Here is a 56,474-nt window from a genome sequence, read left to right as displayed (position 1 = left end):
GACGGAGGCGACCACGACGACGTCCCGCCGGGTGAGCAGCGAGTTGGTCGCGGAGTGCCGCAGGCGCTCGACCTCCTCGTTGATCGAGGAGTCCTTCTCGATGTAGGTGTCGGACTGCGGGACGTAGGCCTCGGGCTGGTAGTAGTCGTAGTACGAGACGAAGTATTCGACGGCGTTGTTGGGGAGCAGCTCGCGGAACTCGTTCGCCAGCTGGGCGGCCAGGGTCTTGTTCGGTGCCATCACGAGCGTGGGGCGCTGGAGCTTCTCGATCATCCACGCGGTCGTGGCGGACTTGCCGGTGCCGGTGGCGCCGAGCAGGACGACGTCCTTCTCTCCTGCCTCGATGCGCCGGGCGAGCTCGGCGATCGCCTGCGGCTGGTCGCCGCTGGGCTGATAGGGGCTGACGACCTCGAAGGGCGCCACCGTGCGTTCGATGTGGGAAACGGGCCGCATGCCATCAACCGTACGACCCGCCACTGACAACGGGCTCGGATCAGCGGTTCTGCGGTGTGCGGGAGCCTCGGTGGACCGGGCTCCGGCGGATGCGGGCCGCGGGGTGCGGGGCCGGCTGCGGCACGAGTTCGCGGGCCGGGATGCCAGGCTTGTGCTCGGCGGGGGTCCAGTCGGGCGAGCCCGTGACCACGAGGGGGTCGAACAGGACGACGACGCCGGCGAGCAGCAGGAAGGCGAGCGGGCCGACCAGCATGGGTGCGAGCAGCGCCGCCGGCGGGTCCCCGGCGGTGGGGGCGCCGTCCATGGTGTGCAGGTGCACGGTGAGGGCGGCCATGCCCATGTAGTGCATGCCACAGACGGCGAGCCCCATGACGAGGCTCGCGCCCACGCTCCACAGGACCCCTCGGACCCGTCCGGCCGCCCAGAGGGCGGCGGTCGCGGCGACGACGGCTATGACGACGGAGGCGGTGACGGTGAACGTGTTGTACGCGAACCTGCCGTCCAGACGCATCCCGGCCATGCCCATGTAGTGCATGGAGGCGACGCCCAGCCCGGTGATCGTGCCGCCGGTGAACAGGGCGGAGCCGGTCGCTCCCCGGTAGCCCACCATGAACACGCCGACGCCCACCATGAGGATGGCGACGGCCAGGCTCGCGTACGTCGTCGGCTTGTCGTAGTGGATCGGCGCCTCCCGGACCGTGAACCCCATCATCGCGACGAAGTGGCAGGTCCATATGCCGGAGCCGATCGCCGCCGAGGCGAGGGCGAGCCAGCCGGGGCGCCAGGAGTGGGCGACGAGCAGGGCACGGGTGGTGCAGCGCAGCCCGAGCGCCCCGCCGAGGCAGGCCATGAGAAAGGCGACCAGCGGGGTGACGAGCCCGTAGCTGAATCCGTCGACCGTGCCGTGCATGCGCGGCTGCCCTTCACCCTCTTGCGTCCCGGAATGCCCTGATGCGTTCCCTCGTCCCAGTGCCGCCGGGGCGGCCAGGGTTGACGCAGAGAGTATGGCCCCCACCGGAATGGTCGAACGATTTTCCGGCAAAGAAACACGCCCCTGCCGCAGTTGTGCGGCACCGGTGAGCGGAGTTGGGCAACTCCATTCAATCTGTGGCCATCCTGCACCCACTCGATGTTGACGCTCTGCTGCCAGTCTGGTGCTGTCAGTAATCGGCCGACGCGAGGAGAGCGCATGCACGCGCGTGCAGTTGCCGCCACCATCACCGTGCTTCTGGGGGCCACGCTGCTGTCCCCCACTCCCGCCCGGGCCACCGCGGCCCACACCCGACCTGAGGTCGTCGCACACCGGGGCGCCTCCGCCTACGCCCCCGAGAACACCCTGCCCGCCGTCGACAGGGCGGCCGCGCTGGGCATCCCGTGGGTCGAGAACGACGTGCAGCGCACCAAGGACGGCGTTCTCGTCGTCGTCCACGACGACAGTCTGCGGCGGACCACCGACGTCGAGCAGGTCTTCCCGAGCCGTACGCCGTGGAAGGTGAAGGACTTCACCGCCGCCGAGATCGCACGCCTGGACGCGGGGAGCTGGTTCGGCCACGCGTACGTACACACCCGCGTGCCGACCCTCGCGCAGTACATGCGCCGGGTGGAGCGCAACCACCAGAAGCTGCTTCTGGAGATCAAGAACCCGGAACTGTATCCGGGCATCGAGCGGCAGACCCTCAAGCTCCTCGGCAACGAGGGCTGGCTGGACCGCCGGCACCTGGACGGGCGGCTCATCGTGCAGAGTTTCAGCGCCGGCAGCCTGCGGATCGTGCACGACCTGAAGCCGGGCGTCACCACCGGCTTCCTCGGCCGGCCGGAGCCGGGGGACCTGCACGGGTACGCGGGCTTCGCGGACCTGATCAACCCTTCCCACGGCACCCTCTCCGCCGCTTACGTCTCGGCCGTCCACGCGTTCACGGGACCGCACGGCAGGCGGCTGCGGGTCTTCGCCTGGACCGTCGACGACGCGACCCGGGCCCGGACGGTGGCCGGTTACGGGGCCGACGGGATCATCACCAACAAGCCGGACGTGGTGCGCGACGCCCTGAACCGGCCCTGAGCCGGACCGTCGTGGCCCGCCCGCCCGCCCCTCCGTCCGACCGGGGCGGGCGCAGGCCCGGGCGTTGTCAGTGGCGGGCCGTACGGTGGTCGCATGGACAGCCACGCGCAGTACGAGCAGCAGGTCGTGTGGGCCGTCGTCGGCACCGGCATCGGCCCCCTGCTGCTGGCGGCGACCGGCGACGGCCTGGTCACCGTCGTGTTCCACGCCACCGACGCGGTGCGCGACGAGGCGCTCGCCGGGCTGGCGTCCCGGCTGGGCACCGAGCCCGTCGAAGCGCCCGGCTCCCCGCTGCTCGCGGAGGCGATACGCCAGGTGGAGGCGTACTTCGCGGGCGAGCGGCACGACTTCGAGCTGCCGCTGGACTGGTCCCTCGTCACGGGCTTCAACCGTCGGGTGCTGCGCGTCCTGGCCTCCGGCGTCCCGTACGGCACGGTCGTCGGGTACGGCGATCTGGCCGGCCGGGTCGGACAGCCCGGAGCCGCCCAGGCGGTGGGCATGGCGATGGGGGCCAATCCGCTGCCGGTCGTGGTGCCGTGCCACCGGGTCGTCGAGAGCGACGGCGGCATCGGCGGATTCGGCGGCGGCCTGGAGACCAAGCGCAGGCTGCTCGCGCTGGAGGGCGTGCTCCCCGAGCCGCTGTTCTGAGCCGGGCCCCCGTCCCTCAGGGGGACCCACGCGTTCAGTCGTAGTGCCGGACCTCGACGATGTTTCCGTCGGGGTCGCGGAAGTAGAAGCTGCGCCGGGCCTCTCCCCGGGCGCCGTAGGAGTCGTAGGAGAGCTTCGACACGGGGACGGCGTGCTCCTGGAGGCGGGCGCGCAGCGCGTCGAAGCCGGCGGACGGGAGGGACAGGCAGACGTGGTTGACGGGATGACCGGCGCTGCCGGCCGCGCCGGGCAGCACGTCCATCCGCGGTGCCAGGCCGAGCGGTGCGAGATCGAGGATCGTCTCGTCGTTGACGCGCACCGAGGGGAAGGAGACAGTGCCCGCCGCGAACTCGGCGAGCCTCAGGGGCTCCAGGCCGACCGCTCTCTCGTAGAAGCCGGCCGCGGCGGTGGGGTCGCGGACCCAGAGGACGACGTGGTCGAGACGTGTCGTGTTGTCGGTCATGCTCCCAGGCTGGTGTCGGGTGCCACCGGCCGCAAGGTTTGACCGGGCGCGGCGCCCGCCAGGGATGAGGGAAGACCGACAGACGGGAGGCAGGCGCGTGCTGGTGGTGTCCGAAGAGGTGCGGGAGGCGCTCGCCGCGCGCCGCCCGGTGGTGGCCCTGGAGTCCACGATCATCGCGCATGGGCTGCCGCGCCCCCGCAATCTCCAGGTGGCGCGGGAACTCGAGCAGGTGGTGCGGCTGGAGGGCGCCGTCCCCGCGACGATCGCGGTGCTGGACGGGCAGCCGCACGTCGGGCTGAACAAGGAGCAGCTGGAGCGGGTCGCGAACGAGGAGGGGATCCGCAAGCTGGGCCACCGGGACCTGCCGCTCGCCGTGGCGGCTCGGGCGAGCGGGGCGACCACGGTGTCGGCGACCGCGATGCTCGCGGCCCTGGCGGGCGTCCGCGTGTTCGCCACGGGCGGGCTCGGTGGTGTGCACCGGGAGTGGACGGTCACGCAGGACGAGTCCGCGGACCTGGGCCTGCTGGCCCGCACCCGGATCGCCGTCGTGTGCGCCGGGGTGAAGTCGATCCTGGACGTGCCGGCGACGCTTCAGCGACTGGAGACGCTGGGGATCGCCGTCGCCGGGTACGGCACGGAACGCTTCCCCGGCTTCTACCTCTCCGACTCGGGGCATCCCGTGGACTGGACACTGCGGACGCCCGAGGATGTGGCCGAGGTCATGCGGGCGCAGGACGCGCTCGGGGGGCCGGACTCGGCGCTGATCGTCGCCCATCCCGTGCCGGAGGACGAGCAGCTCGATCCGGGGCTGCACGCGCGCGTGCTCGCCGACGCGCTGCGCACGTGCGGGGAGGAGGGCATCACCGGGCAGGCGGTCACACCGTTCCTGCTCGACTACCTGGTGCGGCACACGGACGGTGCCTCACTGCGCGCCAACCTGGCGGCCGTGCGCGGCAACGTACGGCTGGCCGGGCGGATCGCGGCGGCCTGGACCAGGGTGTGACGGCGGGGCCGAAGGGCACGGCCCCCGCTGACGGCGGGGCCCTGCTGGTCGTCGGGGACGTCGTCACCGACGTCGTCGCGCGCTACGGGGGGCCGCTGGCCTCCGGTACCGACACGGCCGCGGCGATCCGGATGGTGCCGGGCGGCGCGGGCGCCAACGTGGCCTGCTGGGCGGCCCACTGGGGGTGCCGGGACGTCCGGCTGGTCGGGCGGGTGGGCACGGACGCGGCCGCCTGGCACGAGCGCGAGCTGGTGGCCTCGGGGGTGCGTCCGCGGCTCGTGGTCGATCCGGAGGCGCCGACCGGCACGGTGATCTGCCTCGTCGACGCGAGGGCCGCGGCCGAGCGCACGTTCCTCACCGACAGCGGGGCGTCCCTGCGGCTCGCGGCGGAGGACTGGTCGGACACCTGGCTGGACGGAGTCGCGCGGCTGCATCTGTCGGGCTACCTGCTGTTCTCCGAGCCGGGCCGCGCGCTGGTGTCGCTGCTCGTCGCGTCGGCACGGGCATGCGGGGTGCCTGTGAGCCTGGATCCCGCGTCGGCCGGCTTCCTCGGCGGCCTGGGCGTGGAGCGGTTCCTGGCGCTGGCCGAACAGGTCGACGTGCTGCTGCCCAGCCGGGACGAGGCGTGTCTGCTGACGGGCGTGCCGGATCCGGCGGATGCGGCGGCCGAACTGAGCCGCCGTGTCCCGCTGGTGGTCGCCAAACAGGGCGCCGACGGAGCCCTGGTGGCCCGCGCGGGGGCCGTGTGCGCCCGGGTCCCCGCCGTGCCAGCGGTCCCGCACGACACCACGGGCGCCGGCGACGCCTTCACCGGAGCGTTTCTCGCCACGCTGCTCTCGGGCGCCGGGCCGGAGGCCGCGGCGGCGCAGGGGTGCAGGGCGGGTGCGCGGGCGGTGGCACGCGTGGGAGGGAGGCCTCCGGCGGCGGGATGACACCGGCAGCGGGCAAGCGGGGAGGGCGCCGCTCCGAACCTGTCCGTCCACAGGCGGGAACAAAGTGGAATCGCCCCTTTCCACAGGCTTGTTCGCCGCTCCCGGCGGCCTGGCAGACTGACGGGCCAAGGCGCGACCAGCGCGACGCGAGGAGATCCACGCAAGGAGATCCAGATGTCCATGGCAGGGAATCTGCGGAAGGTCACAGGCCTCGGCAAGGTCGGTGGCCTCCGCGGAGTGGCGCGGCTCGCCCGGCGACGCCTCCGGGTCGACCTGAGCCACCCCGCCCGGTCACCGCTGGGTTCCTCGGTGGTGAACTGCGTGATGTACCGGGACGGCTCCCGCGTTCCGGAGGCCGGCGACGTGGTGGAGGCCGTGGCGCGGGTCCGCAAGGCCGGTGACGGTTTCGTGTGGCTCGGGCTCCACGAGCCGACGGACCAGGAGTTCGCGGGCATCGCCGAACTCTTCGACCTGCACCCGCTGGCCGTCGAGGACGCGGTCGAGGCGCATCAGCGCCCGAAGCTGGAGCGGTACGGCGAGACGCTGTTCGCGGTGTTCAAGACGGTCTGCTACGTCGAGCACGAGGAGCTGACGGCGACCAGCGAGGTGGTGGACACCGGCGAGATCATGCTGTTCGTCGGCCGGGACTTCGTGATCACCGTGCGGCACGGCCGGCACGGCTCGCTCGGCCCCCTGCGCGAGGAGCTGGAGTCCGAGCCGCAGCAGCTCGCCAAGGGACCGGCGGCGGTGCTGCACGCGATCGCGGACCACGTGGTCGACGACTACCTCTCCGTCACCGACTCGGTCCAGGCGGACATCGACCAGGTCGAGACCGACGTCTTCGCGGAGAACGGCGCCCGGGTCGATCCGGGGCGGATCTACCAGCTCAAGCGTGAACTGCTGGAGCTGAAGCGGGCGGTGGTCCCGCTCACCCGCCCCGTGGAGGACCTGGCCACCCGGCCGATACGCGTGGTCGACCTGGAGATACAGGCGTACTTCCGGGACGTCCTCGACCACCTGATGCGGGCGAAGGAGCAGATCGCCTCCTTCGACGAGTTGCTCAACTCGATCCTGCAGGCGCACCTCGCGCAGGTCACGGTCGCGCAGAACGAGGACATGCGGAAGATCACGGCCTGGGCGGCGGTGATCGCCGTGCCGACGATGGTCTGCGGGGTCTACGGCATGAACTTCGACCACATGCCGGAGCTGCACTGGCGGTTCGGCTATCCGCTGGTCATCGGCGTCATATCGGTCGCCTGCCTGGTGCTGTACCGCGGCTTCCGGCGCAACGGCTGGCTCTGACGGTCCTGCGCCTCCTGAAGGCTCAGCCGCTCCAGGCCGGATGGCGCGGGTCGTCGGCCCGCACCAGCACGTCGGCCGTGCCGGCGGGGTCGGTCTCGGCCTCGTAGCGCTCGAAGGCGGGCAGTGTCCACCGCTCCGGCTCCGGCGTACGGCGGCGCAGGGCGCCCGGGGAGAGGGAGACATGGACGGTGAGGTCGAAGGGGAACCAGTGGCTCAGGAGAAGGGGGCCGTGCAGCAACAGCACACCACCGGGCGGAAGGTGGACGTAGGAGCTGCGGGTGGCGCGGTCGGCGACCGGGTCCCACAGGTCGGGCAGCACACGGCCGTCGCCCCCGGGGTCGAGCGGGCCGAAGACCTCGCGCCACAGGGCGCCGGTGTCGAACCAGCCGCTGTAGTAGGACTCCGCGTCGTGGTGACCGTATTCGAGACGGAGGGAGGCGGGGCGCAGGAAACCCTCGGTGGCCACCACGAGCGAGGAGCGGCCCCGGAGGCGGAGGGCTTCGCGGACGCGCTCGGCCAGGTCGCCCGGGCGGGCGGCGGGCGCGCCGTCGATGGCGACACGCGGCCAGGGGCTGCCGTCGCCGGGCTTCAGGTCGAGCAGACGCTCGGCCAGGAGGTCGCCGAGCCGTTCCCAGGTGATCGCTTCGAGTCGCACACGGCCCATGATGCCGCGCGCCCACCGGCACCCCGGCTGCCGGGACGGCCGCGCTCACCGGTCGTGGGGGCGGCCGGGCGGAGCGGCGTGGGTCCGGGGCCGTGGGCGGGAATGAAGGAGCCATGACGGCTCCCCCGACTCCCCTGGCCCGCTCCGGGCTCCTCGTCGTCCAGCCCCTCAGACGCAAGCACTGCGCCGACTGCCGCCGGGGGCCGCTGTCGCTACTGGTGATCGAGGAGGGTGCGCCCCGCTGTCTGGACTGCGCCGACCTCGGGCACCTGGTGTTCCTGCCGCGCGGCGACACCGCGCTCACCCGCAGGTCGCGGGAGGAGAGCGCGCTGTCGGCGGTGGTGGTCCGGTTCAACCGGCGCAAGGGGCGCTACGAGCGGCAGGGCGTGCTGGTCGAGGAGGCGGGACTCGCGCGGGCCGAGGCACGGTGCCTGGCCGACGCGGAGGCCCGCCGCAGGCGGCGGGCGCGGGACGCACGGCGGCGGGCGGCGGAGGACGTGAGGTTCGCGGACGCGTTCGCGGCGGAGATCAGGCGGCTGTTCCCCGGCTGCCCTGCCGACCGGGCCCGGAGCATCGCCGAGCACGCCTCGCTGCGCGGCAGCGGGCGGGTCGGGCGCAGCGCGGCGGGGCGGGCGCTGTCAGAGGGGGCGGTGATCTCGGCGGTCGTGGCGTCCGTACGGCATCTGGACACGCCCTACGACGGGCTGCTGATGGGAGGGGTGGCGCGGCACGAGGCGCGGCGGCGGATCGCGGCCGGGGTGGAGTCGGTACTGCGGGCGTGGCGGGAGCCGGAGGCGGGGGTCGGCTGAGGCGGGGCGGGTGGGGGGAGGGGGGAAGGGGAGGGGGGAGAGACAAGAGCGGAGGCGGCAGCGGAAGGGCGACCGGGCACCGAGCCAAGGGCACGCCCTGGGGGCGGGGGCGGCGCGCGCCGGGGGCCCCGCCGGGGGCGCCGGGGCCGGGGCCGGGGGGCCGGGGGGGGGGCGCCGGGGCGGCGGCGGCGGGCCCCCCGCCCCCCCCCCCCCCCCCCCCCCCCCCCCCCCCCCCCCCCCCCGCCCCTCCAACACCGCGGCGCCCCCTTCCCCGCACCGCCGCTCACCTGTGAGAACGCACTGTTCGCCCACTCTGCGCCCCGGGCCGGGGGGACGTATCGTGGCCGAAAGAGTGCCGCCCGAAGTCGCACGGCGCGTCGTCCGCGTATCGCAAGGGGGACGGCCATGGCCGATCCCAAGGGTTTCATGACCACGCCCCGCCAGGAGTGGCCGCGCAGGCCGGTGGAGGAGCGGACCCGGGACTGGGACGAGGTCCATGTTCCGGGCGCGCTGCTGCCGATCATCAGCAAGCAGGCCGACCGCTGCATGGACTGCGGCATCCCGTTCTGCCACGAGGCCTGCCCGCTGGGCAATCTGATCCCGGAGTGGAACGACCTCGTCTCCCGCGAGGACTGGCGGGCGGCGAGCGACCGGCTGCACGCGACGAACAACTTCCCCGAGTACACCGGCCGGTTGTGTCCGGCGCCGTGCGAGGCGGGGTGCGTGCTCGCCATCAACCAGCCTGCGGTGACCATCAAGAACGTCGAGTGCGCCATCGCCGACCGGGCGTGGGAGGACGGGTTCGTGCAGCCGCGGCCGCCGGAGCGGCTGTCCGGATGGACGGTCGCGGTGATCGGGTCGGGCCCGACCGGCCTCGCCGCGGCCCAGCAGCTGACCCGTGCGGGGCACACCGTCGCCGTGTACGAGAAGGACGACCGGATCGGCGGGCTGATGCGGTACGGCATCCCCGAGTTCAAGATGGAGAAGCACCACCTGGAGCGGCGGGTGGAACAGATGCGGGCCGAGGGGACGAGGTTCCGTACGTCGACTGCGGTCGGGCGGGACGTCGGGGCCGCGGAGCTGCGGGGGCGCTACGACGCCGTGGTGATCGCCACGGGTGCCACGGCGTGGCGGGAACTTGACGTGCCGGGGCGGGAGTTGGCCGGGATACATCAGGCGATGGAGTATCTGCCGCTGGCCAACCGGGTGTGCGAGGGGGATCTGGAGAGGTCGCCGTTGTGCGCCGTGGGCAGTCATGTCGTCATCGTGGGCGGTGGTGACACCGGGGCCGACTGTCTCGGCACCGCGGTGCGGGAGCGGGCCGCGTCCGTGACCCAGCTGGACATCTACGCGCAGCCGGGCGGGGAGCGGGACGAGGACACCGAGCCGTGGCCGACGTATCCGAAGATCTACCGGCTGTCGGCCGCGCACGAGGAGGCGCGGGATCTGCGGACGGCGCCGGCCGCGGATGCGGACGCGCGGTTGTTCGCGGCGTCGACGCTCCGCTTCGCCGGTGACGCGGACGGGCATGTGCGGTCGCTGCACCTGGTCGAGGTGGACGCCGCCCGGCAGCCGCTGCCGGGCACCGGGCGGACGCTGCCGGCCGACCTCGTGCTGCTCGCGCTGGGCTTCTCCGGGCCCGACCGGGGGGACGGGCTCGTCGACCAGTTGGGTCTGGAGCTGATGCCTCGGGGGACGATCGCCCGTGGGGCCGACTTCGCGACGAACGTCCCCGGGGTGTTCGCGGCCGGGGACGCGGCGCGCGGGCAGTCGCTGATCGTGTGGGCGATCGCGGAGGGGCGGGCGGTGGCGGCGGCCGTCGACCGGTATCTGACGGGCAGTTCGCGGCTGCCGGCGCCGATCGGGCCGTACGACCGGCCGATGACCGTCTAGGCGAAGCGCCGCCCACCTGAGTGCCCACCTGCCCGCCACCCGGACCGTGCCCGCCGACCCGGGCGGTCCGGCCGGCCCGCAGACCCGGCTGCCCCGCGGACCCGGCCGCCCTCGTCCAAGGGCTTGCGTGCCACCGCCCCGTAGCCCGGGATGACGCCGTCGCTGGCCCGGGACGCCGTCGTCCTGGCCCGGGACCGGGTCGCCCAGTTCCGGGTGCCAGTGGTGGACCACCTCGACGCCGGGTTCGACGAGTTCCAGGCCGTCGAAGAAGCGGGCGAACTCCGCGCGGGAGCGCAGCGCCAGGGTGACGCCGGCCGCCTTGAGCTTCTCGGTGGCGGCCGCCGACTCCTCGGGGGTGAAGTCGGCGGTGGCGTGGGTCATCATCAGGTAGCTGCCGGAGGGGAGTTCGGCGAGCAGCCGGTTCACCAGCTCGTGGGCGCCGTCCTCGTCGGAGACGAAGTGGAGCAGTGCGACGAGGGACAGGGCCACGGGCCGTTTCCTGCCCCGTCCTGCGGCCCCCGTAAGTGTCTGAAGTGGTGGTCGACGTGGAGGTCGAGAAGGAAGGGGGGGTGGTCAAGTCGGTGACGGAATCGACAAGTCGTACGTGAGAAGGAACTGGAAAGGAGGCGGCCCCGGTGGCCGGGCGGCGGTCAGGAGAGCAGGAAGTCGGCCTCGCCCGCCTTGGCGCCCTGGATGAAGGCCGTCATCTCGTCGGAGGTGTAGATGAGGGCGGGACCGTCGGGGTCGGTGGACTGACGCACCGCTATCCGGCCGTCGGCCAGCTTCATCGCCTCCAGGCAGTTGCCGCCGTTGCCGCCGCTCCACGGCCTGTGCCAGCCCTCGCTGCCCAGTTCACGGGCAGGCATGCCGTTGTAGATCCGCTCGGTGCGGATCCGCGGCGCGGAGGGGGAGATGGTGCGATCCATTACAGCTCCTTGCGGAGAGCCCGGAGGATCTCCTTCGTGCGATGTGCTGTGGCGGCGTGCGCCGCCATGCGGTCCATGACCTCGAGGTGGGCCGCCACCTCCTGGCGGGCGTCCAGGTAGACGGCACCGGTCAGGTACTCGCTGTAGACCATGTCCGGCAGTTCGGGCATGGCGAATCGGAACAGCACGAAGGGCCCGTACGTGCCGGGGTGCGGCCCGGAGGAGAACGCGGCGACCTGGAGGGTCACGTGGGGCAGCTTCGTGGCCTCGAGCAACTTGTCGATCTGAGCACGCATCACCTCCGGTCCGCCGACCGGGCGGCGCAGCGCGGTCTCGTCCATGACGGCCCAGAACCTGGGTGCGTCGGGACGGGTGAGCAGCTCCTGGCGCTGCATGCGCAGCGCGACGTGGCGCTCGATGTCCTCGGGCTGGGTCTGGCCGACGGCGCCCGAGGTGAGGACCGCGCGCGCGTAGTCCTCGGTCTGCAGCAGTCCGGGGACGAAGTGCGGTTCGTAGGACCGGATGAGGCTCGCCGCGCCCTCCAGGCTGACGTACATGGAGAACCAGCCCGGCAGGATGTCGTGGAACCGCTGCCACCAGCCGGGCTTGTTGGCGTCCTCGGCCAGTTGGACGAAGACCTCGGCCTCGTCGTCGTCGATGCCGTAGGCCTTCAGCAGCAGTTGGAGGTACGGGATCTTGAGGCCGACCTCGGCCGTCTCCATGCGGCGGACCGTGGCGGGGGCGACGCGGAGGATGCGGGCCGCCTCCTCGCGTTTGAGCCCCGCGCGTTCCCGCAGGTCCAGCAGGCGCCGGCCGAGCACGACCTGCCCGACGGTAGGCGCGGACCGCGGTTCGCTCACGCTCCACCTCCACAACGTTTCCTGACAGCCCTACGGCGCCATTCGAAGATCTGTTCGAGGATCTGGCGGACCCTCGGCGATCCCAACTGGCGCCGCTCGACGTGCTGTTGCGAGCAGTGTGCCACGGCCTTTCACCGCGTCACACAGCACTCTGCACTTTTCATAGTGACACTTGCCAAGTGTTCACGGCGGGGAGATAGTGGCAAGCGTGATTCCGTCCCCGCCCTTAGGAACAGACGCCGCCGCGGACCCTTCCGGCCCCGGTGCCGCCACCGGAGCGGGCCCCGACGGGGCCGTCGCCCAGCGCCGGTTCCGCTTCGAGCTGGCCGCGCATCCGGGTTCCCCCGCTCGGGCCCGGCACCTGACGCGGGCTCGGCTGACCGGGTGGTCGGTGTGCGAGGACACCTGCGACACGGCGGCTCTGGTCATCTCCGAACTGGTCACCAACGCCGTCGTGCACACCGCGAGCAGCCGGATCGTCTGCGAGCTGCACGACGGCGACGGTCTGGTGCGCATAGCCGTGCGCGACCAGGGGTGTGCGCCGAGCGAGCCGCACCCGTCCCAGCGGGGTCCGGAGGAGGAGCACGGGAGGGGACTGCTCCTCGTCGACGCCCTGTGCCGGGCCTGGGGCACGCAGGAGCACGGCCCGGGGCTCGTGGTGTGGGCGGAGCTGCCGCGTCGGGCGGACCGGCCGCGCGACGCCGGCGAGCCGCGCGATGACCTGGGCTGGGGCGCGCGCCCCAAGCAGGGCCCCGCGCGCGGCCCGGACGACGAGGACGACACGCAGGCACGTCAGGGAACGGGGGCCGCATGGCTGTGAGCATCGGCTCCGGCGCCGGTGGGGTGCTCAGCCTGGAGACGCTGGTGCGCCTGGGGCGCGGCGTGCGCCGACCGAGCGCGCCGGGCGAGTCGGCGTCCCCGCTGCGACTGGCGGTGCCCGATGGCATGACCACCCCGCTGGGCTGCGACGCGGTGGCGGTGCCCGCCCCGTACGGGCCGCTGGTGATGCCGCGCCTGCCGCGCGTCGGATGCGTCTACGCCGATGAGGCGCACTGGTGGTGGATCGTCCCGTCCGACTCCGACTACGCGCTCCGGTGGCCGGCCCCCGCGCACTACGCCACCGGTGCGGTCCTGCGCGACACACCGCGGGCTCCCGGACTCGTCCACCGGCCGGACGACACGGTTCCGTACACCCCGCCGATCCCCCTGTACCTGGCGGTGTGCCGCGTGCTCGGGGCGACTCCGGCGTGGTCACGACCGGTCACCGCGTAGGACGTACGTAAGACCGAGCCCGCGTGTCGTGCCTACGACCGGCCCCGCTCGCCGCGCGTGCGACGTAGCCCGCGTGTCGCGCGTACCACCGGCCCCGCCTGCCGCGCATGAGGCGCAGCCCGGCGTCGCGCGTACGACCGGCCCCGCCTGTCGTGCGCAGGAGCAGGCCGACGCATACACGAGACCGTCCGGGCCCGGCGCGAAGCACGCGCGCGGCCCTCGCCCCCGGCATGTGCCCCGCGTCCGGCACGGTGTGCGCCCGCGCGCCTCTCCTGCCACGTCGCGCGCCCTGCCCCGGGGGCGCCCGCCCCGCGATAGTGGCCGTCCGTCCACGATCGCGGGAGGTCGACGGTGGGGAAGCGGCGGGGGCGACGGGGCGAGGCGGAGGGGCCCGAGGTCTCGGAGTCGGAACGGCTGCTCTTCGGCGGCCCACTGCGTTACGACATGGGCTGGAACCAGCACCGGGACGCCTTCCTGGAGCTGAACCTCCGCGGCATGGTGACCCGGCTGCCGGGCCTGCTCGCGTCCAGCTTCCGGCTCGCCTGGCAGGCCGACCGGCGCGCCGCGCGGACCGTGCTGGCCGCCGAGACCGGCCGGGGCGCCGCGCAGGCCGTGAGCCTGCTCGCGGTGAACAGCGTGCTGGGCCAGGTGCTCGCGTCCGGCCCCCTGGAGGACCGGCTGCGCGGCACCGTGCCCGCGCTGGTCACCATGACGGCGGTGATGCTGGTGGGCGCGCTGCTGCGGGCCGCGTCGACGTACGCGACCGGCCGGCTGGAGCCCAAGGTGGAGCGGGTGGCGACCGAGCTGTACCTGGAGCGGGCGGCGGCCGTGGAACTGGCCGCGATCGAGGACCACGCCTTCCACAAGCTGCTGGACACCGCGCAGTACGGCGCGTCCTCGGCCCGCCGGATGATCATGTACGGCACGCGGGTGGTGAACGCGATGATCTCGCTGGTCGCGGCGGCCGGCGTCCTCACGGTCCTGCATCCCGCGCTGCTCCCGCTGCTCGCCACCATGACGCTGCCGAGCGCGTGGAGCGCGCTGACGAACGCCCGGCGCCGCTACGAGTCCTTCCACACCTGGGTCCAGCACGCGCGCGCGGGACATCTGCTCAGCGGTCTGCTCACCGAGCCGGCGGCCGCCCCGGAGATCCGCGTCCACGGCGTGGGCCCTTTCCTGCTGCGCCACTACCGGGCGATGTCGGAGACCGCGGAGGCGGAGCAGGCCCGGCTGGCGCGGCTGGCGGCCCGTACGGGCCTGTTCGCGGCGGCCTGGACGGGACTGGCGACCGTGGCGACGTACGCGACCCTGGGCGGGCTGCTGCTGACCGGGGCGATGGCGCTGTCGGTGGCCGGCACGGCGGTGATCGCGATCCGCACCGGCTCGGCGAGCCTGGACACGCTGGTGCTGGAGATCAACTCGCTGCACGAGGAGGCCCTCTTCGTGGGTGATCTGCAACGTCTCTACGCCGAGGCGGCCGAGCGGGCGATCCCGGTCGGCGGGCAGCCCCTGCCGGAGAACCCTCGGGAGATCCGGTTCGAGAACGTCACCTTCCGCTATCCGGGCGACGCGTCCCGCCCGGCCCTGGACGACGTCACCCTCACCGTGCCCACGGGCCGGATCGTCGCGCTCGTCGGGGAGAACGGCTCCGGCAAGACGACCCTGGTGAAGCTGCTCGCGGGTCTCTACACCCCGGACCGGGGGCGGATCCTGTGGGACGGCGTCGACGCGGCGGACGCGGACCGGCACCAGCTCGCCGAGCGGGTCGCGATGGTGGCCCAGGACTTCAAGCGCTGGCCGTTCACGGCGAGGGTGAATGTGGCGGTGGGCCGCTCGTCGGCGCCCCTCACCGACGAGCGCGTGGCGGGCGCGGTCGCCGACGCGGGCGCCGAGGAGGTGGTCGCGGACCTGCCCCGGGGCCTGGACACCCTGCTGGCGCGCAACTTCAGCGGCGGGCACGAGCTGTCCGGCGGCCAGTGGCAGCGGCTCGGCATCGCACGGGCCGCCTACCGGCGCGGACGCATCCTCATCGTCGACGAGCCGACGGCGGCGCTGGACGCCCGCGCCGAGCTGGAGGTCTTCGAGCGGATCCGTGGTCTGGCCGGCAGCGGTCAGACGGTCGTCCTCATCACGCACCGGCTGGCGTCCGTCCGCCACGCCGACGTGGTGCACGTCCTCGACCAGGGGCAGCTGGTGGAGTCCGGCACGCCCGACGAACTGCTGGCCACCGGGGGCCTCTACGCCGAGCTGTACGCGCTCCAGGCGGAGCAGTTCAGGGGGAAGGTGCCCGCCCCGGAGGTGGGCTGACCGCGTCCGTCACGCCGTACCGCGTCCGTCACGGCGTACGGCGTCCGTCACGCCGTCGCGTCACCGGCTCCGTCGACCGCGCGGACGATCACCAGGAAGGTGTCCGTCGCGAGATCCATCACGACCTCGGCGGGCAGGCCCTCCAGGCGCCGCGCATGCGCGAACTCCTCCGCCGGCCACGACCCGCGCGGCCCGCCGGCGGGAAAGCGTTCGAGCACCGTTCGCCCGTTCACCCTGCACCTCCCTGTAGCGCTGTACTCGTAGAGTTAAACGCCAAGCATGGGGTGAACACCTCGCGAAGTAACGGTACTGAGACGCAGTTGACACGCGTTCAACGCCATCCGTGAGAAGAAGATCACACTTGCGGCCCATCCGATCACTCAACGCTCCGACCTGCGCACATCTCGTGTCCGTCCGGTGTCGGCGCTCCCGGTGTTCACTTCGCGTCCATCGAGCCCCTCCGCCCTCGCCGCCTACCCGTAGCGTCGGGGTACCGGATCCGGCCGCCGCTCGCGGGCGCGCCCGAACGCCGCTACGGCGAAGGCGTCCACGGGCGAAGGCCGGTACGGGCCAAAGGCTGTGCGCGCGGGGGCGTTCGAGGCTCGCGCTCGGCTCGTGGGCCGGTGTGCTCGCCGCCCCTGCTCAGGACGTCGAGGAGTGCGGTGAGGCGTTCGGTGTGCCGGGGGGTGAGGCGGCCCGTGTGGTCGAGGTGCACCGCGCAGGCGGTGGTGGTGTCGACGAGGCGTTCGAGGGTGGCGACGACGTCGTCCGTGCCCTCGGCGTGCCGGGCCAGCGCGGGGAGTTCGGCGGCGGCGCGGGTGCCGGCCGCGCGGGCCTCGGCCAGGGTGCGGTAGGCCTCGCGGCGCAGTGTCCAGCGGGCGGCGTGGTCGCCGGACTCGCCGAGGACGTGGGCGAGGTAGGCGTGCGCGGCCTCGGTGGCCGAGGCGAGCCGGGCGCGTACCGCCCCGCCGCGCCGCCCCGGCAGCGGAACGTGGCCCACGAGCAGCACGATCGCGCAGGCCAGCAGCGTCTCGCCGATCCGGCTGACGGAGGCCTGCGGTTCCCCGCCGGCCATGACGAGGGCGAGGACCAGCACGGTGGCGACGGCGGTCTGCGCGGCGAAGTGCCGGGTGGCGACGGGCACGAGGGCGCCGCAGACGGCGACGAGGGCGACGAGCCCCTCCGGGCGCGGCAGCACGGCCGCGAGGGCGGCGAAGAGCAGGGCGCCGAGGACGGTCCCCGCGGCCCGGCACAGCACGCGGGAGACCAGCGGCCCGAGGTCGGGCTTGACCAGGAAGACCGCGGTGGCGGGCAGCCAGTACCAGTGCGCGTGCTGCCCGTACCAGCGGGTCTGGTGCAGTGCCTGGGCGACCGTGGCGCCCACGCCGAAGCAGAGGGCGACCCGCACGCCGTACTCCCGTCCGGCCGCGCCGAGCGCGGTGCGCAGCAGGTCGCGGGTGGTGCGGTGCCGGGTGTGCAGGTCTCCCCCGCCCTCCGCCCGGTCGAACGCCTCCGCGGCGCGCAGCAGGGCGTCGTCGAGGGCGCGCAGGCCGGGCGCGGACCGGCCGGGAGCCGGCAGGGGGCCGGCGTGCGTACTTCCGCGGACGGCGGCGGCCAGGCGGCGCGGTCCGGCCGAGGCGCGTCCGGCGCTCGCGTCCCCGGCCCAGGCGAGCGCGGTGGCGGCCTCGGCGAGGGGCAGCGCGGCGGCGTACTGGGCGTGCAGGCGCCGCTCGGCCGCGGCACCGGTGTGACGCCGCAGCCGGGGTCCGGTCAGGGCGTCCTGCGCGTGGTCGAGGGCGGCGGTGAGCGCGGCGCGCCGGTCGGTGGCACTGGGGCCGCCGACGGCGTCGAGGAGACCGGCGACCGCGTCGTACACGGCGGCCACGGCGGCCCGTTCCCCGTCGAACCGGAAGTCGCCGGCGAGGGCGCCCGGCGTGGGCAGCGCCAGCCGCAGGGCGAGCAGCCACCCGGCCCCGGCGAGGAAGGCGAGCGCCCTCGGCCACCCGGGCTCGGACAGGGGCATTCCGGCGCCGACGGCCGCGGCGACGAGGAGTTGCGTGCCCGCCCCGGAGGCGACGGGCCCGACGGCGCTGACGCTGCCGGCGCCCAGTCCGAGGACGGTGAGCAGCAGGGTCAGCGGTACGGCGGACAGGTGCTGTCCGCCGTACGTCCCGACGACGAGACCGGCCGCCCCCGCGAGCGCGGGCACCCCGAGCCTTTCGACGGACGCGCGCCTGCTGCCGGGCCGGTCGTTGATCCCGGCGAGCATGGCGGCGAGGGCGGCGACCACGCCGAGGGCCGTGTGGCCGGTGCGCAGGGCGAGCAGCAGCAGCGGCCCGGCGGCGAGCGCTCCGCGGGTGACGGCGTTCCAGGGCACGGGCCCGCGCTGGGCGCGCAGGGCGTGGGCCAGCCATGGCGGCAGGGCGAGACGGTGGGGGTGCGGGTGGGGGTGCGCGGGGGAGGTGGCGGGACCGGTCGGGCCGGAGGCGGCACGGACAGCGGTGGTACGGGTGGTGCGGGTGGCGGCGCGGGTGGTGCGGCGCGTCACGGGGCTCCTGTACGTCGGGACGAGGGCGTGACTGGTGCCTTCGGGCGACGGTGACCGGGCTGCGGGATGTGGTGCGCGGTGGGGTGCGCGGTGGGGTGCGCGGTGGGGTGCCCACGCTAGATCGCGTTCTTGGAGGGGAGGGAACGGCCGTATTTCCGGCGTGTGACGTTCCGCCGGGACGGGCGTTCCCGGGAAGTTCGAGGCGGCCCGGTGCCGCTCAGGACCGTTGCGCCGCCCGTCGTACGGCGCGGCCGAGCAGCGCCCCGGCGTCCGTGACCGCCCGGGTCAGTGCCGCGGGGTCGGCCGTCAGCGAGCTGAGGAGTCCGTCGGCCTCGCGCAGTCCGGCGCGTGCGAGCAGGCCCTTGTCGTTGGTGGTCCACTCCCCCCGCGCGGCCAGCACCGCGTGGGCCGTCTGGGTCGCGGCGAGGGCGATCGCGCCCGCGACCTGGGTGAGGGAGCCCTGCGGCGCGTGGCCCGCCTCGGCGTACCCGAGGGTGGCGGTGGCCAGGCCGTACCAGTGCCCGGGCGCGGACCGGCGCAGCGCCCGCGGATAGGCGGTGGGGCGGCTCAGTTCTCCCCTCAGCACCTGGTTGACGGCGAGTTCGGCGACGACCAGGTAGCTGGGGATTCCGGCGAGGTGGAAGAGCAGCGGTTCGACCCGGAAGCGTCCCTGTTCCGCCTCCGCCCACTCGTGTGCGACGACGTCGAGGTCGCGGTAGTGCACGTCGACGCGGCGTTCGTCGATCGTCAGCCAGGCGCCGCCGTTGAAGACCCCGCCGCCCCAGCCGCCGAGTTCGGACACCTCGCCCTCCCAGCCGACGGCGCGCAGGTCCGCGGGGTCGAAGCGGCCGCGGTAGTAGACGGCCAGGTCCCAGTCGCTGTCCGGCCGGTGCGTGCCCTGGGCCCGGGAACCGCCGAGGGCCACGGCCCGGACTCCGGGGAGGGCGGCGAGCCGGTCGGCCGTGGTGTCGAGAAAGGTCTCGTCCGTGAGGCGGGGCACGGGTGCGGCTCCAGGGGTCGGGGGCGAGGAGCGATACCTCGGGGTTGCGAGGGTTCGAGGGCCCTCCAGGGCCGTGACGAGGTGTCCGGAGCCTACGCGGTACGGCATCGGCGCCTCCACGGAATATCCGGGTGCGGCCGCGTCAGCGCGCCTGGATGATCGGGGAGTTGTGTCCGTCCCCCGCATCGTCCGCGTCGCCTTCCAGGAGCCCGTATGATCCCGCGCCCCACCGTGCCCGGTCCGCTTCGGCCGGAGGCACGCGCATGACGGCGGGGCCTGGCCCGGTGGTCCTGCGCCGGGCCGGCGCGGCGGACGCCATGCCCGCCGCCGATGTCTGGCTGCGTTCCTTCTCCACCGCGCTGCCGACGGTCGTCCGGGCGCACTCCGACGACGCGGTGCGTGCCTACTTCCGCGACGTCGTGGTGCCGTCGCGCGAGACGTGGGTCGCCGAGTCGGGCGACGAGGGCAGGGTCGTGGGCGTCATGGTGCTCGCCGGCGACGAGCTCTCCCAGCTCTACCTCGACCCGGCCTGGCGGGGGCGCGGCGTCGGCGACCGTTTCGTCGCGCTGGCCAAGGAGCGCGGGCCACGGGGCCTGACCCTCTGGGCCTTCCAGGTCAACGGACCCGCCCGGCGCTTCTACGAGCGCCACGGCTTCGTCGCCGTCGAGTACACGGACGGCAGCGGTAACGAGGAGGGGGAGCCGGACGTCCGGTACGTGTGGCGGCCCTGAGGGCAAGTCGGCCTCGGTCGGTCGTCGTCACCGGGGCGTCGCGGCCGTGGGCCCCGGAGGGCGTCGCGTCACGGTCGGTGGTGCGGGAGCCCCGCCACGTCCGCCGCCGTGGTCAGGACGTCCCGAAGCATCGCGGGGGTGAGCCTGCCGGTGAAGGTGTTGCGCTGGCTGACGTGGAAGCAGCCGAAGAGGGTGAGCCCGTCCAGCGGCACCCGTGTGCCGTGGGCGAAGGCGGGCCGCGGCCGGGGCACCGTCCAGCCCGCCTCGGCGAACGCGGGCAGCGCGGCCTGCCAGCCGAAGGCGCCGAGTACGACGACGGCGCGCAGCGTCGGCCGCAGCAGCCGCAGCTCCCGCACCAGCCAGGGCCGGCAGGTGTCCCGCTCGCCGGGCGTGGGCTTGTTGGCGGGCGGCGCGCAGTGCACGGGCGAGGTGATCCGCACGCCGTACAGCTCCAGGCCGTCGTCGGCCGAGACGGAGGTGGGCTGCGAGGCGAGCCCCACGTCGTACAGCGCCTCGTAGAGCACGTCGCCGGAGCGGTCGCCGGTGAACATGCGGCCGGTGCGGTTGCCGCCGTGCGCGGCGGGGGCGAGGCCGACGATCAGCAGCCGGGCGTCCGCCGGCCCGAAGCCCGGAACCGGACGGCCCCAGTACGTCCAGTCGGCGAAGGCGGCGCGCTTGGTGCGGGCGACCTCCTCGCGCCAGGCGACCAGGCGCGGGCAGGCCCGGCACCCGGCGATCCTCCGGTCGAGGGCGGCGAGACTGCTGCTGTCCATGCCTTCACGGTAGGGCCACCCGGGCGGCGGGACGGGACGGGTGGCCGGTTTCGCGGGAGGGGACACCGTGTGCCGGGCCCGGTGGCGGCCGGGGCGAAATTCGCGGGGCACCGCGGCCGCGGCGACTAAGGTCGGATGCATGGCTTCCGAGGGTGACCAGGACAGGAACGAACCGGGACCGGGGTCCGCCGAGACGGAGGGCGCCGACCCGGGCGGGCCGGCTCGGACAGCTGCCCCCGCACCGGCCGTGGACCCGAAGGTCGCCGCCGCTGTCGCGGCCGCCGAGGCGGCCGGTCCGGCGAGCGGCGAGACCGTGCGGATCGACAGCTGGATCTGGTCCGTGCGTCTGGTCAAGACCCGGTCCCTCGGCGCCACGGCCTGCCGGGGCGGGCACGTGCGGGTGAACGGTGAGCGGGTGAAGCCCGCCCACTCCGTGCGCGTCGGCGACGAGGTGCGCCTGCGGCACGAGGGCCGCGAGCGGGTCGTGGTCGTGAAGCGGCTGATCCGCAAGCGTGTCGGCGCCCCCGTGGCCGCCCAGTGCTACATCGACAACTCCCCGCCGCCTCCGCCGCGCGAGGCCGTCGCCCCCATCGGCATCCGCGACCGTGGCACGGGCCGCCCCACCAAGCGCGACCGCCGCGAACTGGAGCGCCTGCGGGGCATGGAGGACCACTCCGAAGGACGGTGACCTCCTGCGTGCCGGGGATCGCGGCCCGGTGGTCGAGCATGTCTCCGGGATCGCGGCCCGGTGGTCGGGTGCGTCCCGGATCACGGCCCGATGGTCGCGCAGCCGGCGGCCGTACCGTCACCCGCGGCGTCGGACCAGCCGCAGCAGCTCGGCGTTGTGGCTCCGCCGTGCCCAGGCGATCAGGGCGAGCGGCACGACGAGGAGGAGCGGTGTCGCCGCGTACTGCCCGTCGAAGACGGTGAGCTGGACGACGAACGCGCCCACCATCAGCGCGCTCAGCGCCATCGCCGCGACCGACTGCAGCACCGGGACAAGCAGCGCGACGGCCCCGGCCAGTTCCAGGGTCCCGATGACGTACATTCCGGTGCTGCCCCAGCCGAGCCTGTCGAAGGACTCGACGGCCGACGGATGGGCGATCAGCTTGGGCAACGCGCTCGCGCCCGCGTAGAAGAGTGCGAGCAGCACCTGCACCACGCGCAGGGTGGCACGGGCGAGGCGGCGGCCCCCGGAGACGGTGCCGACGCGGTCTCGGGAGCTCGGGGTCCGGGCGGTGCCACCCGGTGCGGTGGCCGTCGCGGAAGCGGACGCAGGGGCGGCCGGCCGATGGGAGGCGGTGTTCCTGGGCATGGGTGTCTCCTGGGGGACGCGGTCCGTTGTGCTGTCGCAGAGGTAGACCGGCCCTCGGCGCCGAACTCATCGCCCTCGGGCGGACACGGCCTCGTCGCCCTCGGGCGGACACGGCCTCGTCGCCCTCGGGCGGACACGGCCTCGTCGCCCTCGGGCGGACACGGCCTCGTCGCCCTTGGGCGGGCACGGCGCGCTCCCCCGTTGGTGAAGTCGTCGCGGGGGAGTACGTTGCAGGCAGGAGTGGTGGTCGGCGATGCGTACGGGCAGTGAGCCGAGGACCGCCCGCAGCGCCCTGCGGGCGCGGTTCTGGCTGAGTGTGTGGGGGCTGGTCTGGGCGGCCTTCGGTACGACCGTGTTCGCGCTGGTCGGAAGGCCCGGCTGGGCGGCCGCCTGCGGAGTGCTGCTGCTGGTGATCGGAGTCGACCTGGCCGTGATCGTCCGGCACATCCGGCAGGGCCCGCACTACCAGCCGGGTCGCGACGTCCCGCCGTACTGGCCGCCGTGACACCCGCGCTCGGGGAGTGGGCGACAGCGATCAGTTCAGCCGCAGATCCGCTCAGCAGTCGATCCGCTCAGCAGTCGATCCGCTCAGGAGTGGATCCGCTCAGGAGTCGAACTGGGCGCGCTGCAGATACTGCGGCTTCGGGTCCAGGGCGGCCGCCAGCCGGAAGTGGCGCTTGGCCTGGTCGGGGCGGCCCTGCCGCTCGTAGGTGCGGGCGAGCGCGAAGTGGGCGAACGCGTTGTCCGGCTCGCGCTCCAGTACGACCGTGAACTCCAGCTCCGCCGGACGCAGCTGGGCGGCCGCGAAGAAGGCACGGGCACGCAGCAGGCGGGCGGCCGTGTTCTCCGGGTGGGCGGCGATGACGCCGTCGAGCAGCTTCACCGCGCCCCGCGGGTCCCGGGCGGCAAGCAGTTGCTCGGCCGCACGGAAGTCGATGACGTGCGTCTCCGGTGAAGGTCCGCTGGAACCGCTGATCTCGGGCACAGAAAATTCCTTCCCTCGCGGGAGGTCTTCAACGCCCCGTGACGGCCACGCTATTCCCGGGGTTCGCCTCGCGGCGCGCGGGCCCGGCGCTCGAGTTCGGCCCACACCTCCCGCACCCGGCGGTGGAGCCGCTCCAGCGGTACGTCGTTGTCGATGACGATGTCCGCGACCTCCAGACGCTTCTCGCGCGTCGCCTGGGCGGCCATGCGCGCGCGTGCGTCCTCCTCGGTCATGCCGCGCAGCCGGACGAGCCGGTCGAGCTGGGTCTCGGGAGCGGCGTCGACGACGACCACGAGGTCGTACAGCGGCGCGAGGCCGTTCTCCGCGAGGAGCGGGACGTCGTGGACCACCACGGCGTCCTCGTCGGCCGCCGTCTCCAGTTCGCGGGAGCGGGCGCCCACCAGGGGGTGCACGATCGCGTTCAGGACGGCCAGCTTCTCCGGGTCGGCGAAGACGACGGAGCCCAGCTTGGGGCGGTCCAGGCTGCCGTCCCCGGCGAGCACCTGAGGGCCGAACGCCCGGACGACCGCCGCGAGGCCGGGCGTGCCCGGGGCGACGACCTCGCGTGCGATGCGGTCGGCGTCGATCAGGACGGCCCCGCACTCCACGAGCAGCCGGGACACCTCGCTCTTGCCGGCGCCGATGCCGCCGGTCAGACCCACGGACAACATGACCGCGCCTCCACCTCACAACCCCCGCAGCGGCGGGGACGACTTGCCGTCTCCGATACCGCCGGTCAGGCCCACCGGACGACTCCCGCGACGGCGGGGACGGGCGGGGCGGTCATCCGGCAGCGTATCGGATCAGGCGTCGCCCTCCCGCTCCGCCAGGAAGCGCTCGAACTCGCGGCCGATCTCCTCCGCGGAGGGGATGTCGGCGGGCTCGGCGAGCATGTTGCCCCGGGTCTCCGCGCCCGCGGCCGCGTCGTACTGGTGCTCCAGGCCCTGGACGAGGGCGGTGAGCTCCTCGTCGCCCTCCCGGACCTGCCGCTCGATCTCCGTCTGCGTGCGGTGGGCCTCGGTGCGCAGGGCGTGGGCGATGCCCGGCAGTACCAGCCCGGTGGCGGAGGTGATGGCTTCCAGGACGGTCAGCGCCGCGTCCGGGTACGGCGACCGGGCGATGTAGTGCGGGACGTGCGCGGCGACGCCGAGGACATCGTGCCCGGCCTCCATCAGGCGGTACTCGAGCAGCGCCTCGGCGCTGCCGGGCACCTGGGCCTCCTCGAAGGGGCTGCGGTGGCCCGGGACGAGGTCGCTGCGGTTGCCGTGCGGTGTGAGGCCCACCGGGCGCGTGTGCGGCACGCCCATCGGGATGCCGTGGAAGTTCACCGACAGACGCACGCCGAGCCGCTCCACGATCTGGCGCACGGCGGCCGCGAAGCGTTCCCACTCCACGTCCGGCTCGGGCCCGGAGAGCAGCAGGAAGGGCGCGCCCGTCGCGTCCTGGACGAGGCGCACCTCGATGGCGGGGTCCTCGTAGCCGGTCCAGCGGTCGCGCTGGAAGGTCAGCAGCGGGCGGCGGGCTCGGTAGTCCACGAGCCGGTCGTGGTCGAAACGGGCCACGAGCTGGTGGGGCATCGAGTCAAGCAGGCGTTCGACGATCTGGTCGCCGGCCTCCCCCGCGTCGATGTATCCGTCGAAGTGGTAGAGCATGACGAGTCCGGCCGACTCCTGCGCGAGCGCCGTGTCGACGACGGCCAGGCCCTTCGGTTCCCATGCGTACAAACCCTGCGGATCAAGCACTGTGACCGCTCCTCCTCGTGTTCCCCCGGAACAACGTGGTGCGGGGCGCCCGCATTCCCAACGGGCTCCCTTTCGCGGCTTCTTGTCGCACGACTGGGGCAACGGCTGCGGCCCGCACCCCCGAGTAGGGGATGCGGGCCGCAATCGGTTATTCGGCTACCGCCTGGGCGAGCGTCAGCTCTGGCCGCCGGCGAGCTTCTCGCGCAGGGCAGCCAGCGCCTCGTCCGACGCCAGGGCGCCGGAGTTGTCGCCGCCCTCGGACGAGTACGAACCGCCGGACGCGGCCGGAGCGGCGGCCTCGCCACCCTCGGCAGCGGCCTGGGCATCCGCCTCGCGGGACTTGATGACCTGCTGCTGGTGCTGCTCGAAGCGGTGCTGCGCCTCGGCGTACTGGTGCTCCCACGCCTCGCGCTGGGTCTCGTAGCCCTCGAGCCAGTCGTTGGTCTCGGGGTCGAAGCCCTCGGGGTAGATGTAGTTGCCCTGGTCGTCGTAGGACGCGGCCATGCCGTACAGGGTCGGGTCGAACTCGACCGAGGCCGGGTCGGCACCGAAGGCCTCGTTGGCCTGCTTCAGCGAGAGGCTGATGCGGCGGCGCTCGAGGTCGATGTCGATGACCTTGACGAAGATCTCGTCGTTGACCTGGACGACCTGCTCCGGGATCTCCACGTGGCGCTCGGCCAGCTCGGAGATGTGGACCAGACCCTCGATGCCCTCGTCCACGCGGACGAACGCACCGAACGGAACCAGCTTCGTGACCTTGCCGGGCACGACCTGGCCGATCTGGTGGGTGCGGGCGAACTGCTGCCACGGGTCTTCCTGGGTCGCCTTCAGCGACAGGGAGACACGCTCGCGGTCCATGTCGACGTCGAGGACCTCGACGGTGACCTCCTGGCCGACCTCGACGACCTCGGACGGGTGGTCGATGTGCTTCCAGGACAGCTCGGAGACGTGGACCAGACCGTCGACGCCACCCAGGTCCACGAAGGCACCGAAGTTGACGATCGAGGAGACCACGCCGGAGCGGACCTGACCCTTCTGGAGGGTCGTGAGGAACGTCTGGCGGACCTCGGACTGGGTCTGCTCCAGCCAGGCACGGCGGGACAGGACCACGTTGTTGCGGTTCTTGTCCAGCTCGATGATCTTCGCCTCGAGCTCCTTGCCCACGTAGGGCTGGAGGTCGCGGACGCGGCGCATCTCGACGAGAGACGCGGGGAGGAAGCCGCGGAGGCCGATGTCGAGGATGAGACCACCCTTGACGACCTCGATGACGGTACCGGTGACGATGCCGTCCTCTTCCTTGATCTTCTCGATGGTGCCCCAGGCACGCTCGTACTGGGCGCGCTTCTTCGAGAGGATCAGGCGGCCTTCCTTGTCCTCCTTCTGGAGAACAAGGGCTTCGATCTCGTCACCGACGGCGACGACCTCGTTGGGGTCGACGTCGTGCTTGATCGAGAGCTCGCGGCTCGGGATGACACCTTCGGTCTTGTAACCGATGTCGAGCAGGACCTCGTCCCGGTCGACCTTCACGATGACGCCGTCGACGATGTCGCCGTCGTTGAAGTACTTGATCGTCTCGTCGATCGCGGCGAGGAAGGCTTCCTCGTTACCGATGTCGTTGACCGCAACCTGCGGGGTGGTGGCGGTGGTCTCGGTGCTGCTCGTCATGTGGGAAAGGGCTCCGGTACGGACATTGAGTCGTAGGTACTGCTTACGCCGGGAGCCCGTTTCGCTCTGCAGAAGCCGGACAGCCAAGGAAGCGCCACACAAAAACACGGTGGCGCCTCGACAACCGAGGGGACATACAACAGATGCGAGCGCAGCCTGCTACGTCTGAGGTGCGCAGGCCCGCAGCGCAACTTGTAGCATACGGGGGCAGCCGGGCAGGGTCAATGCGCGAAGGCGCACACCCGGGGCGGATCGCCGCATACCCGGCACAAAACCTGTCTCCCGAGGCCACGCGTGTCCCACGACGACCGTGCCGCGACACCCCCGGACGGGTTGGACGGAAGAGTACGACGAGGGAGCCGATCATCCAAGAGCCCGAACCGTTCGAACCGGAGGCCACCCGCCGCGAGGCCGATGCGGCGGAGAGCGCCCGGGCCAACCGGGGCTGGTGGGACCGGAACGCGGACGAGTACCAGACCGACCACGGCACCTTCCTGGGCGACGACCGTTTCGTGTGGGGCCCCGAGGGCCTGGACGAGGTGGAGGCCGAGCTCCTCGGCCCGCCCGAGGAGCTGAAGAACAAGGAGATCCTGGAGATCGGCGCCGGCGCGGCCCAGTGCTCCCGCTGGCTGGCCGCGCAGGGCGCGCGCCCGGTCGCCCTGGACATCTCCCACCGCCAGCTCCAGCACGCGCTGCGCATCGGCGGCTCGTTCCCTCTGGTGTGCGCCGACGCGGCCGCGCTGCCGTTCGCGGACGCCTCCTTCGACCTGGCGTGCTCGGCGTACGGCGCGCTGCCCTTCGTCGCCGACCCGCGGCTGGTGCTGCGCGAGGTGCGCCGCGTACTGCGGCCGGGCGGCCGTCTGGTCTTCTCCGTGACCCATCCGATCCGGTGGGCCTTCCCGGACGAGCCGGGCCCGGAGGGCCTTTCCGTGTCCGGCTCCTACTTCGACCGCACGCCCTACGTCGAGCAGGACGAGGACGGGCGCGCGGTGTACGTGGAACACCACCGCACCCTCGGCGACCGGGTCCGGGACGTCGTGTCCTCGGGCTTCCGCCTGGTGGACCTGGTCGAGCCGGAGTGGCCGGCCTGGAACAGCTCGGAGTGGGGCGGCTGGTCCCCGCTGCGCGGCAGCCTGATCCCGGGGACGGCCGTCTTCCTGTGCGAGCGGGACTGAACGGGCGGCACGCGCCCGTACGGCGCCGCCCGCCGGGCGCGGGACACGCGCGGGCCGCCCCACTCGCCCGGCGTACGACACTGGGGACGTGATCCGTTACGACGCCCTGGACGCACTGCCCGTGCGAGGCGCCCTGCCCGCCCTGAACGACGCCCTCGACGGTCACGGCACCGCGGTGCTCGTCGCGCCGCCCGGCACCGGCAAGACGACGCTGGTGCCGCTCGCGCTGGCCGGGCTGCTGGGCGAGGGGCCCGCGCGGCGGGTGGTCGTGGCCGAGCCGCGGCGGATCGCGGCGCGGGCGGCGGCACGCCGGATGGCGTGGCTGCTGGGTGAGAAGCCCGGCGGGGCCGTCGGCCACACCGTGCGCGGAGAGCGCGTCGTCGGACGCCACACACGCGTGGAGGTGGTCACCACCGGGGTGCTGCTGCAACGGCTGCAGCGGGATCCGGAGCTGGCCGGCGTCGACGTCGTCGTGCTGGACGAGTGCCACGAGCGGCATCTGGACGCCGACACGGTGGCGGCCTTCGTGTGGGACGTGCGGGAGACGCTGCGCCCGGAGCTGCGGCTGGTGGCCGCCTCGGCGACGACCGACGCGGAGGGCTGGGCCCAACTGCTGGGCGGGGCGCCGGTGGTCGAGGCCGCGGGTGCCGCGTATCCGGTGGAGGTGGTGTGGGCGCCGCCGGCGCGTCCGGTACGGCCGCCGCACGGGACGCGCGTGGACCCCGCGCTGCTCGCGCATGTGGCGTCGGTGGTGCGGCGGGCGCTCGCCGAACGGACGGGGGACGTGCTCTGCTTCCTGCCGGGCGTGGGCGAGATCGCGCGGGTCGCCGGGCAGATGGGGGATCTCGGCGGGGTGGAGGTGCTCCAGGTGCACGGCCGGGCGCCCGCGGCCGTGCAGGACGCGGTGCTGGCTCCTGGACAGCGGCGGCGGGTCGTCCTCGCGACGTCGGTGGCCGAGTCGTCGCTGACGGTGCCCGGGGTGCGGGTGGTGGTGGACTCGGGGCTGGCCCGGGAGCCACGGGTGGACCATGCGCGGGGGCTGAGCGCGCTGACGACCGTACGGGCCTCGCAGGCGGCCGGGCGGCAGCGGGCGGGCCGTGCCGGGCGCGAGGCGCCGGGCACGGTGTACCGGTGCTGGGCGCAGGCCGAGGACGTGCGGCTGCCGCGGTTCCCGGCGCCGGAGATCAAGGTGGCCGACCTGACGGCGTTCGCCCTGCAAGCGGCCTGCTGGGGCGATCCGGACGCGTCCGGGCTGGCCCTGCTGGACGCGCCCCCGGGCGGGGCGATGGCGGCGGCGCGGTCGGTGCTGACGGCGGTGGCGGCCGTGGACCCGGCCGGGAGGGCCACGGAGCGGGGGGTGCGGCTGGCGCGGCTCGGGGTGCATCCGCGGCTGGGGCGGGCGCTGCTCGACGCGGCGCCCCTGGTCGGGGCCGAACGGGCCGCCGAGGTGGTCGCGCTGCTCGGCGAGGAGGCGCCCCGGGAGTACGGCGACGATCTCGCGTCTGCGGTGCGCGGCGCGCGGCGCGGCGGCGCCGGGGACGCCTACGCGGCGCGCTGGCGCGCGGAGGTACGGCGCCTGCGTGCCGTCCTGACGGACGTCTCCCAACCGCCCGCACGGGGCGAGGCGGGGGCCGATCCGGCCGGCTCCGGCCGGCAGGGGACGGACCGGCGCGGCGACACGGGACCGAAGGTGACGGACCGGCGCGGCGACATGGGGCTGGAGGTGACGGCTCGGCGCGGCGGCGCGCGACGGCAGGGGGCGGGTCGGCGCGGCGAGTCCGGACCGGAGGTGACGGACACGCGTGGCCACTCCGGACCGGACGAGTACGTCGCCGGGCTTGTCGCCGCGTTCGCGTTTCCCGAGCGGGTCGCCCGGCTCGACGGGGGGTCGTATCTGATGGTGTCCGGGACGCGGGCCGAGATCGAGGAGGGTTCCGCGCTGCGGGGCGTGCCCTGGGTCGCGGTGGCGGTGGCGGACCGTCCGGTGGGCCGGGCGCACGCGCGCGTGCGGCTCGCCGCCGCCGTCGACGAGGAGGTCGCGCGGCGCGCGGCCGGGGCGTTGCTGGAGGAGCGGGACGAGGTCCATTGGGGCGACGGTGACGTCGTCGCGCGCCGGGTGACGCGGCTGGGCGCGGTCGAGCTGGAGGCGCGCCCTCTGGCCGCCCCGGCCCCCGCTCTCGTGCGCGAGGCGCTGCTCGAAGGGCTGCGGCGGGAGGGGTGGCGGCTACTGCGGTGGTCGCCGGAGGCGGACACGCTGCGGCAGCGGCTGGCGTTCGTGCACCGGCAGCTCGGGGAGCCCTGGCCCGACGTGGGCGACGACGCTCTGCTCGCCCGCGTGGCGGAGTGGCTGGAGCCCGAACTGGGCCGCGCCCGGCGGCGGGCGGACCTGGCGCGGATCGACGCCGGGCAGGCGCTGGCCCGGCTGCTGCCCTGGGCGTCCGGCGAGGCCGCCCGGCTGGACGAGCTCGCCCCGGAGCGGATCACCGTACCCAGTGGGTCCAGGATCCGGGTCGACTACGCGGATCCCGAGCAGCCCGTGCTCGCCGTGAAGCTGCAGGAGATGTTCGGGCTGGAGAGGTCTCCGGCCGTCGCGGGGGTGCCGGTGCTGGTGCACCTGCTCTCCCCCGCCGGGCGGCCCGCCGCGGTCACCGCCGACCTCGCCTCGTTCTGGCGGGACGGCTACCGGGCGGTGCGGGCCGAGCTGCGCGGACGGTATCCGAAGCACCCCTGGCCCGAGGACCCGGCGGGCGCGGAGGCCACCCGGCACACCAACGCCCGGCTCAGGCGCTGACCGACTCCGGCGCCCGGCCGGCCCGGCTCCGGTTCCGGCGCGCCGGCCGCGCACTCGACGAGCGGGCGAGCGGGCGAGTCTGAGGTGATGCACCGTCAGGTACGGGGCGGCGTGGCGGCGGGTGGGCGAGATGAGAGCACGTGGTGCCTTACGCACGCACGAGGCCGCCCCCCGCCGGGGTGGCGGAGAGGCGCCCTCGTGCGGTGCCGCGTGTCCGGAACCAGTCCCGTCGTCAGGTCCTGGGCCGATCCTAGGCGGACGGGCTGGTGGAAGGGCTGGGCGACGGGTCGGCCGAGGAGTCCGCCGCCGCGACCTTCAGCTCGACCGTCAGCGTGGCGCCGCCGGTGGTCTCGATGCGGAGCAGGAAGGTGCCGGTGGTGTCGTCCGCGTACAGCTTCGGCAGCGTCAGCAGGCCGTTGCCGTCGGTCCGGAGGTCCTGCAGGGCGCGGACGGGGTTGCCTTCGGCGTCCTTGAAGTAGGGGCCCTTGTCGTTCTCGGTGGGGTCGTCTGCCGACTTGATCAGGGTGGCGGTCGCCGCGACCTTGTCCGCGACGGCACCCTTGTAGGTGGCCTTCACCTGGACCTGCCCGGCGAACTCTCCACCCGGGGTGCAGGTCAGCGGGTTGTCGTCGGTCCGGGTGAGGGTGTCGGCGGCGCGCGGGGTGACGGTGGCCGCGTAGTCGACGCCGTGGACGGTACGGCCCACGACGAGGGCGCGGACGGTGAAGCCGCCCGTCGTCTCGCCGGCCTGGAGGGTGGGCGCGGTGGCGACGCCCGCGCTGTCGGTCACGACCGTGGCGACCTTCTCGCCGCCCGTGAAGACGGTGTCGGTGTCGCCGCTGATCGTGAAGCGGATCCGGACCTTGCCGACCCCCTTGCCGTCCTTGGTCTCGGCGCGCGTGCCGATCCTCTGGGCGAACGCGTCCCCGGCCATCGCGGTGAGTTTCGCCGTGCCCGCGTCCGCGAGGTGGTCGACCGTCTCGGTGGGCGTGGGTGAGGGGGTCGGCGAGGACGGGCCGGACGGCGGGGTGGGCGAGGACGGCGGTGCCGGCGTGGACGGTGGGGGCGTGCCGGGAGCGCCCGGCTCGCCGGGCCTGCCCTTGCCGGGCTTGCCGGACTTGCCGGGCTTGTGGCTCGACTTGGGTGTGGACGGCTTCGGCGTCGACGGATCGGGGCCGGCGCCGGGCGTGTCGTCGCTGCGGCCCGAGGGCAGGGTGCCCGTGCCGTCCGGGACGGAATGGGTGCCCTTGCGGTAGTAGTCCAGCCAGGTCAGGACGGTGTGCAGGTAGTCCTGCGACTGGTTGTAGCTGAGGATGGCGCGCTTGACGTCGGCGTCGACGGACAGGTCCCAGGCATTGCGGCACAGGTAGTGGCCGGCGGCGAGGGCGGCGTCGTAGATGTTGTTGGGGTCCCTCTTGCCGTCGCCGTTGCCGTCACGGCCCGCCCAGGCCCAGGTGGACGGTATGAACTGCATGGGGCCGACCGCGCGGTCGTAGGTGCTGTCGCCGTCGTAGGCACCGTGGTCGGTGTCGCGGATGTGCGCGAAACCCTTGCCGTCGAGGACCGGGCCGAGGATCGGCGAGAGAGTGGTGCCGGAGGCGTTGACACGGCCGCCGCGGGCCTGGCCCGACTCGACCTTGCCGATGGCGGCGAGGAGTTCCCAGGGCAGGTTGCAGCCCGGCTTGGAGCCGCGCAGCTCGGCCGCGGCCTTCTTGTAGGCGTCGAGCACGGTGGCGGGGATGCCGGACTCGGCCGGGCCGCGGGAGGCCGGGGTGCCGACGGTGGGCGCCGGGCTGGGGCTCTTGAGCGGCGGCAGGTCCGTGTAGTAGGGGGAGTTGCCGGTCGCGCTGCCGTCGGCGCTCACGTCGGGAGAGGGGGTGGCGCCGGCGGTGGGCTGTCTGCCGTGGTCGTCGGCCGTGACGTCCGGGGCCTGGGATGCGGACAGGGCCGCGACCGCTGCCGCAGCCACGGCGGTGGTCGCCGCTCCCTTGCGCAGCCTCCTGCCGAAATGCGCCGCCATGGAGTGAACTCCTCCCGTGGACGCCCGAGCGTCCGTCCGTGTCTGCCTGTACGCCCTGTTGTGACGGTTGACTCGTGCTGGTGGTTGCCCTGGTGGAGCTCTTGGGGTGTTCTGTCCGCGCCGTCGAGTGGCCTGTTCGCCCGTTCGACCGCGGCGGCGGACAGAGCGACCCAGGCGACCCTACGACAACTTCCTTTGTCCCGGGACCCGTTCGCGCCCGTTTTTCACCGGTTGGCCACGTGCTGTTGCCCGAAGCGGCGCGGACAGGCCTCCCGCATACTGGACTTCGGTGATCACCCGGGCCTTCCGGACCCGGTCGACGTCCTTGGGGAGGGGCACGTTGCCGTTCACACTGAGTCATGCGGCGGCCGTACTGCCGGCGGTGCGCGGAGACGGGACCGGGCGGGGGCCGCTGGTGCCCGCGGTGCTCGTGGCGGCTTCCTTCGCGCCCGACATGACCTACTACGCGGCGAGCGTGCTGCCCGGCGCGATGGAGTTCGGCGCCGTCACGCACTCCTTCCCCGGGGTCTTCACCGTCGATGTGCTCATCGCCTGGGCGCTGGTGGGGCTGTGGCTGGTGGTGCGCGAGCCGCTGGTGGCGCTGCTGCCGCGGCACCGGCAGGGGCCGGTGGTGGCGCTGACGAGGTGCGGGGCGCCACGCGCGCGCCCGCGGCCGTCGACGGTGCCGAGGTGGTACGCCTCCGCCGCGCTGGGCGCGTCGACGCATGTGGTGTGGGACGCGTTCACGCACCTCGACCGGTGGGGGATGCGGGTGTTCCCGGTGCTGGGCAGCCACCTGGCGGGCGCGCCCCTGTACTGGTACCTGCAGTACGGCGGCTCGGTGGTGGCCGCGGCCGGGATCACCTGGTTCCTGGTGCACGCGCTGCGGCGGGCACCGGCGGGTGAGCCGGTGGGGGTGGCGCGGCTGTCGGCCCGGGACCGCTGGTGGGCCGGGGCCGTGATCGGCGGGTGCGCGGTGGCCGGGGCGGTGCAGCGGGCCGCGGGGCAGTGGGCCCTCGGCGGGACGTCGGCGAAGCCGTGGGAGCTGGTGCCGACGCTGTGCTTCGGGGCGGGCGCCGGACTTGTGCCGGGACTGCTGCTGTACGCCGTGGGCGTCAGGGCGTGGCGTCCGGCTCGGGCCCCTGGGGGTGGCGGCGACCGGGCCGCGGGTCCTGGCAGTTCCGGCGGGGTCGACGCGCGGGCGGGCCGTCCGGCCCGTCGCTGACGGTGCTCGCGGGCACGACGAAGACGGTCAGACCCCGCCCCGGGGACCGCAGGGGCGATCGGGGCAGCCGGCGCCTTCGGGGCAGCCGGGCGAGGACGAGCGCGAGGTAGCCGCGGGCCACGTCGGCCCACAGCCGCCAGGGGGGTGTGCCGCCGGGGCCGGGCTCGCGGGGGGTGAGCCGGTGCCGGAGGGCGGTCGCGGCGCGGCGCAGGGTCGTCGCGAGGTCGGTGGGAATGCGGGCGGTGCTTGCGTCGGCCGCGAAGGCGGGGACCGGCTCAGGCGCTCCGGCGGGGTCCGCACCGCCGTCTGCCCGCGACACCGCCGACCGGTGGTTGAGCATGCGTATACCCATGCCCGCATCCTGTCGGGCGGGGCCGGCGGGTGCGTTTCTGCGGGGGCCACGTGAGTGACGGGGCCCACGGCGGCGAGGGCATCACCGGGCCCGCTGCCTGCGCGTCACCAGGCCCGCCGCCTGGGCGTCACCGGGAATCCCGACCCAGGCGCAGAGGCTCCGCACAGCACACCGAACCGGGCGGAGGCGCCCCGGGCACCCGGTGCCGCGGGGCCCCCTCCGCCGGGGTCGGGGCGGCACGGCTAGTGCGCCGCGGACTCCCAGTCCGGGCCCACGCCCACGGAGACGTCCAGGGGTGCCCTGAGCCGGACCGCGCCGGACATCTCGCGGCGGACGAGCTCTTCCGCCGCCGCCCGCTCCCCGGGGGCGATCTCCAGCACGATTTCGTCGTGGACCTGGAGCAGTATCCGCGAGGTGAGGCCGGCCTCGCGCAGCGCCCGGTCCACGTTCAGCATGGCGATCTTGACGATGTCCGCCGCCGTGCCCTGGATCGGCGCGTTCAGGGCCATGCGTTCCGCCGCCTCGCGGCGCTGGCGGTTGTCGCTGTTCAGGTCGGGCAGGTAGCGGCGGCGGCCCAGCAGCGTCGCCGTGTAACCGGTCGCCCGCGCCTCGTCGACCACCCGCCGCAGATAGTCCCGGACCCCGCCGAAGCGCTCGAAGTAGGCGTCGATCAGGGCACGGGCCTCGGCCGCCTCGATGTTCAGCTGCTGGGACAGGCCGAAGGCCGACAGCCCGTACGCCAGGCCGTACGACATCGCCTTGATCTTGCGGCGCATCTCCGCGTCCACCGCCGAGTGCTCCACTCCGAACACCTGGGAGGCCGCCGTCGTGTGCAGGTCCTCGCCGGAGGTGAACGCCTCGATGAGGCCCGCATCCTCGGAGAGGTGCGCCATCACGCGCAGTTCGATCTGGCTGTAGTCCGCCGTCATCAGCGACTCGAAACCCTCGCCGACGACGAAGCCGCGGCGGATCGCCCGGCCCTCGTCGGTGCGGACCGGGATGTTCTGCAGGTTCGGGTCCGTGGACGACAGGCGGCCGGTGGCGGCGACGGTCTGGTTGAACGTGGTGTGGATGCGGCCGTCCGCCGCGATCGTCTTGATCAGCCCCTCGACGGTGACGCGCAGCTTCGCCTGCTCGCGGTGGCGGAGCATGATCACCGGCAGCTCGTTGTCCGTCTGGCCGGCGAGCCAGGCCAGGGCGTCGGCGTCGGTGGTGTAGCCCGTCTTCGTCTTCTTCGTCTTCGGCAGGGCCAGCTCGCCGAAGAGGACCTCCTGGAGCTGCTTGGGCGAGCCGAGGTTGAACTCGTGCCCGGCCGCCGCGTGCGCCTCCTTCACGGCCTGCTGGACCGCGCCCGCGAACATCTGCTCCATGGCCTCCAGGTGGGCCCGGTCCGCGGCGATGCCGTGCCGCTCCATGCGGGCGAGCAGGGCGGAGGTGGGCAGCTCCACGTCGCGCAGCAGGTCCGCTGCGCCGACCTCCCGCAGACGGTCCTCGAAGGTCCGGCCCAGGTCGAGGATCGTGCGGGCCTGGATCATCAGCGCCTCGGCCTCGGCGCCTTCGTCCGTGCCGAAGGCCAGCTGTCCGTCGGCCGTGGCGGCGGGCGCCAGCTCCCGGTGCAGGTACTCCAGGGACAGCGCGTCCAGGTCGAAGGAGCGGCGGCCCGGCTTGACCAGGTAGGCGGCGAGCGCGGTGTCCATGGTGACGCCCTCGACGCGCCAGCCGTGCTCGGCGAAGACCCGCATGGCTCCCTTGGCGCTGTGGAACACCTTGGGGCGGCCCGCGTCGGCCAGCCAGGACGCGAGCGCGGTCTCGTCGGCCTCGTCCAGCTGGGACGGGTCGAACCAGGCGGCGGCGCCGCCGGACGCGGCGAGGGCGATCTCGGCGACCGAGCCCGTGCCCAGCGCCCAGGCATCGACGGTGGCGACGCCGAGGGCCTGCGTGCCGTGCTCGGCGAGCCAGGGGGCCACCTCGCCGGTGCCGAGCACCGCGCCGTCCAGCTCCACCCCCTCCGCCGCGATCGGGGTGGCCTCGGCCTCCTCGGCGCCCGGGTCGACGGCGAAGAGCCGCTCGCGCAGCGAGGGGTTGCGGATCTCCAGGGTGTCCAGCACCATCGCGACGGCCTTGCGGTCGTACGGGGCGCGCGAGAGGTCCGTGACCGTCTTCGGCAGCTCGACGTGCCGCTCGAGCTCGGTGAGCCGGCGGTTCAGCTTGACCGCCTCAAGGTGGTCGCGCAGGTTCTGCCCGGCCTTGCCCTTGACCTCCTCGACCCGCTCGACCAGTTCCGCGAAGGAACCGAACTGGTTGATCCACTTCGCGGCGGTCTTCTCGCCGACGCCGGGGATGCCCGGGAGGTTGTCGGAGGGGTCGCCGCGCAGCGCCGCGAAGTCCGGGTACTGGGCCGGGGTCAACCCGTACTTCTCCAGAACCTTCTCCGGGGTGAACCGGGTCAGCTCGGAGACGCCCTTGGTGGGATACAGCACCGTGGTGTGCTCGGAGACCAGCTGGAAGGAGTCGCGGTCGCCGGTGACGATCAGCACCTCGAAGCCCTCGGCCTCGGCCTGTGTGGCGAGGGTGGCGATGACGTCGTCCGCCTCGAACCCCTCGACCGCGAAGCGCGGGGCCTGCATCGCGTCGAGCAGCTCGCCGATCAGCTCGACCTGGCCCTTGAACTCGTCCGGGGCCTTGGAGCGGTTCGCCTTGTACTCGGTGAACTGCTCGGAGCGCCAGGTCTTGCGCGAGACGTCGAACGCCACCGCGAAGTGCGTGGGCGCCTCGTCACGGAGGGTGTTGGCCAGCATCGACGCGAAGCCGTAGATCGCGTTCGTCGGCTGGCCCGTCGCGGTCGTGAAGTTCTCCGCGGGCAGCGCGAAGAACGCGCGGTAGGCCAGCGAGTGCCCATCCATGAGCATCAGCCGGGGGCGGGCGCCGCCGGAGGTCTTGTCGGTCGTCTTCGATGCTGTTTCTGCCACGCCCCCGATCCTGCCACGCCCCACTGACAGCCGACCCCACGCACCGGCTCGGGCGCCCGGCCCGGCTCGGGCGCCCGGTCGGCGCGGCGCGGGCGATCCCGGCGCGGACCCGGACGCCCGCGCCGTGCGCCGGGGACGCGGGCATGGTCATGGCGACGCGGGCATGGTCATGGCGACGCGGGCAGGGCGACGGCGACGCGGGCACAGCGACGGCAACGCGGACTCGGCGTCGACGGACGCCCACGGCGCGGGTGCCGGCGGCGCGGAGACGGGCGCGGGTGCCGGCGGCGCGGACACGGGCGCGGGTGCCGGCGTCGCGGACACGGGCGCGGGTGCCGGCGTCGCGGGGACGGGCACGGGTGCCGGCGTCGCGGACACCGACGACCCGGGGGTCCGATGGCACGGGCAAGGTCCCCACAGCGCAAGCCCCGACGCCGGTGCTCCCCGGCCCGGCCGGGATAGGTGTCAGTACCACGTGGGAGTATGCGGAGACGTACTTCACACGTACCGGCGAAGGAGAGCGCGCGATGGCAACGAGGCCGCCCAAGGCCGATCCGGTTCAGGACGCGCCGCAGGTCGCCGCACCGCAGCACACGGCGGCGGGACTGCCCGCGATCGGGCACACGTTGCGCATCGCGCAGCAGCAGATGGGCGTGAAGCGCACCGCGCTGACCCTGCTGCGGGTCAACCAGAAGGACGGTTTCGACTGCCCGGGCTGCGCGTGGCCGGAGCCGGAGCACCGGCACACGGCGGAGTTCTGCGAGAACGGCGCCAAGGCGGTGGCCGAGGAGGCAACCCTGCGCCGGGTCGCCCCCGAGTTCTTCGCCGCGCACCCCGTCGCCGACCTCGCCACCCGCAGCGGCTACTGGCTGGGCCAGCAGGGGCGGTTGACGCACCCCATGTACCTGCCCGAGGGCGGGGACCGCTACGAACCGGTCACCTGGGAGCGCGCCTTCGACATCGTCGCTGAGGAGATCGCCGCCCTCGGCTCCCCCGACGAGGCCGTCTTCTACACCTCCGGCCGCACCAGCAACGAGGCCGCGTTCCTGTACCAGTTGTTCGCGCGGGAGCTCGGCACGAACAACCTGCCCGACTGCTCGAACATGTGCCACGAGTCCTCCGGCTCGGCCCTGTCCGAGACGATCGGCGTCGGCAAGGGCAGCGTCCTGCTGGAGGACCTCCACCGGGCGGACCTGGTCATCGTCGCCGGGCAGAACCCGGGGACGAACCATCCGCGCATGCTCTCCGCCCTGGAGAAGGCGAAGGCGGGCGGCGCGAGGATCATCAGCGTCAACCCGCTGCCCGAGGCGGGCCTGGAGCGGTTCAAGAACCCGCAGACGCCCAAGGGCCTGACCACCGGCGCCGCGCTCACCGACCTGTTCCTGCAGATCCGCATCGGCGGCGACCAGGCCCTCTTCCGCCTGCTCAACAGGCTGATCCTGGAGACGCGGGGCGCGGTCGACGAGGAGTTCGTCCGCGAACACACCCATGGGTACGAGGAGTTCGCCGAGGCCGCACGCGCCGCCGACTGGGACGCGACGCTCGCCGCGACCGGTCTCACGCGCGCGCAGATCGAGCAGGCCCTGCGGATGGTGCTCGCCTCCGAGCGCACCATCGTGTGCTGGGCGATGGGCCTCACCCAGCACAAGCACTCCGTGCCCACCATCCGCGAGGTGGTCAACTTCCTGCTGCTGCGCGGCAACATCGGCCGCCCGGGCGCGGGCGTGTGCCCGGTGCGCGGCCACTCCAACGTGCAGGGCGACCGCACGATGGGCATCTTCGAGCGCCCCGCCCCGGCCTTCCTGGACGCCCTGGAGCGGGAGTTCGGCTTCGCCCCGCCGCGCGAGCACGGCTACGACGTCGTACGGGCCATCCGCGCGCTGCGCGACGGAGAGGCGAAGGTCTTCTTCGCCATGGGCGGCAACTTCGTCTCCGCCTCGCCCGACACCGAGGTCACCGAGGCGGCCATGCGCCGGGCCCGGCTGACCGTGCACGTGTCGACCAAGCTCAACCGCTCGCACGTCGTCACGGGCGCGCGTGCCCTGATCCTGCCCACGCTCGGCCGCACCGAGCGGGATGTGCAGGGAGGCGGCGAGCAGTTCGTCACCGTCGAGGACTCCATGGGCATGGTGCACGCCTCCCGGGGCCGTCTGGAGCCGGCGAGCGGGTACCTGCTGTCCGAGCCGGCCATCGTGTGCCGGCTGGCGCGCCGGGTGCTCGGCGAGGGCAGCGTGGTGCCGTGGGAGGAGTTCGAGAAGGACTACGCCACGATCCGCGACCGGATCGCCCGGGTGGTCCCCGGCTTCGAGGACTTCAACGCGCGCGTGGCCCGGCCCGGCGGATTCGCCCTGCCGCACGCCCCGCGCGACGAGCGCCGCTTCCCGACCGCCACCGGCAAGGCCAACTTCACCGCTGCGCCGGTCGAGCACCCCGAACTGCCCGAGGGGCGGCTGCTGCTGCAGACGCTGCGCTCGCACGACCAGTACAACACCACGATCTACGGTCTCGACGACCGCTACCGGGGCATCCGGGGCGGCCGCCGGGTGGTGCTCGTCAACCCCGAGGACGCCGACGTACTGGGCGTCGCCGACGGGTCGTACGTGGACCTCGTCAGCGAGTGGAAGGACGGCGTGGAGCGGCGGGCGGCCGGCTTCCGGGTCGTCCACTACCCGACGGCGCGGGGGTGCGCGGCGGCGTACTACCCGGAGACCAATGTGCTGGTGCCGCTGGACGCCACCGCGGACACCAGCAACACCCCGGCCAGCAAGTCCGTGGTGGTGCGTCTGGAACAATCGGCGGCCGACTGAGCGTTTGCTCAGTGACGAGTGGCCGATCATGACGAACGGAGCCTGTCCATGGGCGAGCAGCAGCACGTGAAGTTCCCGCAGGAGGTCGTCGACGAGTACGCCGCGCTCGGCGTCGACCTGCAGGCTCTGTTCTCAGCGGGGCACCTGGGCACGCGGATGGGTGTGCAGATCCTGGAGGCGTCGGCGCAGCGCGTGGTCGGGACGATGCCGGTGGAGGGCAACACCCAGCCGTACGGGCTGCTGCACGGGGGCGCCTCCGCCGTGCTGGCCGAGACCCTGGGATCGGTGGGGTCGATGCTGCACGGCGGCACCTCGAAGATCGCCGTCGGCGTCGACCTGAACTGCACGCACCACCGCGGGGTGCGCTCGGGCCTGGTCACCGGCGTCGCCACCCCCGTGCACCAGGGCCGCTCCACGGCGACGTACGAGGTCGTGATCAGCGACGACGAGGGCCGCCGGGTGTGCACGGCGCGGCTGACCTGCATGCTGCGGGACGTACGGCCGGGCGATGAGGCCCACGTGCGCACCACCGACTGATCCGCACGCACGAAGCACAACCCTCTCCGGGGACGGGGCGGGGGTGGCGGTCCGGGGCACGGCGGCGGCCCGTCACCTCTGCCCCTTCTCCGTTCCTCTTTGCGCCATTTGGACCGATTCGCCCCTGCTTCACCGTCTTTCCATGGGGCTGCGCCAGGAGCGGGACCGGGGCCGTCAGCCCGTCAACTCCCCCACGGCGAACGGCCTTTTCCGCTTCGTGGTCACCTTTGACAACGGCCCGGAAGCCTCCCGGAACGTCACGGGCGCCGGATTCACGCGTCTCACGGACTGGACGCTCCCCCGGCCCGACTTCCCGTCAAAGCGGGGACAACCCGCAAGATCACCGTGGGGGCATCCGTATCCGACCGTTCGGGACTGCCCCCGAATACGGACCTTCCCTTTCTGGACGTAACGCTGCGTAACACGGGCGCAATACGGCCCTCCGGTCTCCCCTCCGACGGCACTCGCCCCGCCGCCCCTCCCCGCCCGCTTCACGCCGCCCGCGACCAGCCATCGGCACCTCCCGGCCCGCGCCCAACCGGAAGTGCGAATTCTCAGAATGTGGACCGAGGGGAAATTCCGCCAAAACGGCCGAGAGCCTCCGCCGGTCCGGCGCATCCCGGGGCACGTCATAACAAGAAAGTCACAAGGAAGCTCGCGGCGCTGCCACTGTCCGCATACCGGGCTTAGAGTCACGGCCAGTCACCGCTCCATCGGGAGTTCGGTACCAGCGCAGCACCTGCCGTCCCCCCACAGGGGCCGACGTTGCCTGCTGAAAGGACTGATTGTGCGACAGCGTTCTCTGGTGATTCTTACCTCCGTTCTCACCACCGGAGCTCTGACTCTCACCGCCTGCGGCTCCCGCGACAACGGCAAGAGCGGCGACAGCGGGTCCGGCACCACGCTGACGATCGGCGTCGACGCGCCCCTGTCCGGTGAGAACTCCACCACCGGCCTCGGCATCCAGTACGGCGTCCAGATCGCGGTTGACGACGCCAACAAGAACAACTGGGTTCCCGGCGTGAAATTCAAGGTCAAGGCCCTGGACGACAAGGCGCAGCCCGCCACCGGCCAGTCCAACGCCACCGCCCTCGTCGGCGACGCCACCACCGTCGGCGCCGTCGGCCCGCTGAACTCGGGCGTCGCCCAGTCGATGCAGCAGGTGTTCAACTCGGCCAACATGGTCGAGATCTCCCCCTCGAACACCAACCCCGAGCTGACCCAGGGCAAGGACTGGCAGACCAGCAAGAAGCGGCCGTACAAGTCGTACTTCCGCACCGCCACCACCGACGCCCTGCAGGGTGGCTTCGCCGCCGACTACGCCTACAACGGCCTCAAGAAGAAGAAGGCCTTCGTCGTCGACGACAAGCAGACCTACGGCGCCGGCCTGGCCAAGATCTTCAACGCGTCCTTCAAGAAGCTCGGCGGCAAGGTGGCGGGCACCGACCACGTCAACACCGGCGACAAGGACTTCGGCTCCCTGGTCACCAAGATCAAGAACTCGGGCGCCGACATCCTCTACTACGGCGGCCAGTACGACGAGTCCGCGCTGATCACCAAGCAGCTCAAGGACGCCGGCGTCAAGATCCCGCTGTTCGGCGGCGACGGCATGTTCGCCTCCACCTACATCGACACCGCCGGCAAGGCCTCCGAGGGCGACCTCGCCACCTCCGTCGGCGTCCCCGCGGACACCCTGCCCGCCGCCAAGCAGTTCATCGAGACCTACAAGTCCAAGGGCTACAAGGGCGACTACGCGGCCTACGGCGCCTACGCCTACGACGCCGCCACCGCCATCATCAAGGCCGTGAAGGCCGCCAAGGACGCCAACGGCGGCAAGCTCCCCAGCGACATCAAGAACGACCTGCGCACCAAGGTCGTCGAGGCCGTCCAGAAGTCCGACTTCGAGGGCATCACCGGCAAGGTCGCCTTCGACGAGTTCGGTGACACCACGAACAAGCAGCTGACGGTCTACCAGGTCGAGAACGGCAAGTGGAAGGCTGTGAAGACCGGCACCTTCAACGGCTGATCGCCAGCCGCCAGCAACACGCAGCACGGGCCGCGCGGAAGGAGGACCCCGACCGCGCGGCCCTTTCCACACCCAGACCCCGCACACGACAGTGCACACGACCACCAGTGACATGGAGGCCACGCGGTGAACACCCTGCCGCAGCAGCTGGCCAACGGGCTGCTCCTAGGCTCGATGTACGGGCTGATCGCCATCGGCTACACGATGGTGTACGGCATCGTCCAGCTCATCAACTTCGCACACGGCGAGATCTTCATGACCGGCGCCTTCGGCGCGCTCACGGTCTACTTCTACATCCTCCCCGACGGCACCACCATGTGGGCGGCGGTGCCCCTGATGCTCGTCGGCGGCGGGATCGTCGCCGTCCTCGTAGCGGTGGGAGCGGAACGATTCGCCTACCGGCCGCTGCGGCAGGCGCCACGACTGGCCCCCCTCATCACGGCCATCGGCCTCTCCCTGGCCCTCCAGGAGGTCGTCCGCAACTTCTACCCCGGCGCCGACAAGGCCCGCTCCTTCCCGAGCCTCGACACCACCCACGACCTCGGCTCGGTCACCATCAAGGACGCGGACATCTTCCTCATCCTCGCCGCCATCGTGTGCATGTCCGCCCTGGCCTGGTTCGTCCGCAAAAGCCGCACCGGCCGCGCCATGCAGGCCACCGCGCAGGACCCCGACACCGCACAGCTCATGGGCATCGACACCAACCGCATCATCGTCATCGCCTTCGCCATCGGCGGATTCTTCGCCGCCGTCGCCGCCGTCTCCTACGGCCTCAAGTACGGCAACATCGACTACCGCATGGGCTTCCTGATGGGCCTCAAGGCCTTCACCGCGGCCGTCCTCGGCGGCATCGGCAACATCTACGGCGCCATGCTCGGCGGCCTCGTCCTCGGCATCGCCGAAACCCTCGCCTCCGCCTACATCGACGAGATCCCCGGCATGCAGCAGCTCGGCGGCCAGAGCTGGGCCAACGTCTGGGCCTTCTGCCTCCTCATCCTCGTACTGCTGTTCAGGCCACAGGGCCTGCTCGGCGAGCGCGTCGCGGACAGGGCGTGATCACATGACCGAGACGACCAAGACCCCCGCCACCCCGCCCGCGGACGCCCCCACGGCGCCCGCCGCACGCGGCCTCCTCCCCCTGCCCGCCGCAGCGGCCCGCGCCCTGCTCCTCGCGGGCGGCATCGCCACCACCGCCTCCACCTTCCTCGCCTGGACTTGGACCGCCGAATTCCCCGGCGACCTCACCGTCAACGGCTACCCCGGCGGCCTGCAGTGGCTCACCTTCACCGCGGGCATCCTCGTCACCCTGTTCACCCTCGCGTCCTACGGCGTCCGCGGCCTCGGCTGGCTCCTGCCCGCCCGCAACAACGCCCCCCTCTTCCTCACCGCCCTCGCCGCGTTCGGCGCCACCTGGTACACGATCATCTCGATCAGCGCCGAACTCGGCGGCCTCGCCAACCTGGAGCCCGGCGGCTGGATCGCCGCCATCGCCTCCGCCGTCCCCCTCCTCGGCGCCCTCGCCCTCCCCGAGCACCACACCGAGAACGCCAAGGAAACCCTCAAGGCCTACATCGCCAAGCCCGACCACATCGCCGCCCCCCAGACCGTGCCGGGCTGGATCCAGCGGCTCACCATCACCGCCGTCACCCTCGCCGGCCTCGGCATCTTCACCTACGGCATCGACACCGAATACGGCGAACTGTTCATCGGCTACCTCATCGTCGTCGTCTTCGCGATGTGGGCCCTGCACACCGCCGGCCTCCTCGACCGGTTCTCCCGCCTCGTCGCCGCCAACCGCAGCTTCACCCTCGCCATGGGCTTCGTCGCGGCCATCCTCTTCCCCTTCACCCAGACCGACGACCACTACGCCAACATCGGCGTCAACATCCTCATCTTCGGCACCGTCGCCCTGGGCCTGAACATCGTCGTCGGCCTCGCCGGCCTCCTCGACCTCGGCTACGTCGCCTTCCTCGGCGTCGGCGCCTACACCGCCGCCCTCGTCTCCGGCTCAGAGTTCTCCAAGTTCTCCGGCGTCCAGTTCCCCTTCTGGGCCGCCGCCCTCACCGGCGCCGCCGCCTCCCTCGTCTTCGGCGTCCTCATCGGCGCCCCCACCCTGCGACTGCGCGGCGACTACCTCGCCATCGTCACCCTCGGCTTCGGAGAGATCTTCCGCATCGCCGTCAACAACATGGACGGCGTCTCCGGCCCCGACATCACCAACGGCCCCAACGGCATCCCGTCCATCCCCGACCTGAACTTCTTCGGATTCAACTTCGGGGAATCGCACGACCTCGGCGGCTTCTCCCTCGGCCGGTTCGCCAACTACTACCTGCTGATGGTCCTCATCATGGCCATCGTCGTCCTCGTCTACACCCGCGCCGCCGACTCCCGCATCGGCCGCTCCTGGATCGCCATCCGCGAGGACGAGACCGCCGCCACCGCCATGGGCATCAACGGCTTCCGCGTCAAACTCATCGCCTTCGCCCTCGGCGCCACCCTCGCCGGCCTCGCCGGCACCGTCAGCGCCCACGTCACCTACAGCGTCGTACCCAACCCCTACCAGTTCGCCGGCGCCGCACCGCCCAACTCCGCGTTCCTCCTCGCCGCCGTCGTCCTCGGCGGCATGGGCACCGTCGCCGGCCCGCTCCTCGGCGCCGCCCTGCTCTACCTCCTCCCCGAGAAGCTCGTCTTCCTCCAGGACAAGTCGCTGCTCGCCTTCGGCATCGCACTCATCCTGCTCATGCGCTTCCGCCCGGAAGGCATCATCGCCAACCGCCGCCGCCAGCTCGAATTCCACGAGACCGGCCAACTCGACGTACCAGAACAAGCGACGCTGACCGACGAACCGGCCGTCACCAAGGCAGGGGCGTAACGAACCATGACGACACCCGTACTCGAAGCCCGCGACGTCACCATGCGCTTCGGCGGCCTCACCGCCGTCCGCTCCGTGGACTTCACCGTCAACAGCGGCGAGATCGTCGGCCTCATCGGCCCCAACGGCGCCGGCAAGACCACCTTCTTCAACTGCCTGACCGGGCTCTACATCCCCACCGAAGGCACCGTCTCCTACCAGGGACAGGTCCTCCCGCCCAAGCCCCACCTCGTCACCAAGGCCGGCATCGCCCGCACCTTCCAGAACATCCGGCTCTTCGCCAACATGACCGTCCTGGAAAACGTCCTCGTCGGCCGCCACACCCGCACCAAGGAAGGCCTCTGGTCCGCCCTGCTGCGCGGCCCCGGCTTCAAGAAGGCCGAAAAGGCCAGCGAGGAACGGGCCATGGAACTCCTCGAGTTCATCGGCCTCGCCCACAAGCGCGACCACCTCGCCCGCAACCTGCCCTACGGCGAACAGCGCAAGCTGGAGATCGCCCGAGCCCTCGCCAGCGAACCGGGCCTGCTGCTCCTCGACGAGCCCACGGCCGGCATGAACCCGCAGGAGACCCGGGCCACGGAAGAGCTCGTCTTCGCCATCCGTGACAAGGGCGTCGCCGTCCTCGTCATCGAGCACGACATGCGGTTCATCTTCAACCTCTGCGACCGCGTCGCCGTCCTCGTCCAGGGCGAGAAGCTCGTCGAAGGCACCTCCGAGGTCGTCCAGGCCGACGAACGCGTCGTCGCCGCCTACCTCGGCGAACCCTTCGAGGGCGACCCCGGGCAGACCGAGACGGAGCAGGCCGCGACGGTGGAAAGTGTCATCGACGCCGCCCCCGCCGACGCCGTCCCGACCGACGCCGACGCCGACGCCGACGCCGACGACCACAGCGCCGCCGAGGAGACCGAGGCCGCAACACCCGAGACCGCGGACTCCGGGACCGCGACGCCCGCCGCGGACACGGAGGGCCCCGCCAGCACCAAGGGAGAAACCCAGTGACCGCACTGCTCGAGGTCGAGGACCTCAGGGTCGCCTACGGCAAGATCGAAGCCGTCAAGGGCATCTCCTTCAGCGTCGAAGCCGGACAGGTCGTCACCCTCATCGGCACCAACGGCGCCGGCAAGACCACGACCCTGCGCACCCTCTCCGGCCTCCTCAAGCCCACCGCCGGCAAGATCATGTTCGACGGCAAGCCCCTCACCGGCGTCGCCGCCCACAAGATCGTCGCCCTCGGACTCGCCCACTCCCCCGAAGGCCGGCACATCTTCCCCCGCCTCACCATCGCCGAGAACCTCCAGCTCGGCGCCTTCCTCCGCAAGGACAAGGCAGGCATCGAGAAGGACGTCCAGCGCGCCTACGACCTCTTCCCCATCCTCGGAGAACGCAGGAAGCAGGCCGCCGGCACCCTCTCCGGCGGTGAACAGCAGATGCTCGCCATGGGCCGGGCCCTCATGTCCCAGCCCAAACTGCTCATGCTCGACGAACCCTCCATGGGCCTCTCCCCGATCATGATGCAGAAGATCATGGCCACCATCGCCGAGCTGAAGTCCCAGGGCACCACCATCCTGCTCGTCGAGCAGAACGCCCAGGCGGCCCTCTCCCTCGCCGACCAGGGCCACGTCATGGAGGTCGGCAGCATCGCCCTCTCCGGCACCGGACAGGACCTGCTGCACGACGAATCGGTCCGCAAGGCCTACCTCGGCGAGGACTGACCCCGCCCAGGGCGAGAACCAGGAGGCCCGCTTCCCCCGGCCGGGGGAAGCGGGCCTCCTCGCACCTAACGGAACGCTCAGTCCTTGTCGGCCTTCGCGCCCTTCGAAGCCTTCTTCTCGTCGCTGTCCTGAATGACCGCCTCCGCGACCTGCTGCATCGACATACGGCGATCCATCGAGGTCTTCTGGATCCAGCGGAACGCCGCCGGCTCCGTCAGCCCGTACTCCGTCTGCAGGATCGACTTCGCCCGGTCCACCAGCTTCCGCGTCTCCAGACGCTGGGAGAGGTCGGCGACCTCCTTCTCCAGCGCCTTCAGCTCCGTGAAACGCGATACCGCCATCTCGATCGCCGGAACGACGTCGCTCTTGCTGAACGGCTTCACCAGATAAGCCATCGCCCCCGCGTCCCGGGCACGCTCCACCAGGTCACGCTGCGAGAACGCGGTCAGCATCAGCACCGGCGCGATGCTCTCCCCGGCGATCTTCTCCGCCGCCGAGATGCCGTCGAGCTTCGGCATCTTCACATCGAGGATCACCAGGTCCGGACGGTGCTCACGGGCCAGCTCCACGGCCTGCTCACCGTCACCGGCCTCCCCGACGACCGAGTAGCCCTCCTCCTCCAGCATCTCTTTGAGGTCCAGCCGGATCAGCGCCTCGTCCTCGGCGATGACGACACGGGTCGTCAGCGGAGGCACGTGCGACTTGTCCTCGTCGGGCACGTCTACGGGCTGGGGCGACTCGGCGGCGGTCACAAAGGCTCCTCGTTCAAGCGCAGGGGTACTGCTGACAAGAGCCTACCCAGCTGCGGTATGGTGGGGACACAGCGGGTATCTGCTGACCTTCGGTTCGAAGGAGCCCCGGTAGCCCAGCGGTAGAGGCCATGGATTCAAAACCCATACAGCGTCGGTTCGAATCCGACCCGGGGTACTTTTCCTTGACTTCCAAGGTCACATTTGAAAGCGGATGTTCACGTTCTCGTGAACATCCGCTTTTTGCTGCGTGCCGCCAGGCTCGCCTGCCGACCAGCTACTCCCGAAACTGACCCGGCCTCTTCCCCCAGCACGGTCCCGGCAAGAAGCACGAGCGCCGCATCGCTCTGGAACCCTGGCAGCAGGAGATCGTCGACACGTACCCGTGGGAATTAATTCGCGGGCTGATTCACTCCGACGGCTGTCGGATCACCAACTGGACGACCCGTCTCGTCGGCGGTGAGCGGAAACGCTACGAATACCCCCGCTACTTCTTCACCAACGTCTCGGGGGACATCCGGCGGCTCTACACGGACACCCTGGACCGGCTCGGCGTCGGGTGGTCGCCGTGCGCGCGCAACGGAACCCCGTACAACATCTCCATCGCCCGCAAAGCCTCCGTAGCCCTCATGGACCTGCACGTGGGCCCCAAGCACTGACCGCCGTCCGTCCCCTACTTCGGGCTGTCGTCCTCGCCGATGTGGTGGACGCGGACCATGTTCGTGGAGCCGGAGACGCCGGGGGGCGAGCCCGCCGTGATCACGACCACGTCGCCCTTCTCGCAGCGGCCGTACTTCAGCAGCAGTTCGTCCACCTGGTCGACCATCGCGTCGGTCGAGTCGACGTGCGGGCCCAGGAACGTCTCCACGCCCCACGACGCGCTGAGCTGGGAGCGGGTGGCCGGCTCGGGGGTGAAGGCCAGGAGCGGGATCGGGGAGCGGTAGCGGGAGAGGCGGCGGGCGGTGTCGCCGGACTGGGTGAAGGCCACGAGGAACCTGGCACCGAGGAAGTCGCCCATCTCGGCCGCGGCGCGGGCGACGGCGCCGCCCTGGGTGCGGGGCTTCCTGCTCTCGGTGAGGGGTGGCAGCCCCTGGGCGAGGATGTCCTCCTCGGCCGCTTCGACGATGCGGGACATGGTGCGGACGGTTTCGACGGCGTATTTGCCGACGCTGGTCTCACCGGACAGCATGACGGCGTCGGTGCCGTCGATGACGGCGTTGGCGACGTCGCTGGCCTCGGCGCGGGTGGGGCGCGAGTTGTCGATCATGGAGTCGAGCATCTGGGTCGCCACGATCACCGGTTTGGCGTTGCGCCTTGCGAGCTTGATGGCGCGTTTCTGGACGATCGGGACCTGTTCGAGGGGCATTTCGACGCCGAGGTCGCCACGGGCGACCATGATGCCGTCGAAGGCGGCGACGATGTCGTCGATCGCGTCGACCGCCTGGGGTTTCTCGACCTTGGCGATGACGGGGAGGCGGCGGCCCTCCTCGTCCATGATGCGGTGGACGTCCCTGATGTCGCGGCCGGTGCGGACGAACGACAGGGCGATGACGTCGAAGCCGGTGCGCAGCGCCCAGCGCAGGTCGTCCTCGTCCTTCTTGGACAGGGCGGGGACGGAGACGGCGACGCCGGGCAGGTTGAGGCCCTTGTGGTCGGAGATGACGCCGCCTTCGACGACGGTGGTGCGGACGCGGGGTCCGTCGACGGCGGTGACTTGGAGGGTGACTTTGCCGTCGTCGATGAGGATGCGTTCGCCGGGGGTGACGTCGGCGGCGAGGCCGGCGTAGGTGGTGCCGCAGGTGTGGCGGTCGCCTTCGGCGCCGTCTTCGACGGTGATGGTGAAGGTGTCGCCGCGTTCAAGGAGTACGGGGCCTTCGCGGAAGCGGCCGAGGCGGATCTTCGGGCCCTGAAGGTCGGCGAGGAGGCCGACGCTGCGGCCGGTCTCGTCGGCGGCTTTGCGGACGCGTTGGTAGCGCTCCTCGTGTTCGGCGTGGCTGCCGTGGCTGAGGTTGAATCGGGCGACGTCCATTCCGGCGTCGACCAGGGCTTTGATCTGGTCGTACGTGTCGGTGGCGGGCCCCAGGGTGCAGACGATTTTTGCTCGGCGCATGGGTTGAGCCTAGGCCTTACCGGTCGGTAGAGAATTGGTGTGGCGTGACTGCTCAACAACCTTTGGATGAAGGGTGGTTGACAAGTATTGAAGTGTGCGGGGGTTCGCTCCGATGAGCATGTCGGTGGTCTGTCAGGGCAGCCGGGGCGGTGTCATGGTGAAGCGGACGTTGACGCTCGCGTGGACGTGCTGTTTCTGGGGTTCGAGGTCGAGGGGTGGGGCGGTCGTGTCCTCGGTGGCGCCGGCGTAGGCGGCCATGGAGCGCATGCGGGTGGCGGCCCGCGGGAGGGGTTCGGGGTTCTCCGCGCCGATGTCGGCGAGTTCCACGAGGGCGGCGAGGGTGGCGCCGAGGGCTTCGGCGTAGTCGCGGGCGCGCTGGAGGGCTTCGCGTACGGCTTGCCGGCGGGCGTCGCGGTGGACGGGTGAGTCGGGGCGCAGGGCCCACCAGGGGCCGTCCACTCGGGTGAGTTCCAAGTCGGCCAGGCGGGTGGTGAGTTCGCCGAGGGCGGTGAAGTCGGTGAGTTCGGCGGTGAGGTGGACGAGGCCGTGGTGGGTGCGGACGCGTTCGCCGCGGCCGCGTTGGGCGAGTTCGGCGGTGAGGGTGAGGTGGCCGGTTTCGATGTGTTCGACGGCCGGTCCGTAGCTCTTGAGGAGGTCGAGGACCTGGGTGTTGCGCCGGGTGAGGTCGTCGAGGGTGGAACGGCGGTCCTTGCCGCGGGCGCTGACGGTGATGCCGATGCGGGCGAGGTCGGGGGCGGCTTCGAGGTGGGCGTCGCCGCGGACGGCGATGCGGGGGGCGTCGGGGGTGCCGTAGGGGACGGGGGGTGTGGGTTCCTCCGGTGTGGGTGAGGTCATACGTCCCACTCTGTCACCGGTGACCGGTTTTCCGCTCCTGCCGGTCATCAGATCGAAACCTCCTGGACCTGTTGCGGCTAGTCATGCACGGGTCAGAATCTACGCGCGTCGTTGACCCTTTCGGACGCCCTTGACCCTTCTACGAGGAGAACCGGACATGCCGTTGGACCGTCGGAAGTTTCTGAAGAAGTCCGCCGTGACGGGGGCTGGGGTCGCGCTGGCCGGTACGGCGGCTCCGGCGGCGCGGGCTGCCGAGACCGCTCGGGCGCAGGAGCCGGGGAGGCCCGCGAAGCGGTACTCCCTGACCGTCATGGGCACCACCGACCTGCACGGGCACGTCTTCAACTGGGACTACTTCAAGGACGCGGAGTACGTCGACAAGGCGGGCAACGCGCAGGGCCTGTCCCGGATCTCGACGCTGGTGAACCAGGTCCGTGAGGAGAAGGGCCGCTGCAACACGCTGCTGCTGGACGCGGGTGACACGATCCAGGGCACTCCGCTGACGTACTACTACGCGAGAGTGGACCCGATCACGGCCGAGGGTGGTCCGGTGCACCCGATGGCGCAGGCGATGAACGCGATCGGGTACGACGCGGTGGCGCTCGGCAATCACGAGTTCAACTACGGCATCGAGACGCTGCGGAAGTTCGAGTCGCAGTGCGACTTCCCGCTGCTCGGTGCGAACGCGCTGGACGCGAAGACGCAGCTGCCGGCTTTCCCGCCGTACTTCATGAAGACGTTCCGGGTGCCGGGCGCGCGGCCGGTGAAGGTGGCCGTGCTGGGCCTGACGAACCCGGGTATCGCCATTTGGGACAAGGCCTATGTGCAGGGGAAGCTGACGTTCCCGGGACTGGAGGAGCAGGCGGCGAAGTGGGTGCCGAAGCTGCGGTCGATGGGCGCGGACGTGGTGATCGTGTCGGCGCACTCGGGTGCGTCGGGCACGTCGTCGTGGGGTGACCAGCTGCCGTACGTGGAGAACTCGGCGGCGAACGTGGCGCGGCAGGTGCCCGGGATCGACGCGATTCTGGTGGGTCACGCGCATGTGGAGATCCCGGAGCTGAAGGTCGTCAACGAGCAGACGGGGAAGACGGTCGTGCTGTCGGAGCCGCTGTGCTACGCGGAGCGGCTGACGCTGTTCGACATCGAGCTGGTGTTCGCCAAGGGCCGGTGGGAGGTCGAGTCGGTCTCGGCCTCGCTGCGCAACTCCAACTCGGTCGCGGACGACCCGAGGATCACCAAGCTGCTGAGCGACGAGCACGAGGCGGTGGTGAAGTACGTCAACCAGGTCGTCGGCAGGGCGACCGAGACGCTGACCACGGTCGAGGCCCGCTACAAGGACGCCCCGATCATCGACCTGATCACCAAGGTGCAGGAGGACGTGGTGAAGGCCGCGCTGGCCGGCACCGAGTACGCGGCGCTGCCGGTGATCGCGCAGGCCTCGCCGTTCTCCCGGACGTCGGAGATCCCGGCGGGCGACGTGACGATCCGGGACCTGTCGAGCCTGTACGTGTACGACAACACGCTGGTCGCGAAGCTGATGACGGGCGCGCAGGTGCGGGCGTACCTGGAGTACTCGGCGGAGTACTTCGTGCAGACGGCGGCCGGTGCGCCGGTCGACGTGGACAAGATGACGAACGCGAACGGCCGTCCGGACTACAACTACGACTATGTGTCGGGTTTCCGGTACGACATCGACGTCGCGCAGCCGGCGGGTTCGCGGATCAAGAACCTGACGTACGCCGGTGCGGCTCTGGACGACGCGCAGCAGTTCGTGCTGGCGGTGAACAACTACCGGGCCAACGGCGGTGGCGCCTTCCCGTATGTCGCCTCGGCGAAGGAGCTGTGGTCGGAGTCGACGGAGATCCGCACGCGGATCGCGGAGTGGGTGACCGCGAAGGGTGTGCTGGACCCGAAGGACTTCGCGTCGGTGGACTGGAGGCTCACGCGCGACGGCACTCCGGTGTTCTAGTGCGGTCGCCGTCGTGGTGACGGTGGGTGTGCGTGCGGGTGGCGGCGTCGGCGCGGGGAGTGCGTCGGCGCCGTCGCCGTGTCCGGGCGGCGTTGAAACGTTCGGCTTCGCCGGGTGTCTCAGCGCTGGTCGACGAGGGGGGTGAGGGTGACGCGGCGCCCGGGGGGCGGTACCTGCGGCTGGGGGGTGAGGCCGAAGGTGGTGAAGGCGGTGCGGTCGGGCAGCGGGTAGGGCTCGGAGCCGGTGACGGTGTTGAGGATGGTCGCGCTGCGCCAGGCGGCGAGGCCGAGGTCGGGGGTGCCGACGCCGTGGGTGTGGAGTTCGGCGTTCTGTACGTAGACGTGGCAGCCGGTGGCGGTGACGGAGGGGTCGAGGACGAGGCGGAACTGTTCGTCGACGCGGGGCCGTTCGTGACCGTCGCGGCGCAGGTAGGGGTCGAGGCCGGCGAGGAGGCCGGTGAGGGGGCGTTCGCGGTAGCCGGTGGCGAGGACGACGGCGTCGGTGGTGAGGCGGGAGCGGGTGCCCTGTTCGACGTGTTCGAGGTGGAGTTCGACCTTGGTGGCGGCGACGCGGCCGGCGGTGCGGACGCGGACGCCGGGGGTGAGGACGGCGTCGGGCCAGCCGCTGTGCAGGGAGCGGCGGTAGAGCTCGTCGTGGATGGCGGCCAGGGTGCCGACGTCGATGCCTTTGTGGAGCTGCCACTGGGAGGTGATGAGCTGGTCGCGGACGGGTTCGGCGAGGGCGTGGAAGTAGCGGGTGTAGTCGGGGGTGAAGTGTTCCAGGCCGAGCTTGGAGTACTCCATGGGGGCGAAGGCGGCGGTGCGGCCGATCCAGTGGAGTTTCTCGCGGCCGGGTGGGCGGCGGCGGAGCAGGTCGAGGAAGATCTCGGCGCCGGACTGTCCTGATCCGACGACGGTGATGTGGCCGGCGGTCAGCAGGGCGTCGCGGTGGTGGAGGTAGTCGGCGGCGTGCAGGACGGGTACGCCGGGGGCTTCGGTGAGGGGGCGGAGCGGTTCGGGCACGTGGGGTTCGGTGCCGATGCCGAGGACGACGTTGCGGGTGTGGGTGCGGCCGAGTGCCTCGGCTTCGCCGTCGGCGGCGAGGCGGGTGAAGTCGATTTCGAACAGGGCGCGTTCGGGGTTCCAGCGGACGGCGTCGATCTGGTGGCCGAAGTGGAGTGCGGGGAGGTTCTGGGAGACCCAGCGGCAGTAGGCGTCGTATTCGGCGCGCTGGATGTGGAAGCGCTCGGCGAAGTAGAAGGGGAAGAGCCGGTCGCGGGCCTTGAGGTAGTTGAGGAAGGACCAGGCGCTGGCGGGGTCGGCGAGGGTGACGAGGTCGGCGAGGAAGGGGACCTGGATGCGGGCGCCCTCGATGAGCAGTCCGGGGTGCCATTCGAAGGCGGGGCGCTGTTCGTAGAAGGCGGTGTCGAGTCCGGGGAGTGGGTGGGCGAGGGCGGCGAGGGAGAGGTTGAACGGTCCGATGCCGATGCCGACCAGGTCGCGGGGGGCGGCGGGGGTGTGGCCCGGGGGAAAGGGGGTCGGTCTCATCGGGGGGTGCTTCCTTCCACCAGTTTGAGGAGGGCGGCGAGGTCGTCGGGCCGGGTGTCGGGGTTGAGGAGGGTGGCCTTGAGCCAGAGGCGGTCGGCGAGGTGGGCGCGGCCGAGGACGGCGCGGCCGTCGGTGAGGAGTCTGCGGCGTACGGCGGCCACGGCGTCGTCGGATGCGCCGGTGGGCCGGAAGAGGACCGTGCTGATGGTGGGCCGGGCGTGGAGTTCGAAGCCGGGGTGGTCGCGGACGAGGTCGGCGAACTCGCGGGCGCGGGCGCAGACCTGGTCGACGAGGGCGCCGAGTCCGGACCGGCCGAGGGTCTTGAGGGTGACGGCGATCTTGAGGATGTCGGGGCGGCGGGTGGTGCGCAGGGAGCGGCCGAGGAGGTCGGGCAGGCCTGCCGCGGTGTCGTCCTCGGCGTTGAGGTAGTCGGCGTGCTGGTTGAGGACGGTCAGGTCGCGGGGGTGGCGGACGGCGAGGAGGCCCGCGGGGACGGGTTGCCAGCCGAGTTTGTGCAGGTCGAGGGTGACGGTGTGGGCGGCTTCGAGGCCGGTGAGCTTGTCGCGGTGCCGTCCGCTGAAGAGGAGGCCGCCGCCGTGGGCGGCGTCGACGTGGAGGCGGGCGCCGTGGGCGGCGCACAGTCCGGCGATCTCGGGCAGCGGGTCGATGAGGCCGGCGTCGGTGGTGCCGGCGGTGGCGGCGACGAGGAGGGAGCCGCGCGGGCCGGGGAGGTCGCTGAGGGCGCTGTGCAGGGCGACGAGGTCGATGGTGCCGGTGGGGGCGGGGACGGTCACGGGTTCGGGCAGGCCGAGCAGCCAGGCGGCGCGGGGCAGGGAGTGGTGGGCGTTGGTGCCGCAGACGAGCCGGACGCCGTCGTGGGCCTCGCGGGCGAGGAGCAGGGCGAGCTGGTTGGACTCGGTGCCGCCGGTGGTGACGACGGAGTCGGCCAGGCCGGTCTCGTGGGCGAGTTCGCGGGTGAGGAGGGCTTCGAGCGCGGAGGCGGCGGGGGCCTGGTCCCAGGAGTCGAGGGAGGGGTTGAGGGCGCTGACGGCGAGGTCGGCGGCGGTGGCCACGGCGAGCGGCGGGCAGTGCAGGTGGGCCGCGCACAGGGGGTCGGCGGGGTCGGCGGCGCCCTCGGCGAGGGCGTGCACGAGGGTGCGCAGGGCTTCGGGGTCGCCGTGGTCGGGCAGAATCTCGCCGACGGCTTCCCGGAGTCGGGCGGCGACCGCCACCGGGCCGCCCGTGGGCAGCGGTCCCCCGCGTGCGCGCCTGCCGCTGTCCAGGGCGTCGAGCACGGTGTCGAGCAACGGCCGCAGGGCACCGGGGCCTTCGGGTCCCGAGGCGAGGGGCGGAGCGCTCATGGACTGTCCTCCGTGGCGCGGGGGCAGGGGACTTCCAGCTTGTACGCATACGGGTCCGACGCGCCCGGAAAGTCCGGCGATCGGAACCCGAAAGGGGGAACTGCCGTGCGGGGAAAGCGTGTCGGGCCCGGCGGCGGGGTCGTCACCTTCGGTCGGAGGGGCCGGTGGACGATCGAGGTTCCGGGTGGCCGGGTCGTGGTCCGGGATCCCGGGCCGCGGGATGAGGAGGCTCTGCCAGCCCTTTCCGGGCGTGCGGGGGCTGGTCCGTGGCGGCGACGGGGCTGCCGTCTCGGGGCCGGGGGGTGGGACGTGCGGTGCCTCGGTCGCTGCCGGCACGCGCGGAGGGTGACCCGGGTGACGGCGAGCGTCCCGCCCGGCCGGCGCCGGGCGAACGCTTCCTGCGGCGCCCGGGTCACACCCTGGCGGAGCCGCCCATCCCGGTCACCGGAACCAGCACTCGGCAACGGCAACCGCATGGGACCGCGCGGAAAAGCGTTGCGGCGGGGCGGATTTGCGCCGGGGCGCCGCCGCGAGGGGCTGGACCGGGCGCGGGAGGGCGGGCTGAGCCGGGAGCGGGCACAACGGGCTGAGGCGCCGCGGGGACGACGGTCCGAACCGGGGCTCGGCACGTGGGCTGAACCGAGCACCGGCACGACGGCCCGATCCGGGAGCGGGCACGGCGGCCCAAACCGGGCGCGGGCGCGGCAGGATGGGTCGGGCGCGGGCACGGGGGGCGTGCGCCGCGCCGGTGGTTATGCCTCTCGGACGCGTAGCGCGCGTGCCAGGTCGTCGAGTTGGTCGACGAGTTTGCGGCGCAGGGCGGGGATGGGGTCGGCCTCGCGCAGGCAGGTCTCGCCGAGGCCCAGGGTGTCGGCGTCGACGGCGTGCGCGGGGAAGGCGTAGCGTCCGGCGGCGTCGGCGATGGCGGGGCCGCGGCGGGCGGCGACGGCGACCGCGTCCTCGTAGTAGCGGGGCACGTACTCCCGTACGAGGTCGGCCTGTTCGGGCTGCCAGAAGCCCTGGGCGGTCGCGGTGAACAGGTAGTTC

47 protein-coding genes, 1 tRNA gene and 2 pseudogenes (2 of these 50 running past the window's edge) are annotated in these 56,474 nt (G+C 72.5%); 26 read left to right on the top strand and 24 right to left on the bottom strand.

Features of this window, described 5'->3' with window-relative positions:
* On the bottom strand, positions 1 to 453 hold the beginning of the coding sequence (gene uvrB / locus ACF1A5_RS22785) for an excinuclease ABC subunit UvrB (protein ID WP_392194682.1). 1,704 nt of this gene lie to the left of the window's left edge; the window shows 453 of its 2,157 coding nt (coding positions 1-453); the start codon lies at positions 451 to 453; its stop codon lies off the left edge, out of view.
* Positions 454 to 493: 40 nt separating this feature from the next.
* Positions 494 to 1,363 carry an MHYT domain-containing protein gene (locus ACF1A5_RS22780; RefSeq protein ID WP_392194681.1) on the bottom strand — a complete coding sequence of 290 codons (870 nt, stop codon included), beginning with the start codon at positions 1,361 to 1,363 and terminating at the stop codon, positions 494 to 496.
* Positions 1,364 to 1,642: 279 nt separating this feature from the next.
* Between ACF1A5_RS22780 and ACF1A5_RS22775 the strand changes: the two genes are divergently transcribed.
* Together ACF1A5_RS22775 and ACF1A5_RS22770 are read left to right on the top strand one after the other, a co-directional pair.
* Positions 1,643 to 2,512, top strand: a complete 870-nt coding sequence (locus ACF1A5_RS22775; protein ID WP_392194680.1) for a glycerophosphodiester phosphodiesterase — start codon at positions 1,643 to 1,645, stop codon at positions 2,510 to 2,512.
* Between the two features lie 93 nt (positions 2,513 to 2,605).
* A complete protein-coding gene (locus ACF1A5_RS22770) occupies positions 2,606 to 3,160 on the top strand; it encodes a methylated-DNA--[protein]-cysteine S-methyltransferase (protein ID WP_392194679.1) in 555 nt (184 codons plus the stop codon).
* 34 nt (positions 3,161 to 3,194) lie between these two features.
* Here the strand turns inward: ACF1A5_RS22770 and ACF1A5_RS22765 are convergent, their stop codons facing one another.
* A complete protein-coding gene (locus ACF1A5_RS22765) occupies positions 3,195 to 3,623 on the bottom strand; it encodes a VOC family protein (protein WP_392194678.1) in 429 nt (142 codons plus the stop codon).
* Between the two features lie 97 nt (positions 3,624 to 3,720).
* Here ACF1A5_RS22765 and ACF1A5_RS22760 point away from each other — a divergent pair, with 97 nt between their 5' ends.
* The 3 genes from ACF1A5_RS22760 to ACF1A5_RS22750 all read left to right on the top strand — a co-directional run bounded on the left by ACF1A5_RS22760 (position 3,721) and on the right by ACF1A5_RS22750 (position 6,860).
* Positions 3,721 to 4,626: a pseudouridine-5'-phosphate glycosidase gene (locus tag ACF1A5_RS22760; protein ID WP_392194677.1), complete on the top strand. Its 906-nt coding sequence runs from the start codon at positions 3,721 to 3,723 to the stop codon at positions 4,624 to 4,626.
* Positions 4,611 to 5,558 (top strand): carbohydrate kinase family protein, encoded by a 948-nt coding sequence (locus ACF1A5_RS22755; protein WP_392194714.1) that lies wholly within the window; start codon positions 4,611 to 4,613, stop codon positions 5,556 to 5,558. The genes ACF1A5_RS22760 and ACF1A5_RS22755 overlap by 16 nt, the downstream gene beginning before the upstream one ends.
* A 174-nt stretch (positions 5,559 to 5,732) precedes the next feature.
* On the top strand, positions 5,733 to 6,860 hold the full coding sequence (locus tag ACF1A5_RS22750; RefSeq protein ID WP_392194676.1) for a magnesium and cobalt transport protein CorA: 1,128 nt from the start codon (positions 5,733 to 5,735) through the stop codon (positions 6,858 to 6,860).
* Between the two features lie 22 nt (positions 6,861 to 6,882).
* Here ACF1A5_RS22750 and ACF1A5_RS22745 read toward each other — a convergent pair whose 3' ends face one another.
* Positions 6,883 to 7,524, bottom strand: a complete 642-nt coding sequence (locus ACF1A5_RS22745) for a uridine kinase (RefSeq protein ID WP_392194675.1) — start codon at positions 7,522 to 7,524, stop codon at positions 6,883 to 6,885.
* Between the two features lie 113 nt (positions 7,525 to 7,637).
* Between ACF1A5_RS22745 and ACF1A5_RS22740 the strand changes: the two genes are divergently transcribed.
* Both ACF1A5_RS22740 and ACF1A5_RS22735 read left to right on the top strand, forming a co-directional pair.
* A complete protein-coding gene (locus ACF1A5_RS22740) occupies positions 7,638 to 8,333 on the top strand; it encodes a DUF2293 domain-containing protein (RefSeq protein WP_392194674.1) in 696 nt (231 codons plus the stop codon).
* Positions 8,334 to 8,738: 405 nt separating this feature from the next.
* The gene (locus ACF1A5_RS22735; RefSeq protein ID WP_392194673.1) at positions 8,739 to 10,226 is read left to right on the top strand and encodes a glutamate synthase subunit beta; all 1,488 of its coding nucleotides are present in this window, start codon (positions 8,739 to 8,741) and stop codon (positions 10,224 to 10,226) included.
* A gap of 119 nt (positions 10,227 to 10,345) precedes the next feature.
* On the opposite strand, the pseudogene ACF1A5_RS22730 reads toward ACF1A5_RS22735, so the two are convergent.
* From ACF1A5_RS22730 to ACF1A5_RS22720, 3 genes and pseudogenes are all read right to left on the bottom strand, one after another.
* Positions 10,346 to 10,721, bottom strand: a pseudogene (locus tag ACF1A5_RS22730) (SAM-dependent methyltransferase); the annotation flags it as partial.
* Positions 10,722 to 10,876: 155 nt separating this feature from the next.
* The gene (locus ACF1A5_RS22725) at positions 10,877 to 11,152 is read right to left on the bottom strand and encodes a DUF397 domain-containing protein (protein ID WP_392194672.1); all 276 of its coding nucleotides are present in this window, start codon (positions 11,150 to 11,152) and stop codon (positions 10,877 to 10,879) included.
* Positions 11,152 to 12,012 (bottom strand): helix-turn-helix domain-containing protein, encoded by an 861-nt coding sequence (locus tag ACF1A5_RS22720; RefSeq protein WP_392194671.1) that lies wholly within the window; start codon positions 12,010 to 12,012, stop codon positions 11,152 to 11,154. The genes ACF1A5_RS22725 and ACF1A5_RS22720 overlap by 1 nt, the downstream gene beginning before the upstream one ends.
* Before the next feature lie 199 nt (positions 12,013 to 12,211).
* Here ACF1A5_RS22720 and ACF1A5_RS22715 point away from each other — a divergent pair, with 199 nt between their 5' ends.
* The 3 genes from ACF1A5_RS22715 (at position 12,212) to ACF1A5_RS22705 (ending at position 15,591) form a co-directional block, all read left to right on the top strand.
* Positions 12,212 to 12,832, top strand: coding sequence for an ATP-binding protein (locus ACF1A5_RS22715; protein WP_392194670.1), 621 nt, complete (start codon positions 12,212 to 12,214; stop codon positions 12,830 to 12,832).
* Entirely contained in the window at positions 12,823 to 13,284 is a 462-nt protein-coding gene (locus ACF1A5_RS22710) for a hypothetical protein (protein WP_392194669.1), read from the top strand. The genes ACF1A5_RS22715 and ACF1A5_RS22710 overlap by 10 nt, the downstream gene beginning before the upstream one ends.
* Positions 13,285 to 13,728: 444 nt before the next feature.
* Positions 13,729 to 15,591 carry an ABC transporter ATP-binding protein gene (locus ACF1A5_RS22705; protein ID WP_392194713.1) on the top strand — a complete coding sequence of 621 codons (1,863 nt, stop codon included), beginning with the start codon at positions 13,729 to 13,731 and terminating at the stop codon, positions 15,589 to 15,591.
* A 47-nt stretch (positions 15,592 to 15,638) separates the two neighbouring features.
* Here the strand turns inward: ACF1A5_RS22705 and ACF1A5_RS22700 are convergent, their stop codons facing one another.
* The 3 genes from ACF1A5_RS22700 to ACF1A5_RS22690 all read right to left on the bottom strand — a co-directional run bounded on the left by ACF1A5_RS22700 (position 15,639) and on the right by ACF1A5_RS22690 (position 19,139).
* A complete protein-coding gene (locus ACF1A5_RS22700) occupies positions 15,639 to 15,824 on the bottom strand; it encodes a hypothetical protein (RefSeq protein WP_356191504.1) in 186 nt (61 codons plus the stop codon).
* Between the two features lie 299 nt (positions 15,825 to 16,123).
* Positions 16,124 to 17,968, bottom strand: coding sequence for an FUSC family protein (locus ACF1A5_RS22695; protein ID WP_392194712.1), 1,845 nt, complete (start codon positions 17,966 to 17,968; stop codon positions 16,124 to 16,126).
* Positions 17,969 to 18,356: 388 nt separating this feature from the next.
* Positions 18,357 to 19,139: a nucleotidyltransferase family protein gene (locus tag ACF1A5_RS22690; protein WP_392194668.1), complete on the bottom strand. Its 783-nt coding sequence runs from the start codon at positions 19,137 to 19,139 to the stop codon at positions 18,357 to 18,359.
* Positions 19,140 to 19,402: 263 nt separating this feature from the next.
* Here ACF1A5_RS22690 and ACF1A5_RS22685 point away from each other — a divergent pair, with 263 nt between their 5' ends.
* Positions 19,403 to 19,870 (top strand): GNAT family N-acetyltransferase, encoded by a 468-nt coding sequence (locus ACF1A5_RS22685; RefSeq protein ID WP_392194667.1) that lies wholly within the window; start codon positions 19,403 to 19,405, stop codon positions 19,868 to 19,870.
* A gap of 68 nt (positions 19,871 to 19,938) precedes the next feature.
* On the opposite strand, the gene ACF1A5_RS22680 is transcribed toward ACF1A5_RS22685, so the two are convergent.
* On the bottom strand, positions 19,939 to 20,643 hold the full coding sequence (locus tag ACF1A5_RS22680) for a uracil-DNA glycosylase (RefSeq protein WP_392194666.1): 705 nt from the start codon (positions 20,641 to 20,643) through the stop codon (positions 19,939 to 19,941).
* 139 nt (positions 20,644 to 20,782) lie between these two features.
* Between ACF1A5_RS22680 and ACF1A5_RS22675 the strand changes: the two genes are divergently transcribed.
* Positions 20,783 to 21,331: an RNA-binding S4 domain-containing protein gene (locus ACF1A5_RS22675; protein ID WP_392194665.1), complete on the top strand. Its 549-nt coding sequence runs from the start codon at positions 20,783 to 20,785 to the stop codon at positions 21,329 to 21,331.
* A gap of 117 nt (positions 21,332 to 21,448) precedes the next feature.
* On the opposite strand, the gene ACF1A5_RS22670 is transcribed toward ACF1A5_RS22675, so the two are convergent.
* Positions 21,449 to 21,958, bottom strand: a complete 510-nt coding sequence (locus tag ACF1A5_RS22670) for a DoxX family protein (RefSeq protein WP_392194664.1) — start codon at positions 21,956 to 21,958, stop codon at positions 21,449 to 21,451.
* A gap of 253 nt (positions 21,959 to 22,211) precedes the next feature.
* Between ACF1A5_RS22670 and ACF1A5_RS22665 the strand changes: the two genes are divergently transcribed.
* Entirely contained in the window at positions 22,212 to 22,463 is a 252-nt protein-coding gene (locus tag ACF1A5_RS22665; protein WP_392194663.1) for a DUF6343 family protein, read from the top strand.
* Positions 22,464 to 22,562: 99 nt separating this feature from the next.
* Here the strand turns inward: ACF1A5_RS22665 and ACF1A5_RS22660 are convergent, their stop codons facing one another.
* From ACF1A5_RS22660 to rpsA, 4 genes are all read right to left on the bottom strand, one after another.
* Complete coding sequence (locus ACF1A5_RS22660; protein WP_356191489.1) at positions 22,563 to 22,943, bottom strand: tetratricopeptide repeat protein; 381 nt, start codon at positions 22,941 to 22,943, stop codon at positions 22,563 to 22,565.
* A gap of 50 nt (positions 22,944 to 22,993) precedes the next feature.
* The gene (gene coaE, locus ACF1A5_RS22655; RefSeq protein ID WP_392194662.1) at positions 22,994 to 23,614 is read right to left on the bottom strand and encodes a dephospho-CoA kinase; all 621 of its coding nucleotides are present in this window, start codon (positions 23,612 to 23,614) and stop codon (positions 22,994 to 22,996) included.
* A 132-nt stretch (positions 23,615 to 23,746) separates the two neighbouring features.
* Positions 23,747 to 24,685, bottom strand: a complete 939-nt coding sequence (locus ACF1A5_RS22650) for a PAC2 family protein (RefSeq protein ID WP_392194661.1) — start codon at positions 24,683 to 24,685, stop codon at positions 23,747 to 23,749.
* Between the two features lie 174 nt (positions 24,686 to 24,859).
* On the bottom strand, positions 24,860 to 26,350 hold the full coding sequence (gene rpsA / locus ACF1A5_RS22645) for a 30S ribosomal protein S1 (protein WP_392194660.1): 1,491 nt from the start codon (positions 26,348 to 26,350) through the stop codon (positions 24,860 to 24,862).
* A gap of 224 nt (positions 26,351 to 26,574) precedes the next feature.
* Between rpsA and ACF1A5_RS22640 the strand changes: the two genes are divergently transcribed.
* Positions 26,575 to 27,525, top strand: coding sequence for a class I SAM-dependent methyltransferase (locus tag ACF1A5_RS22640; protein WP_392194659.1), 951 nt, complete (start codon positions 26,575 to 26,577; stop codon positions 27,523 to 27,525).
* An 88-nt stretch (positions 27,526 to 27,613) separates the two neighbouring features.
* Entirely contained in the window at positions 27,614 to 30,316 is a 2,703-nt protein-coding gene (locus ACF1A5_RS22635) for an ATP-dependent RNA helicase (protein WP_392194658.1), read from the top strand.
* 250 nt (positions 30,317 to 30,566) lie between these two features.
* Here the strand turns inward: ACF1A5_RS22635 and ACF1A5_RS22630 are convergent, their stop codons facing one another.
* Complete coding sequence (locus ACF1A5_RS22630) at positions 30,567 to 32,336, bottom strand: lytic transglycosylase domain-containing protein (protein ID WP_392194657.1); 1,770 nt, start codon at positions 32,334 to 32,336, stop codon at positions 30,567 to 30,569.
* Positions 32,337 to 32,676: 340 nt separating this feature from the next.
* Between ACF1A5_RS22630 and ACF1A5_RS22625 the strand changes: the two genes are divergently transcribed.
* Positions 32,677 to 33,561, top strand: a complete 885-nt coding sequence (locus ACF1A5_RS22625; RefSeq protein ID WP_392194656.1) for a DUF4184 family protein — start codon at positions 32,677 to 32,679, stop codon at positions 33,559 to 33,561.
* A 594-nt stretch (positions 33,562 to 34,155) separates the two neighbouring features.
* Here the strand turns inward: ACF1A5_RS22625 and polA are convergent.
* On the bottom strand, positions 34,156 to 36,882 hold the full coding sequence (gene polA, locus ACF1A5_RS22620) for a DNA polymerase I (RefSeq protein WP_392194655.1): 2,727 nt from the start codon (positions 36,880 to 36,882) through the stop codon (positions 34,156 to 34,158).
* A gap of 527 nt (positions 36,883 to 37,409) precedes the next feature.
* Here polA and ACF1A5_RS22615 point away from each other — a divergent pair.
* From ACF1A5_RS22615 to ACF1A5_RS22585, 7 genes are all read left to right on the top strand, one after another.
* Positions 37,410 to 39,689, top strand: coding sequence for an FdhF/YdeP family oxidoreductase (locus ACF1A5_RS22615; RefSeq protein ID WP_392194654.1), 2,280 nt, complete (start codon positions 37,410 to 37,412; stop codon positions 39,687 to 39,689).
* A 48-nt stretch (positions 39,690 to 39,737) separates the two neighbouring features.
* Entirely contained in the window at positions 39,738 to 40,226 is a 489-nt protein-coding gene (locus tag ACF1A5_RS22610) for a PaaI family thioesterase (protein WP_392194653.1), read from the top strand.
* 802 nt (positions 40,227 to 41,028) lie between these two features.
* Positions 41,029 to 42,252: a branched-chain amino acid ABC transporter substrate-binding protein gene (locus tag ACF1A5_RS22605; protein ID WP_392194711.1), complete on the top strand. Its 1,224-nt coding sequence runs from the start codon at positions 41,029 to 41,031 to the stop codon at positions 42,250 to 42,252.
* A gap of 126 nt (positions 42,253 to 42,378) precedes the next feature.
* On the top strand, positions 42,379 to 43,308 hold the full coding sequence (locus ACF1A5_RS22600; protein WP_356195520.1) for a branched-chain amino acid ABC transporter permease: 930 nt from the start codon (positions 42,379 to 42,381) through the stop codon (positions 43,306 to 43,308).
* Positions 43,309 to 43,312: 4 nt separating this feature from the next.
* Positions 43,313 to 45,124, top strand: coding sequence for a branched-chain amino acid ABC transporter permease (locus tag ACF1A5_RS22595; protein WP_392194652.1), 1,812 nt, complete (start codon positions 43,313 to 43,315; stop codon positions 45,122 to 45,124).
* A 6-nt stretch (positions 45,125 to 45,130) separates the two neighbouring features.
* Positions 45,131 to 46,123: an ABC transporter ATP-binding protein gene (locus ACF1A5_RS22590; protein ID WP_392194651.1), complete on the top strand. Its 993-nt coding sequence runs from the start codon at positions 45,131 to 45,133 to the stop codon at positions 46,121 to 46,123.
* Complete coding sequence (locus tag ACF1A5_RS22585; RefSeq protein ID WP_392194650.1) at positions 46,120 to 46,836, top strand: ABC transporter ATP-binding protein; 717 nt, start codon at positions 46,120 to 46,122, stop codon at positions 46,834 to 46,836. Before ACF1A5_RS22590 ends, ACF1A5_RS22585 begins: the two co-directional genes overlap by 4 nt.
* Before the next feature lie 77 nt (positions 46,837 to 46,913).
* Here the strand turns inward: ACF1A5_RS22585 and ACF1A5_RS22580 are convergent, their stop codons facing one another.
* Complete coding sequence (locus ACF1A5_RS22580) at positions 46,914 to 47,588, bottom strand: ANTAR domain-containing response regulator (protein WP_392194649.1); 675 nt, start codon at positions 47,586 to 47,588, stop codon at positions 46,914 to 46,916.
* A 102-nt stretch (positions 47,589 to 47,690) separates the two neighbouring features.
* Between ACF1A5_RS22580 and ACF1A5_RS22575 the strand changes: the two genes are divergently transcribed.
* Positions 47,691 to 47,763: transfer RNA gene (locus ACF1A5_RS22575), tRNA-Leu, on the top strand.
* 121 nt (positions 47,764 to 47,884) lie between these two features.
* Positions 47,885 to 48,244, top strand: a pseudogene (locus tag ACF1A5_RS22570) (transcriptional regulator); the annotation flags it as partial.
* A gap of 14 nt (positions 48,245 to 48,258) precedes the next feature.
* On the opposite strand, the gene pyk reads toward ACF1A5_RS22570, so the two are convergent.
* Together pyk and ACF1A5_RS22560 are read right to left on the bottom strand one after the other, a co-directional pair.
* Positions 48,259 to 49,695 (bottom strand): pyruvate kinase, encoded by a 1,437-nt coding sequence (gene pyk / locus ACF1A5_RS22565; protein WP_392194648.1) that lies wholly within the window; start codon positions 49,693 to 49,695, stop codon positions 48,259 to 48,261.
* 132 nt (positions 49,696 to 49,827) lie between these two features.
* Positions 49,828 to 50,550, bottom strand: a complete 723-nt coding sequence (locus ACF1A5_RS22560; RefSeq protein ID WP_392194647.1) for an SIMPL domain-containing protein — start codon at positions 50,548 to 50,550, stop codon at positions 49,828 to 49,830.
* 157 nt (positions 50,551 to 50,707) lie between these two features.
* On the opposite strand from ACF1A5_RS22560, the gene ACF1A5_RS22555 reads away from it, so the two are divergent.
* Complete coding sequence (locus tag ACF1A5_RS22555) at positions 50,708 to 52,519, top strand: bifunctional metallophosphatase/5'-nucleotidase (RefSeq protein ID WP_392194646.1); 1,812 nt, start codon at positions 50,708 to 50,710, stop codon at positions 52,517 to 52,519.
* 119 nt (positions 52,520 to 52,638) lie between these two features.
* On the opposite strand, the gene ACF1A5_RS22550 is transcribed toward ACF1A5_RS22555, so the two are convergent.
* The 3 genes from ACF1A5_RS22550 to pepN all read right to left on the bottom strand — a co-directional run.
* Complete coding sequence (locus ACF1A5_RS22550; RefSeq protein ID WP_392194645.1) at positions 52,639 to 54,066, bottom strand: lysine N(6)-hydroxylase/L-ornithine N(5)-oxygenase family protein; 1,428 nt, start codon at positions 54,064 to 54,066, stop codon at positions 52,639 to 52,641.
* A complete protein-coding gene (locus ACF1A5_RS22545; protein WP_392194644.1) occupies positions 54,063 to 55,427 on the bottom strand; it encodes a pyridoxal phosphate-dependent decarboxylase family protein in 1,365 nt (454 codons plus the stop codon). Before ACF1A5_RS22545 ends, ACF1A5_RS22550 begins: the two co-directional genes overlap by 4 nt.
* 752 nt (positions 55,428 to 56,179) lie before the next feature.
* Positions 56,180 to 56,474 carry the 3' portion of an aminopeptidase N gene (gene pepN, locus ACF1A5_RS22540; RefSeq protein WP_392194643.1) on the bottom strand. Its footprint extends 2,210 nt past the window's final position, so 295 of the gene's 2,505 nt are visible here — the last part of the coding sequence; its start codon lies beyond the right edge, outside the window; its stop codon occupies positions 56,180 to 56,182.

Source organism: Streptomyces sp. NPDC014864, assembly GCF_043081525.1.
GTDB lineage: Bacteria > Actinomycetota > Actinomycetes > Streptomycetales > Streptomycetaceae > Streptomyces.
This window is presented reverse-complemented; position numbering and strand designations above follow the sequence as displayed.

What these genes read in the sequence shown, in the direction of transcription:
- ACF1A5_RS22780 (WP_392194681.1), bottom strand. Translation starts at nt 1,363, where the DNA reads ATGCACGGCACGGTCGACGGATTCAGCTACGGGCTCGTCACCCCGCTG.
- ACF1A5_RS22775 (WP_392194680.1), top strand. Translation starts at nt 1,643, where the DNA reads ATGCACGCGCGTGCAGTTGCCGCCACCATCACCGTGCTTCTGGGGGCC.
- ACF1A5_RS22770 (WP_392194679.1), top strand. Translation starts at nt 2,606, where the DNA reads ATGGACAGCCACGCGCAGTACGAGCAGCAGGTCGTGTGGGCCGTCGTC.
- ACF1A5_RS22765 (WP_392194678.1), bottom strand. Translation starts at nt 3,623, where the DNA reads ATGACCGACAACACGACACGTCTCGACCACGTCGTCCTCTGGGTCCGC.
- ACF1A5_RS22750 (WP_392194676.1), top strand. Translation starts at nt 5,733, where the DNA reads ATGTCCATGGCAGGGAATCTGCGGAAGGTCACAGGCCTCGGCAAGGTC.
- ACF1A5_RS22745 (WP_392194675.1), bottom strand. Translation starts at nt 7,524, where the DNA reads ATGGGCCGTGTGCGACTCGAAGCGATCACCTGGGAACGGCTCGGCGAC.
- ACF1A5_RS22740 (WP_392194674.1), top strand. Translation starts at nt 7,638, where the DNA reads ATGACGGCTCCCCCGACTCCCCTGGCCCGCTCCGGGCTCCTCGTCGTC.
- ACF1A5_RS22735 (WP_392194673.1), top strand. Translation starts at nt 8,739, where the DNA reads ATGGCCGATCCCAAGGGTTTCATGACCACGCCCCGCCAGGAGTGGCCG.
- ACF1A5_RS22725 (WP_392194672.1), bottom strand. Translation starts at nt 11,152, where the DNA reads ATGGATCGCACCATCTCCCCCTCCGCGCCGCGGATCCGCACCGAGCGG.
- ACF1A5_RS22710 (WP_392194669.1), top strand. Translation starts at nt 12,823, where the DNA reads ATGGCTGTGAGCATCGGCTCCGGCGCCGGTGGGGTGCTCAGCCTGGAG.
- ACF1A5_RS22705 (WP_392194713.1), top strand. Translation starts at nt 13,729, where the DNA reads ATGGGCTGGAACCAGCACCGGGACGCCTTCCTGGAGCTGAACCTCCGC.
- ACF1A5_RS22685 (WP_392194667.1), top strand. Translation starts at nt 19,403, where the DNA reads ATGACGGCGGGGCCTGGCCCGGTGGTCCTGCGCCGGGCCGGCGCGGCG.
- ACF1A5_RS22680 (WP_392194666.1), bottom strand. Translation starts at nt 20,643, where the DNA reads ATGGACAGCAGCAGTCTCGCCGCCCTCGACCGGAGGATCGCCGGGTGC.
- ACF1A5_RS22675 (WP_392194665.1), top strand. Translation starts at nt 20,783, where the DNA reads ATGGCTTCCGAGGGTGACCAGGACAGGAACGAACCGGGACCGGGGTCC.
- ACF1A5_RS22670 (WP_392194664.1), bottom strand. Translation starts at nt 21,958, where the DNA reads ATGCCCAGGAACACCGCCTCCCATCGGCCGGCCGCCCCTGCGTCCGCT.
- ACF1A5_RS22665 (WP_392194663.1), top strand. Translation starts at nt 22,212, where the DNA reads ATGCGTACGGGCAGTGAGCCGAGGACCGCCCGCAGCGCCCTGCGGGCG.
- coaE (WP_392194662.1), bottom strand. Translation starts at nt 23,614, where the DNA reads ATGTTGTCCGTGGGTCTGACCGGCGGCATCGGCGCCGGCAAGAGCGAG.
- rpsA (WP_392194660.1), bottom strand. Translation starts at nt 26,350, where the DNA reads ATGACGAGCAGCACCGAGACCACCGCCACCACCCCGCAGGTTGCGGTC.
- ACF1A5_RS22640 (WP_392194659.1), top strand. Translation starts at nt 26,575, where the DNA reads ATGCGCGAAGGCGCACACCCGGGGCGGATCGCCGCATACCCGGCACAA.
- ACF1A5_RS22630 (WP_392194657.1), bottom strand. Translation starts at nt 32,336, where the DNA reads ATGGCGGCGCATTTCGGCAGGAGGCTGCGCAAGGGAGCGGCGACCACC.
- ACF1A5_RS22615 (WP_392194654.1), top strand. Translation starts at nt 37,410, where the DNA reads ATGGCAACGAGGCCGCCCAAGGCCGATCCGGTTCAGGACGCGCCGCAG.
- ACF1A5_RS22610 (WP_392194653.1), top strand. Translation starts at nt 39,738, where the DNA reads ATGGGCGAGCAGCAGCACGTGAAGTTCCCGCAGGAGGTCGTCGACGAG.
- ACF1A5_RS22595 (WP_392194652.1), top strand. Translation starts at nt 43,313, where the DNA reads ATGACCGAGACGACCAAGACCCCCGCCACCCCGCCCGCGGACGCCCCC.
- ACF1A5_RS22590 (WP_392194651.1), top strand. Translation starts at nt 45,131, where the DNA reads ATGACGACACCCGTACTCGAAGCCCGCGACGTCACCATGCGCTTCGGC.
- pyk (WP_392194648.1), bottom strand. Translation starts at nt 49,695, where the DNA reads ATGCGCCGAGCAAAAATCGTCTGCACCCTGGGGCCCGCCACCGACACG.
- ACF1A5_RS22560 (WP_392194647.1), bottom strand. Translation starts at nt 50,550, where the DNA reads ATGACCTCACCCACACCGGAGGAACCCACACCCCCCGTCCCCTACGGC.
- ACF1A5_RS22555 (WP_392194646.1), top strand. Translation starts at nt 50,708, where the DNA reads ATGCCGTTGGACCGTCGGAAGTTTCTGAAGAAGTCCGCCGTGACGGGG.
- ACF1A5_RS22550 (WP_392194645.1), bottom strand. Translation starts at nt 54,066, where the DNA reads ATGAGACCGACCCCCTTTCCCCCGGGCCACACCCCCGCCGCCCCCCGC.
- ACF1A5_RS22545 (WP_392194644.1), bottom strand. Translation starts at nt 55,427, where the DNA reads ATGAGCGCTCCGCCCCTCGCCTCGGGACCCGAAGGCCCCGGTGCCCTG.